Here is a 45,923-nt window from a genome sequence, read left to right as displayed (position 1 = left end):
GGGCCTATTGCTCTCTTTCAACCTCCGTGCTATACTATTGCCCGGCATACTTTACGGGTGGTACCCCGGTTAACATGGTGTGAAGGTGCGGCCACGATGCCGGCGAGCGCCTTCACGTGAGGAGCCGGCATGCTCGAACGCCTACGCGCGCGATTGATCGGCAGTGTCCTTGTCTGGGATCTGATCGCAACACTGCTCTGCCTCGTCCTCGTCATTGGGGTCACGTCGGAACCTCCGCTTCACCAGTGGCCGCTCTACGGTGGCGTTGCCTTTATCTGGACGCTGGTCTTCATCATTCTGGCACCACAACGAGCAATCTTCACCCGCACCCTGCTCGAAGCCATTACCCGCCTCTTCCTTGCAGTATTACTGGCCGCAACGTCATTCGCCGGTTGGCTCTACCTTATTAACGGCAATTTGCTCGATCGCGGCTCCTTCCTCCGCTTTGTGGCACTTAATCTGGGGGTGTTAAGCGCGATCCATCTCGGCTTCCGCACCCTGACCCATTGGCAGCAGGCCCGTGGCGGCGGGCGACACGTCCTTGTGGTCGGCGATGCTCACGCCGCTGCCCGGCTCGCTGACGAGTTTCGCCGCCGCCCATGGACGGGCGTACAGATCGTTGGCTACGTATCAGATGAACGTGATACACCAACGACTCTATCTTGGCTCGGTAGTGTATCCGATCTCGTCCGCCTCGTGCGACAACACCACATTGATGAAGTCATTTTTGCCTTGCCCCCTTCACGACACACTCAGGTGGTTGAGCTATCGCTCCAACTCATTAGTGAGCCGGTGATGCTGCATATGGTACCCACCGCCCTCGACCTTGCCTTTGCCCGCACGCCGGTTGACAACGTTGGCGGCATCCCGCTCGTATCACTACGCGAGTCGGCGTTGACCCCCACGCAACGCTTGACTAAGCGACTATTCGATATTGTGGTGAGTCTCATTCTGCTGGTCCTCCTTTCACCGATTATGGCGTTAATCGCACTTTTGATTAAACTCGAATCACCCGGCCCGGTGATTTTCAAGCAAGAGCGAATTGGCGAGCATGGCCGTCGCTTTCAGATGTTTAAATTTCGCAGTATGTATATTGATGCCGACCGGCGCTGGCACGAGGTTGCTAAACGTGATGAAACAACCGGCAAATTACTTCACAAGCAGAAAGATGATCCGCGGGTGACGCGCGTCGGCCGGAAGTTGCGCCGCACCTCGCTCGATGAACTGCCGCAATTGTTTAATGTGCTGCGCGGCGAGATGAGCCTAGTTGGGCCGCGCCCAGAGATGCCGTATATCGCGGCGGAATACGAGCCGTGGCAGTGGCAACGCTTCCGTGTTCCCCCCGGTATAACCGGCTGGTGGCAGGTGAACGGGCGCAGCGAGAAGCCGATGCATCTGCATACCGAAGACGATCTGTACTATATCCAGAATTATTCATTCTGGCTTGATTTGCGCATTCTCGCCAAAACGCTGATCGTTGTCTGGCAGGGTCATGGCGCGTACTGAGGCAATAAAGCCAGCATTTCCTGCATTCGCCTCCAACCGGCTGCACCTGTTCATCCAGTTTGCTGCTGAATGGCGGATCATTCGCTGGTTGGCGCCGTTGGTGTTGCTGCATTCCCTCATTTATGTCTTTCTGGTGCCGCCGTGGCAACACTACGACGAACCCGGTCATTTTCTGTACGCCGCATACATTGTGCATGGTGGCACCAGCGCGCCGGATAACCTCGCCATTGCACGTGAAGTGGCCGACTCGATGTACCGTCACCACTTCTGGCCGCCCGATGTGCGTCCCGATCTGCTCAGTCCACGGCCACCGGGCATCCCTACTGACCAACGCCATCACCCACCGCTGTACTACGTCGTAATGGCGAGTATCATCGGCCCACTGCGCTACCTACCGGTCGAGATCCAACTCTACGCCGGTCGAATTGTGAGCGCCTTTCTCATGACACTGACGGTATTGGCTATCTGGCGCACAGCTCAGACAATAATACCTGATGAACCGCGAATGGCGCTCGTGCTGGCAGCCACGGTGGCGTTGACGCCAGCGTTTGCCGATCTGATGAGCGCATTCAGTAGCGATGTGCTGATGAACTTCGCGGCGGCCACGGCCTTTTTGGGGATGGCGATGCTCTTACGTAACGGTTGGCGGCCAACCGGTGTGGTGCTGGCAATGCTAGGCACAACCGTGGCCGTATTAACCAAACGTACCGCTGCACCAATCGTTCTCCCGCTCGTGCTCGTACTGATCTGGACAGCGTACCGGCATCCGATCCGCTGGTGGATATATCTGGTTGGCGGCAGTGTCATGACCAGCATCATCATGGTCAGTAGTTTTACCTTCGATGCGAATGGTCTCCAACCACGCCCGTGGGTTGCACTGCTCGAGCGCGAGTATATCCGAGTCCAAATTGTGCCGTGGCTCGCCTCGTGGGCCGATTGGGAACGCGCATGGCCGTGGTATTGGTTGACACTGGAAGTAGCGCACAACCACTTTTGGGCACGGTTGGCGTGGGGGCATATTGCAGTTTGGTCACCAGTTGCCGATTGGCTCTTTGCCGGCTTGAGCATTGCAGCCATCATTGGCCTGCTGCGCGGCGCGTGTACGTGGCCGGCGACCCTATCACGCTGGCAACAGCGCTGGATTTGGCTCTGTCTCATCGCAGTCATCGTGGCATGGGTGGCGCTGTTTGGCCGGTTGCATCCGTTACCGATAGAAGGCCGGCCGCATATTCCGCGTGGTCGGTACTTGTATTGGGCGATCGTACCAACCATCTGGTTGGTCGGGTTAGGATGGCAACAGCTCTGGCCGGAACGGTGGCGCCCATACACGCCCTACATCTTGCTGGCCATTGTGGCTATCTGCGATGGAGCGGCGCTGATTGCGATCATATTCTTCTACTACAATTGACGAATAAAGTCACTGTCTGCTACAATCACTTTGGTATCTCAAGCAAGTTCAACAGGCGACTCGATGGAAGACGAAATCGATCTGAAACCATATCTACGAGCGCTTTTACGCCGTTGGTGGATCATTATCGGCGTAGCAGTGGGGTTAGCGATCATTGTGGCTGTAACGGCAATTCTGCGGACACCGCCCTATACCGCTAGCTCCTCACTGTTGATTGTGCCGGCCAGCGCGCAAGTGACGCTTGATTCTCGTTTTACCAGCCGCGACTCAATGCTGTTTACCACCACGGTGAACCAGCGTGAAGCGTTGCTCGCTCTGACGCGTGATGCAACCCTTGAAGAACAGGTAGCAACCACGTTGGCGATTGACTATCGACCCGGCGAGTTAGTGAACCGAATCGCGATTGATACGAACGGTGATCTGGTGCGGATCACAGCTCGCGCTGAGACGAGCGCCGAAGCGGAGCGGTTGGCAACGGCATGGGCAAAAGAATACGCCCGACTGGTTACCGAAACGTACACCCGTGATACAGCATCGCTCGCGCTGGTTGAACAGCAGTTAGCCGAAGCACAGATGCGGTATCAAGCGGCCCAAGCAGCGCTGGAAGCATTTATTGCCCAAGGCGAAATCACCACAGCCGATCAAGAAGTACGGCGACTGAGTGATTTGGTCAATAGCACTCGCTCGGCAGGGACCAATCGGTTTGCCGAGTATTTACGGCGGAGCAATGATTTAGAGCAGATCCTGCGTGATGCCCGCTTGCTGCGCGAACGACTGAACGGGCAAGCGGGTGATGAAGCCGATACTGCTGATGCTATCGCCGCACTGTTACTGAGAATTCGTAATTTAAGTGATCGGAGCGGTGACCGACCAATCTTACAACTCGATAGTTCGCTGACGAACAACACGACCGTGACGGCACTAGAGCTTGACCGGTTGATTGCTGCGCTTGAAGCGGAACAACGTGCTGTACGGCTTGAAGCAGAACGCTTGAGCAAGGTAGCACTTGAAGAACTCAGTCCAGCCGCAAGCAAACTCCTCGTCGAACGGTTCAATGCGGCACAGGCCCGTTATGAGCAATTGGCCGCTCGCCAACGTGAATTGACCCGTACGCGTGATCAGGCGTTCAATCTGGTCGAAATTTTAATGCGGCGGATTGACGAGCTACGGGTTGCCGATGCCGCACCGCAAGTGACAGTACGTTATCTAGGTACCGTCACCAATCCGGGAGTGACAATTGGCCGGCAAGCACTGACCCAAGCCGCAGTTGCCGCGCTGGCCGGAGTGGTGCTGGCGGCGGCGGTCATTGTGGCAATGGAAGCGATGGCACTGGCTCGGCGTGAGAAATCTCCGCAACTGAAACCCACCGGTGATTAAGCACACGGTACGCTGAAGCGAGCCAACCAGCAATCGTGCTGCGACGTAACGAATGTAACGAATAGTATCTTCTGATGAAACAACCGCTCATTTCCGTTATCATTCCCTGTTATAACGAAGCTGCCACGCTGCCAGCCATTCTGGCCCAAGTCGAAGCCGTTGAACTCGACAAAGAGATTATTGTGGTCGATGACCATTCGACCGATGACACGCCAACGATCCTTGCTGAGCTAGCCCGCAACCGTCCATACCTCACGGTCATTCGCCACCCACAGAACCGTGGCAAGGGGGCAGCGGTACGCAGCGGCTTAGCCCATGCCCGCGGCGAGATTACGATTATTCAGGATGCCGATCTGGAATATGACCCGCAAGACTACTACGAACTGGTGAAACCGATCGCGAACCGGCGCGTTGATGTCGTCTTCGGCAGCCGATTTCTTGGCCGCCACACCGGAATGTATTTTTGGAATGCGATCGGCAACAAGTTCCTCACCTTTTTGACGAATTTTCTCTTCAACTGCTGGATCTCTGACATGGAGACCTGCTATAAGGTGGTGCGCACCGACATTTTGCGTGATTTACGGCTTGAGAGCAACGATTTTCGCATCGAGCCGGAAATTGCCGCCAAGGTGTTGCGGCGCGGCTACCGGATTTACGAAGTGCCGGTGAGTTATCTGGGCCGCACTTACGAAGAAGGCAAGAAAATGAAGCCGATTCAAGGGTTTTACGCCATCTTTGCCCTGTTGAAATATCGGTTGTGGGCTTGAGCAGCAGGCGACATTGGGTCATCACTGCGGTAATACTTGTGCAATCAGATAATTTGTGATACAACACTCAGAGAAGGCAGGCGTTGGGCCTGCTGCCATTCCGCGGAGGGGCGGGCGGCGCGGGAAGTTCCCGGCACGCTCGCTTTTCGTTCGCCACGAGGAGCGCATGCGAGTTGCGATGCTGAGTGTCCATAGTAGCCCGCTGGCCCGATTGGGCGGCAAAGAGGCGGGCGGGATGAATGTGTATGTGCGTGAATTGGCCCGTGAACTGGGCCAACGCGGGATATTTGTCGATATCTTTACCCGCAGCCAAGATCACACGATGCCAACCGTTACGCCGATCGGCCGAGGAGTGCGCGTGATTAGTCTACACGCCGGCCCAGCAGCGCCTTACGACAAGAATCTGCTCTTGACCTACTTACCAGAGTTCGTCAACCGCGTGCGGTGTTTTGCCGATGGTGAAGATCTAAGCTACGATCTGATCCATAGTCACTATTGGTTGTCAGGGGAAGCAGCGCTCCGCTTACGGCGGGTCTGGCGCGCACCAGTGGTCCAGATGTTCCATACGCTAGGTGCAATGAAGAACCGGGTAGCCCGCTCGGATGAAGAGGTTGAAACGAACCGGCGGATCGCGATCGAGCGTCGGTTGCTGCGAGAAGTCGATGCAGTGGTCGCCGCTACCCCGCTTGATCGAGCGCAGATGGTGTGGCATTATGGCGCCGATGCAAGCCGAATCCGAGTGATTCCGTGCGGTGTAGATCTACGTCGGTTCCAACCGGGCGACCGCACAACGGCGCGCACCGAGCTGGGGATGGCCCACGACGCAATCATACTGGTTTGTGTCGGAAGGATGGAGCCATTGAAAGGTATGGATGCACTCATCCGAGCAGCAGCTCGGTTGAGTACCCGCCATCCCGACTGGCGCGAGCGCTTGCAGGTGGTGTTGGTGGGCGGCGATAGCGAGACGCAAACAGAACGTTGGAACAGTGAACAGCGCCGGCTTGATGCCTTGCGCCGCGAGCTGGGCATAGTGAGGCAGGTGCGCTTTGTCGGCGCGCAACCACAAGAGCAGTTGCCGTTGTACTATGCCGCTGCTGATGTGGTGGCCGCCCCTTCACACTACGAGTCGTTTGGGCTAGCAGCACTGGAAGCGCTAGCTTGCGGTGCGGCAGTAGTCGCCTCCAATGTCGGCGGGTTGGCGCTCACGATCGAGGATCGACGCAGCGGCTTACTGGTACCACCTGATGATGATGCGGCACTAGCCGCACAGATCGAGCGCATCTTAACGGACTCAGCATTGGCCGCGCAACTACGTGCGGCGGCGGTGCAACGCGCGGCTGAGTATGGCTGGCCGACAATTGCTCGGCGTATTACTGCGCTCTACGATGAGCTGATGCTGGCACATGCGGCGATCTGGTCGGCTCAGCGATTGGTGCGAGTATCGTGAATCGAACACGGGCATTGATCATTGTCGGTCTGCTCTACTTGGGTGTTGGGTGGATCTTGTCGGCAATTGGACCGAGTCTACCCGGCTTGGCAACACAAGTTGGACGGGCAGTGACCGATCTTGGAGCGGTGTTTACCGCCTTTTCGCTCGGTGGCGTGCTGGCGTCAGTTGGCGTAGGAGCGGCTATCGGGCGGTGGGGCATGCGCGCAGTGATTGCGTTGGGCGCAGCCTGTATGAGCGGCGGAATGCTCATTGCCGGATTAAGCCCATTCCTGTTTGGGATGCTCGCCGGCACGCTGATTGCCGGTTTCGGGTATGGCGGGATGCTGGCCGGGGGCAACCTGCTGGTTGCCCGCTTGTACCAAGGCGGCGCTAGCGCACTCAATGCGCTGAACCTCTTTTTCAGCGTTGGCTCAATCGGCGGGCCGTTGATTGTGGCGGCAATGATTACCTTCTTTGACCGACCACAAGCGGCGATCTGGATCGGGGCGTTGTTGATGGGTGTGTTGGTATGGCCCGCGTTGTCGCTGCAAGAACCAACGCAAGCGCCGGCAGCGCAGATGAATGGCGCCCCCCGTTGGTTGGCGGCAGTGATGTTTGGTATCCTGATGTTTACCTATATCGGCACCGAGATCGGGATCGGCGGTTGGATCGCGTTGATCCTCGAGCGTGGCGCCGGCTTAGCAGCACCAATCGCGGCATTGAGCACTAGCCTGTTTTGGGGCATGTTGACCGGTGGCCGCTTGGTGGCGACGATTTGGGGCGACCGGTTGGGGCCATTGCGCTTGCTTTTGCTCTGCTTGAGCGGGCTGGGGCTGGGTGGTGCATTGTTGTTCATTGGCACAGCCCAACCTGAGCTAGCACTGGCAGCAGTGGCGCTCATGGGTATGGCCTGCGGTCCCATCTTCCCGACCACCATGTTAATGATCACGCGAGCAGCCGGACGGAGCGGTGCAGCGTTGAGCGTAGCGTTGACGATCGGCACCGGTGGTGGTTTGTTTCTGCCGGCGCTGTTTGGGTTGCTGATCGGCTGGTTTGGCCCGCCGGTCGGGGCGCTGCTGGTCGTGATTGACGCGACGTTGATGGTGGTCATGTTGGTGGTGGCCCGGCATGGGATGAGCCGTCCGCCAGCGATGGCCAAATCGCCGGCCTGATGGCATAGGGGAGCGGCGCACAGATGGGCGCCTCACGAACAGTGTCAAGACCATGATTGCCATCGATCTAAATTGCGATTGCGGCGAGAGTTACGGCGCGTTTCAGGTGGGTGATGACGAAGGGATTCTGCCCTTTGTCAGTTCGGCAAACGTGGCGTGCGGCGGACATGCTGGCGATCCCGTCGTGATGCGCCACACAGTGCGGCGCTGTCGCGAGTTGGGAGTAGCAGTCGGCGCACACCCTAGCTATCCCGATCTGTACGGGTTTGGCCGACGCGTATTACCGCTATCGCCAGACGAAATCGAGGATTGGATACTAGCTCAAATCGGCGCGCTGGCCGCGATTGCCCGCGCCGAGGGGGTCGAATTGCGCCATGTCAAACCACATGGCGCGCTCTATAATGTCGCCGTGCGTGATCACGCCGTCGCCGCGGCCATTGCCCGCGCTGTCGCCGCGTTTAGCCGCGAGGTGGCGCTGGTGGGCTTAGCCGGATCGGCACTGATCGCAGCTGGGGTTGAGGCTGGGCTGCCAGTACTGGCCGAAGCCTTTGCCGATCGAGCCTACGAAGCTGATGGCCAACTGCGTGACCGGCGACACCCCGATGCGCTGATCGTCGATCCGGCAGCGTGTGTGGCCCAGACACTCAGGATTGTCCGCGATGGTATCGTGCTCGCGGTCGATGGCACGCCGGTTCGGTTACGCGCTGACACCATTTGTATCCACGGCGATACGCCGGGAGCGGCAACGCGAGCGGCAGTGTTGCGACAAGGATTGGCAGCGGCAGGAATTACGGTGCGGGCGCCGGAGCGATGAGCGGGCGGATTGACTTGATGGGCGAAGCGGCGCTACTGGTGCGCTGGCCGGCAGAGCTAGCTGCGGCAGGCGCACCACTAGCGGCAATGACTGACCTGCAACGCGATCCGCTGCCGGGGGTAATCGATCTAGTGCCGGCGATCGATTCGCTGCTGGTGTGTTTTGATCCGCTCACAATCGATCGCACCCAGCTCACGGATCGTTTACATACGCTTGCAACGCATCCACCACTCACTGCATTGCCAACAGGACGCGAATTGGTGATCTCGGTGCATTACGGCGGTATCGATGGTCCCGATTTGGATGAAGTGGCCGCACAGGTTGGGCTGTCGCCGCAGGAAGTGATTGACCTTCACACCACAACCGAGCAGCAGGTGTTGATGATCGGCTTTGCGCCGGGCTTCCCGTATCTTGGCTGGTTACCGCTGGTGCTACACCTTCCTCGCCGGGCCACACCACGAGTCGCAGTACCGGCCGGTTCGGTGGCAATTGCCGCCGGGATGACCGGTATCTACCCAACAACCTTGCCCGGCGGCTGGCATGTGATCGGTCGCACCGACGTTACACTGTTTGATCCGGCGGCAGATCCGCCAGCCTTGTTGCAGCCGGGTGATCGGGTGCGGTTTGTGAACGCAGAGACGCAACGGCGATAAATACAACGGCGCAAAGGGCGCCAAATTTGGGGGAGCGGATAGATATAGATGTTTCTGATCTGCGAACATTCCGTCTCAACCTGTGTTGATACGTTTTATCCGAACCGGACACTCATGTGGCTACCTTTCTCGACATCATTGCCCCCGGGCCACTCATGACCATTCAAGACGGAGGCCGGCCTGCCGCGCGGCGGTACGGGGTGCCAGCGGGAGGAGCGATGGATCGGTTTGCGCTAGCGGTGGCCAACCGTTTGGCGGGGAACCGACCAGACGCGCCGGCGCTGGAACTAACAGCCGGCGGCGTGCAGATCCGGTTTGGCGCGCCAATGCTGATCGGGCTAGCCGGTGCCGATCTCCAAGCTTATCTCGATGATGCGCCGCTCGCCCCGTGGTGCAGCGCGATCGCGCCGGCAGGCAGTGTGTTACGGCTGCACGGACGACGGGACAATTGGGGCGGGCGGACGTATCTGGCGATCGCTGGCGAATTAACAGCAGAATGGGCAGTTGGCGGCGCGGGCACATGTCTGGCCGGCGGTTTCGGCGGTTATCAGGGGCGCGCATTGCGAGCCGGCGACCGGATTACCGTGGAGCCTCGCTCATTCACCGCCGCCGATGGCATGCGGTGGTGGCCAGTCGAACGCAGACCAGCATACTGCGCGCAGCCGCACTTGCGCGTCTTACCCGGCCCGCAGCATACCATGCTGCCGGAGGCATGGGAACAGTTGCTGAAGACGACGTTTCAGGTCGATCAGGCGGCCAGCCGGCAGGGGTATCGCTTGGCCGGGGCAACGTTGCCCACTCATCAGCTCTCGCTACCGTCGTTTGGCGTCGTACCGGGTGCGATCCAAATACCGCCCGATGGCCAGCCGATTCTGTTGCTGGCTGACGCCCAAACCACTGGCGGCTACCCGGTGATTGCCGTCGTGATCGGGGCCGATCTGCCACTAGCGGCCCAACTCTTGCCCGGCGACCGGCTCGCATTTGTTGCCACTGATCTAGCAACAGCACACGCGGCGCTAGCCGAGCAGGCGGCATGGCTTGCCACCGGCCCGGAGGATGACGAGAGCGGCGAGCTGTTGGCCCAAGCCGGCGCAATCGGGTAGACCGGTCACGCCATTATCGCAATCATTGCATTGCTCAGCACCAGCACTAACACGACAGCCGATGCAGCCGGCCCTGCCCAGCGATTGAGGCGAGCAAAGGGATTACGTGCTCCGAAGAGAAGGTGTGTCACTACGGCTGTCACCAGCCCAAGGAATGGATGCAAGATAAATGGAAAGCTGAGAAAATACGAGATACCGGTAAAGATACCAACAAGCCAATAGATTAACCCTAGCGTGGCTTGGATGTCGATCAAGACGGGAAAGATCCGCGCCACCGGGCTACGCGGCGCGTTAGGCCGGTAGGTAAAGGCAAGGTAGAAGGCAGCAGCAACGATCAAGACCGACAACACCTCACGGCCAAAGATAGCGTGAACGTTACGAATTGTAATGAAGATTGGATCCATGATGCGGCTCCCTTATCATTAAACAGCGATAGCCACGACAAACCAACCAGCGCAGCGGCATAATCCGCTGCTAAGAACTGAACACCTTGGTTCACTACGTTCATCGTACAAATTTTCACAAGAGCTGTCAAATCGGCTCATTCTGACGAATGCGGCGGTAGAGGGCCTCAGTTTCGGGCAGCGGTTCTATCCCCAACTCTTCGCGCAACGCCTGCACACAGCGGGTATACGAACGCATCGCCTGCGAACGGCTACCGGCGCGGGCGTGAGCACGCATCAGCAACTGGTAAGCCTCTTCGTAGCAACGGTCGCGGCGCAACACCTGCTCGGCAATCTGGATCGCCTCGTTGTGGCGACCTTCGGCGCTCAGTTGTTCGGCGTAGGAAACAGCCGTCGCCAAATAACGCGCCAACAAGCGCTCACGCTCTTCAATCGTCCACGAATCGTAAAGCGATTCGGCAAGGTAATCGCCACGGTAGAGTTGAAGCGCAGCCTGTGCGCTGCGGCGAGCAAAATCGGGATCGGTTGTGGTTTGGGCGCCGCTGGCGCGCAATTCAAACTCATCAACATCGATCCATGCACCGAACGAGGGGGCAAAGCTATAGGCCAACCCTTGCCGGCGAATGAAGAACGGCGGCACCCGCGGCGGGCGATGGGGTTCGAGGGCCGCATTGAGCGTATTCAGCGTCACTTTAAACTGGCGCTCAGCGGCTTCGAGATCGGCATCAGGCCACAGCCATGCGCAAATCTGCTCACGCTGCACCCAATTCCCACGCATCGTCAACAGTAACTGAAAGAGCTGGCGGGCCTTTTCGCGTTGCCACTCGCGGGCTTGAATCTCTTGATTACCGCGCCACACCCGAAACGCACCCAGCATCTGCACGCGCAGGGTAAAGCCGGGATGATAATCATCAACCGTATCATCGGCGGCGATTGAGGGGAAACCCTGCCGGAGCAAGCGCATTGCAGTCTCGCGATGAGCCGGCATTGTACGCGCGCGCAACAGCAACGGCACCAATGCAGCAATATCACGCGGGCCAAACAGACTCGGGCCGATCAACACATTCTCATACCCATGTTCCACCGCCTCGCGCATCACCTGATCTATCAGCGGATCAACGCTCGCACCCCGGCCAGCGCGCAACGCAGCCAACGCACGCCACAGATGGACGAGGAACAGACCGAAGGTATCGTGGCCGGCTTGAAAGCGTTGCTCGGCCTGATCAAGCCATTCGTAACCGCGCGGATCATCTGCAACCAGTGTCACACTCCCCAACGCAAGCAGCATCAACGCCGCCACCCATTCATCGCCCGATGAAGCGGCCAGTAACAATCCTTCGCGGGCATCGGCTTCGGCCCGCGCCAAATCGCCGGCATGGCCGTGGAGCAAGGTCAAGCCAAGGTAGCCTTCAGCGCGGGTGCGAGGCACTGTCACCTGTTGCAGCAAACGCAAGCCGCGGCTGTAATGTTGGCGCGCAGCGTTATCGTCGCCGCGAGCGATCAATTGATAGGCATGGCCAAGGCGCAATTCTGCTAGCGCTTCGGTCACAAGGTTGCTGCTCTGCTGAGCTTCGAGCAACATACGGTGGGCGAATGCTAGCGCCTGCGGGCCGACGCCAAGCATCGCATTGATCAGCGCCAGCAATAAGAGCGGTTCACGATGAGCGGTAGCGCGGGTAAACGGGTGTTCTGACCAGAGCCGTTCTTCGAGCAATTGGCGCGCTTCCTGCAACCGGCCAGCGCGCAGCAACAGGCGTGGCCGCAACGTTTCAGCGTGCGCAGCGTACAGATGCTCCAGACCATGCGCCATTGCCAGCTTACGCGCCGTCTGTTCAAGCCGCAGCCCAATATCAGCTCGACCACGATTCGCCCAATTCTCGGCCTGCATCAACAGCAGCTCGATCCGTTCTTCACCGCAATGGCGGGGAAGCAGTTTAAGCGCGCGGCGGAGCAAATCGGTCGCCGGCGCGGGTTGGACGGTATCGAGGTAGATCGACGCTTGGCCACGCAGACAGCGTGATTGGCCAAGACGATCGTTCTGGGCGGCAAAGGCGCGTTCCGCGCGCCGATAGGCGGCGAGCGCCGCCTCGAGGCGGTTAAGTTGATGGAGCGCAGCGGCCTGTATCTCAACCAATTCCGGCGCTTCATCGCTCGACAGCGCAAGCCGGCGCATCCAATCCAACACCGCCTCCGCCCGCCGCTCGGCGAGCAATGTCCGCGCAAGAGGGAGGAACGTGGACACAGCAGCCGGATCACCGGCAGCAATCTGATGGTACAGCGCACTCTCTCGATCGCCAGTGCGTTGAAAATAGGCTGCCGCTTGCCGGTGCAGCGTAGGCCACTCCGGATCAGCCGCGGCGCGGCGAGCCAGCCAAGCGGCAATAATTGGTTGAAAGCGCACCCCATGATCGCCGAAAGGTTCGACAAAAAGCCGGCGTCGGCGCAATTCAGCAATCAAGGCTGGGGCATTGAGCGCTGGATCAAGCGCCGAGCAAATACCGGGTTCGAGCCAACGCAGACCGGCGCTACGTTGGAGGCAGCGGCGCAACGGTGCGGGCAGCGGCGCCAACACCTCACGTTCCAGATATTCGTCAAGTGCTGGCGTGACGTGTTCGCGCAAACCCAACGAACTGCGCCAATCAGTGGCATCGAGCGCAATCCGTAGTGCCAGCGCCCAGCCAGCACTAAATGCAAGCAACTCATCGAAATCGGCTGGCAGCGTCCGTCCAGCCTGTTGCCAGAGGGCAGCAGCCTCATCAGACGTAAATGCCAATGCATCTGGCTCGACGAGCACCGCCTCACCACGGAGACGAGCGGTGGCGATCAGAGGCGAATCGGGTTCACGCCGTCCGGCCAAGACAAGATGCAACCGTGGCGGTTGGGCAACGATCAAGCGTTCGATCAGCGCACGCAAATCAGGGTGTTCATCGATCAGATGCGCATCATCGATAATCAGCAAGGTTTCATCATCGAGATCGCTAGTCAAGGCATTAATCAACGCATCGATTGTTGTCGGCGAGCGCTGAGTATCAAGGGGAGTCACACGACTTAGGGCTGCCGCGAGATGGCGCAAAAGGCGCGGAGGATCATCAGCGGCATCGGCACGGCACCACGCTGCTGGCCAGCCACCGTGAACAGCGAGTGCCGCTAGCGCGACCGTCTTGCCACTGCCGGGCGGCGCAACCACAATAGTCAACGGCGCATCAAGGGCTACCGCCAGCCGCTGCTCAACCCGTACCCGACGGACACGGTACAACGGGGCTGGCGGCGGCAGGAGCCGAGGCCGTAACAGGTATTCGTTATACTCATCTGTAACCGCTGGTGATACCATGAGGATGGCAGGGATCGTTAGTGCAATGCCTTGCATTGCCGTGATCATCATTAGGCAATGGACAGCATTGCCACTTCCATAACCGACAGATTCAACATTGCCTATTGTACACAGGGCCAGATACAATGCCAACGAACGAAGAACGCGAGCAACCCACGTCCAACCAGCCAATGCTGCCGGATTTGACCGATCCAATGTTCCAGTCGTTGCGAGCGTGGAACGAACTCCTCGCCGCCAGTACAGACATGGCCTTCGACATCGTCTTGAAAAACTGGGACTACAGTCGTAGTTTGCGCCATTCGACCGAGCAAGCAGTCGCCGACGCAATTCGCACCCAACAACGCTTGAGTCAAGAGATGATGCAGGCGTGGCAGGGCTACGTCGGCGACATTCAATCGATCATCGAACGCATGCGCAAATCGTAGTTCTTGCGCAGGTGATGGCTACATATACACACCGCCGTTAACGTTAATCTGCTGGCCGGTGATGTAGTCGCCATCGGCAGCCAAGAACACGACGGCCTTAGCAATCTCTTCGGGCAAGCCAAAGCGCCCCATTGGAATGCGGGCTTTGATCTGTTCTTGCACCTGTTCGGGCACTTTGGCCAGCATATCAGTGATGGTAAAGCCGGGTGCCAGCGCGTTGACCGTAATATTATGTTTCGCTAATTCAAGTGCTGCGGTCTTGGTGAAGGCAATAATACCGCCCTTTGACGCGGCGTAGTTGGCTTGGCCGAAATTACCGGCTTGCCCGACAAACGAGCTGATATTAATGATCCGCCCGTATTTGCGCTCGATCATGTGCGGCATCACGGCGGTGGTGCAGTAGTACACACTATTGAGGTTATTCTGGATCACGGTGCTCCAATCCTCATCGGTGAGCTTGCGTAAGGTGCGGTCGCGAGTGATACCGGCATTATTGACTAAAATATCAACGTGGCCCCACTGATCGAGCACCTGCTGCACCATCATACGCGCCTCATCAGCTCGGCTCACATTAGCCTGCACCGGCATCGCGTCACCACCAGATGATCGAATCGTATCCACCACTTCCTGCGCTGCGGCAGCGCTACTATTGTAATTAACCGCCACCTTAGCGCCCTCGGCGGCCAATGCCAGCGCAATAGCCCGCCCAATCCCGCGCGAAGCGCCGGTCACAATCGCGACCCGGCCAGCTAACTTGCCCATTGTTCTCTCCTACCAACCTTACACTTTGTTCCTTGAGCAGACGCCACGGCCCACACTATGGCGTCTGCTCGCAACGCACCTAATTGTAACGCAGTTACATACGCTCGAAGATCGCCGCAATCCCCTGTCCACCACCGATACACATCGTCACCAACGCATAGCGTCCACCGACACGATGCAACTCATAGATGGCTTTCACCGTCAGGATACAGCCGGTCGCGCCGATCGGATGGCCCAACGAGATACCACTCCCGTTAGGATTGGTACGATCCATAGGCAGACCCAGATCGCGAATCACGGCCAAGGCTTGGGCGGCGAAGGCTTCGTTCACCTCAAAGACATCGATATCATCAATCCGCAGACCAGTCCGCTCGAGCAGACGGCGCACCGCCGGCACCGGGCCAATACCCATATACTTCGGATCAACCGCGACGTTGCTGTAGCCCACCAAGCGTGCCATTGGCTTATAGCCACGCTGTTCGGCGGTGGCCCGATCCATCAACACCACGGCGGCAGCGGCATCATTAATGCTAGAGGCATTGCCAGCGGTAACTGTGCCATCCTTGAGGAACACTGGGCGCAGCTTGGCTAACTTATCGAGACTGGTATCGCGGCGCACGCCTTCATCAATAGTGAACTGCGCAGTACCGCCTTTGACCTTAACCTCGACCGGCACGATCTGCTCAGTAAAGCGCCCCTCTTCGATCGCGCGGGCCGCGCGCATATGACTCTCGTAGGCCAATTGATCTTGATCTTCGCGACTAATGCCCCACTTCGCTGCCACATTCTCGGCAGTCACTCCCATATGGCAATCATCGAACGGATCGTTCAGCGCGCCGACCATCATATCGACAGCCTTCGCGTCGTTCATTCGGGCGCCGAAGCGCATCGCCGGCAGGCTATACGGACTGCGACTCATACACTCGGAACCACCGGCAACGGCTGCATCAATATCGCCGAGCAAAATATACTGCGCCGCCGAAACAATCGCTTGCAGACCGCTTCCGCACAGCCGATTGAGAGTCAGCGCCGGCACTTCGACCGGTAAACCACCGCGTACCGCTGCATAGCGAGCCATATACATATCGTGCGGCTCGGTATTAATCACGTGGCCAAAGACAACATGCCCAATTTCCTCAGGCTGTACGCCAGCCCGCGCCACTGCCTCGCGGGTTACCAACGCCGCCAATTCAGTCGGGGGATGGTCTTTGAGACTGCCGCCGAATGTGCCAATGGCCGTGCGCACGCCACTGAGCACAACGACCTCGCGCTTTTCGCTCATGACGACCTCCTTGCGACGGATCGCCGGGCGACTCCGCCGGTTGCTACTAATCCAAGGAACAGCTACAATTATACCAGTTTCGATAACACAATCAGGGAAAAGAATTGACCATTTCAAAGAGATGTTGCATGGCGTAACCCGGCTGTAACTTCATGTGGTATATTTCACGCACTTCGATATGAAACTGTCCCTTATCAGCACACAGCAGGAGGCTGGGCATGGCCCTACGCAGCGAAGCGATAAGCAATGCAGCACTAAAAGATGGTCGGCAGGTGACAATTCGCCCGTTAGTCGAAAGCGATCGAGCGGCACTCGCCGATTTTGGGGTAAGTTTACCCAAAGACGATCTCCTCTACCTCGAAGAAGATTTCACCAATCCCGAAATTATTGCTCGCTTGGCTAACGCCTCGCACGCCGAGAATTGGCGGCAAATCATTGCACTGGCCGATGATGGTTCGATCGTGGCCTACACCTCAGCACGGCGTGTGCCCGGTTGGTCAAACCACGTTGCCGAATTACGCCTGATCGTGAAACCGGGGTGGCGTCGGAGCGGGTTGGGAACGCAGATGGCGCAAGCCATTGTGGAAGCGGCGCGTGAATTAGGTGCTCAGAAGGTAACAGTAGCAATGCTAGCCGCTCTGAAGGCTGGGCAAGCAATCTTTTCACGCTTAGGGTTCGCTGTCGAAGGGCAATTGGCACGCCACGCTATTGATCGCAACGGCGAGTTGCATGATGTGGTGATTATGTCAGCCTTCCTGCGCGTGTGATAGTGATATAAGGGGGCGGGACTCTATCACGTCTCGCCCCAATCAACATATTCTTGAAATACGTTATGCCGAACCCGCTACGCCATCTCCCCGAAGAAATCAAGCGACCGCTACGCAGTGTGCGCAATCGAGTCCAGCAGATTAGAAACCTCGTTATCGTGGCACAGGTCGCTTCTGCCCCGTTTGCCAACGCGAGTCGCGTGCATTTGCTCCTTACGGAAGATCGAAGCGCAAAGGCGCGATGTGCATTTATTGCGGTTCGTTAGAACGCCACCGCTTATTATGGTTATACCTCACCAAACGAACCAATCTTTTTGACGCACAACCCAAGAACGTTCTGCATGTCGCTCCTGAACCATGCTTTGAGCCGATCTTCCGGCGCCGGTTAGGCGCAGGCTACCTCACTGCGGATTTACTCGATCCCCACGTCATGGTCAAAATGGATATTACCAATATTCAATATCCTGATGAATATTTTGATGTTATTTTATGCAGCCATGTGCTCGAACACGTGCCTGATGATCGCAAAGCAATACGCGAGTTTTGGCGCACACTCAAGCCAACCGGTTGGGCGATCTTGTTGGTACCGATTATGGCTGAAACAACCTTTGAAGATCCCACGATCGTTGAACCAAAGGAACGACTGATTGCGTTTGGGCAAGAAGATCATGTGCGTAAGTATGGCCGCGATTATATCGATCGGTTATGCGAAGCCGGGTTTACCGTATCGGTCACAACAGTAACTGATATGGTTCCCGATCACGAGGCGGCGCTGCGGATGGGGTTGACCGCCGAGAGCGGCGAGATTTACTATTGCACGCGCTAAGAGCGGGACGGTATCCCACTCCTGTGAATTGACAACCCGCATTCTTTCCTGCTATACTTGCTTCAATTGCAGAACGCTGCACTCATCCAGAGCGGTGGAGGGACCGGCCCGATGAAACCGCGCCAACCCGGCGGATCAACGCCTGACGGGTGGCAACTCCGGCAGCACGAAGCTGGCAGATGAGAGGAGAGCGGCGTCTTCTCGCCCTCGGCAGAAGCGCGTCATCTGATCTCTCGTCGCCCCGATGAGAGGTTTTTTTATGCCCACTAACCAGTCTCCCGGCCTCAGTACGGCCGCCGTCCACGCTGGCGAACCGCGTCAGCGCGCGTTCGACGCGATCACGCCACCTATTGTGCAGAGTGCCACCTATACCTTCCGCGATAGCGCCGAGTTGATCGCCTTTCAGGCGGGTGAACGAGAGCGCGACGAGTATGGCCGGTATAGCAACCCGACCGTGCGCGCCGTTGAAGCTCGCCTCGCAGCGCTCGAGTCACCGGATGCTCCGGCAGCAGCATTGCTCTGCGCTTCCGGGATGAATGCGTTGACCACCGTGATGTTGGCGATGCTCCCTGCTGGCAGCCATGTCATCTTGACTGACGACGGCTATCGCCGTACTCGTCAGTTTATCAGCACGATGTTAGCCCGCCTCGGGGTAAGGCATACGGTGGTGGCAGCAGCCGATCCGGCAGCCATCGCCGCCGCGATTGAGCCGGGCCACACGCGCTTGATCGTTACCGAAGCGCCGACCAACCCCTATCTGCGGGTGATCGATCTGGCCGCAGTGGCGGCAATTGCCCGCGAACACCGGATCAAGACGGTGATCGATGCGACCTTCGCCACCCCCTACAACATGCACCCCCTCGCATACGGCATCGATCTCGTCGTACATAGCTGTAGCAAATATCTTGCCGGTCATAACGATCTGCTCGCCGGCGTTATCATTGGCCGTCCGTCGATCATCAGCGCCTTGCGCGAGACGCAAGGCATTCTCGGTGGAATCTGCGATCCACACGCGGCCTATTTGCTGGGCCGCGGCCTGAAAACGCTCGCCTTACGGATGGAGCGGCACAATCAGAATGGGCAGGCGGTGGCCGAATTTCTCGCCCGCCACCCGCGCGTGACCAAAGTGCATTATCCCGGCTTGCCCGATCACCCCGATCACGCCATTGCTCGCGCCCAAATGCGCGGGTTTGGCGGCGTGGTCTCATTCGAGGTGGTCGGCGATCTGCACAGTGCAATGACAGTCGTTGACCGATTGCGCTTGCCTTACATTGCCCCAAGCTTTGGCGGTGTGGAAAGTCTGGTTGAACAACCGGCGCTTATGAGTTACTATGAATTGAGTAGTGAAGAACGGCTGGCGGTGGGCATCCGCGACAATCTGATCCGGCTCTCATGCGGGATCGAAGATGCGAGCGACCTGATCGCCGATCTGCAACAAGCCCTTGCCGACGAATAGCTTATGCACTCCACCCTGCAACGCCGGCTAGCCGCCGGCCAGATTGTGGTCACCGGCGAGATTGCGCCGCCCAAGGGGGCGGCCCGCGCGCACCTTGAGACCCTCGCCACGAACATTCGCGATTATGTTGATGCGGTCAATCTGACCGACAACCAGCGTGGCATTGCCCGCATGTCGTCGTTGGGCGGCAGCGTGATCTTACAGCAACTCGGCATCGAGCCGATCATGCAGATGACCTGCCAGCACCGCAACCGGATTGCATTACAAGCTGATGCCTTGAGCGCTTCGGCGCTTGGGGTGCGGAACCTGTTAGCAATGACCGGCGATCATCCGCGCATCGGTGACCATCCCGACGCCAAGAATGTGCTCGACCTGAATTCGTTTCAACTGATCCGTATGCTGCGGACCCTGCGCGATCAGGCTACGTTTCAATCGGGTACACCACTCAAAGAAGCCCCCCACTTTTTTATCGGCAGCGTCGCTAACCCTAACGTCGAGCGAGCAGCACGACTAGAGAAGAAGATTGAAGCCGGCGCTGAATTTGTTCAGACCCAGTTAATCTTTGATGTAGCACGGTTTCGACACTGGATGGCCGATGTGCGCGCCGCTGGTCTGCATCAGCAGGCGTACATCCTAGCCGGAGTGATGATCTTGCGCCGTCCGCAGTCGGCAGTCTATTTGCGCGATAACTTGCCCGGTACACTCATGCCCGATACAGTGATCGAGCGGATGCAGCGCGCCACTGACAGCGAAGCTGAAGGCATTGCACTAGCGGCCGAACTGGTCAATGAATTACTGAGTATCGAAGGGGTGGCTGGTGTCCATATTATGTCGGTTGATTGGACTCGAGCAATCCCACGGGTGGTCGAGCAGGCCGGTTTGTTGCCGCGGCCGCCGGCGCCGGCGATTGCAGAGAATGTGCTATAACATATGGGAGGGACGATGCGTTGCATCGTCCTTAGTGTCTGAAGATAAGCGAGCAAATCAATGGCTATCATTCTCAAATCTCCAGCGCAGATAGAACTCTTGCGTGCCGCCGGCCAACTGGTGCGGCAGACGTTCAACGTATTGCGTGAGCATATCCGACCCGGCGTGACCACGGCTGAACTCGATGCAATTGCTGAAGAGTTTATCCGTTCTCACGGGGCTGAGCCGGTGTACAAAGGGTACGTCCCTGCCGGACGGCGTAACTATATCCCACCCTTCCCCGGCACGATCTGCGCCTCGATTAACGATGTGATCTGCCACGGCATTCCCAGCAAGCGCGACCGCTTACGCCAAGGCGACATTGTCGGAATTGACATTGGCCTGCGCCTAAACGGCTGGATCGGCGACGCCTGCGAAACCTTTGCCGTCGGCGAGGTCGATGACGAGACGCAGCGGTTACTCGATGTCACGCGCCGCTGTCTCGAACTAGGTATCGAGCAGGCACGAGTAGGTAATCCGCTGCGCGCGATTGGAGCGGCGATCCAGCGTTACGCTGAAGCCAATGGTTTTTCAGTCGTGCGCGAGTATACCGGGCACGGGTTGGGCCGTAATTTGCACGAAGAGCCGACGATTTTGCATTACGATGATCCCAACCAGACGCGGAAGATTGTCGCAGGAATGGTCTTTACCATCGAGCCGATGATTAATGCCGGTACAGCAACGACCAAGATCGATCGGGACGGCTGGACGGTACGCACCGCCGATGGCAAGCGTTCGGCCCAGTTTGAGCATACGTTGGCAATCTCTGACGAGGGGCCAATCATTCTCACCGCGTAGCCTAAGGGATGTTCAACGCAAAGGCACGACGGTCACAGAGCACGCAAAGGATCTTGTCGGCGGGGTAGAAGACCGCTTTGGATCGTTTCCAAACATCCTTGGCGGCTTTGCGTTCACCAACCTTTGCAGCTTTGCTCACGTTGCATCTCTACCAGAGGAGCGAATATGACTCCGGAAGAAGAATTGATCGCGGCCTTAGCGAACGATGACAAGGAGCGGGCGAAGACCATTGCCCGCGAATTACACGCGCGAGGGCTTGATATGAGCGCAATTGAGGCGGCCTTGGCGAAACAGCCGCACCTTGAAGAACAGCTCTGGGCTATCTTCAACGATGTCATCCCGATATCGCGGCGGGCATTGAAGCGGCGCGCGATCCGGGCGGCTGAAGAACGCGATTGGGGTGATTGGCAAGAAGGTCGTCGCCGCTAATCTCAATGCACGCGATACAGCACGATCGTCTGTGCGCCGCTTTCATCGCGCAGCATGATTTCGACTTGATCGGGCCGGACAATACCGCGTGAGAGGGGATCGTAGTTTGCAGCACCTTCAACGTAATAGTAGTAGATGCTACCCTCGTAGCGAAAACCGCGGATGTTGCTAGCCCGGATTGCTACACCCGGCTTTATTTCAATCAACGGGTCGAGGATCGCACCACTGAGCCGGCCCTTGATTTCATGGGTTAGCGGCGTTAAATCTGGTGTGGCAGCCAACGGGGTGCGTGATGGCGCAGCACTCAGCAACCAACCTAGCACGCTAACGAGCAAACACAGCTCGATGCCAACCATCAACAGAAAGAGGTTGAACCGCTGTGTGCCGAGAAACCGCTTGATTGTGATACGCTGCTCTGCGCTAACCGACACCATCGGCTTGATCATACCAATTCTCCAACGTAGTTGCTGCCAAATTGTCACCAGTGGCTGCGATGAAGAAGAGAGCGTAGGTATTGGTAGTTTAGCAAACTACTGTTACCAATGCCATAGGTCGCTGGTCATATTTCGCTGAGAAATATCAACGTATCTGAGAAGTTGTCGGCCGCAGGAGCCAAATCACCCTACCACTGAGAAACGCTGCAAGCGCAGATAAACACGGCGAGACACCACATTGCATTTACATTACGCTTACATACAACAGACGAACAGGTTCGGCAAAAAGTTTCAAGGAGTGACCATGCAGGTTTGGAACGTAGCTAGATTGCGCAACGGCATCGCCCTCCTTGGTGGTGCGATCAGCGGGTTGCTCATCGCGCGGCTCGTGCTCAAGGTGCTGGCGGCGCGACCTGATAGCCCTACAGTTTCGTGGCTCTACACCCTGACTGCACCGTTGGTTACGCCGCTGGCAATAATCGACCGCGATCAACCGCGCTTTGGCGCCGTGGTAGAGTTCGCGACGGTAGCCACTCTGATTGTGGTGATCAGCGTCACCGCACTGAGTTGGGTCTGGTTGGGAAGGAGACGGCAACCGTGACCGACCAACTCCTAACCATACTCTCTTGGCTTATCTTCTTCATGCTGATTGGCGTTACGCTGGCAGCGATCACGCTCTGGCTCATCTGGCAGCGCATCCGCAGCCTGAATGTCCCCCCTGATGCCGGCTTTTTCGAGACGATGCATTATCTACCGATCGCATTACCAATCGCACTCGACCTGCTCGACCTAGGGTTGGATGTACTGGCCGCTCCGATCAGTTGGGTACTCCTCGACCGGTTAGGATTGCGCGGGTTGCGTAACAAGGCTGTAGTTGAGGCGCTGATCCCGTTCACCCAGCCGATCCCGGTCTTTACCATCGGCTGGCTGATTGCCCGTTTGAGCGGATTAGGGAAAACAGTGCTCGAAGAGTCGTAACGTTGACAGGAAAGGCGTATGACACAGCAGATAACACTGGCGTTAGATTGGACACCAAATACCAACCATATTGGCTTTTACGTTGCTATCGGCAAGGGATGGTATCAGGCTGCCGGTCTTGAAGTTGTTCTACGTTCGCCGGAAGAAGACAACTACCAGACAACGCCAGCGGCAAAGGTGGTGCAAGGCACAGCCATGCTGGCAATTGCGCCGTCTGAAAGTGCGTTGAGCTATTACCTGCACCCAACGAAGCCGTCGCTAGTGGCGATTGCAGCGCTTGCGCAGCGTGACACTAGTGCGATAGTGACTTTGGCGAGCAGTGGTATCGACCGACCGGCGAAGTTGGATGGCCGCCGGTACGCTTCGTACAATGCCCGTTTCGAGCGCGCGATCGTGGCACAGATGATCCGCAACGATGGCGGCAAGGGCGAATTTGACGAAATCTTCCCGCCCAAACTCGGCATTTGGAACACCCTGCTCACCGGCAATGCTGATGCGACGTGGGTGTTTTTGCCGTGGGAAGGGGTACAAGCACGGCGGGCCGGCATTACACTCAATGCCTTTCGCCTCGACGACTACGGCATTCCTTACGGGTACACACCGGTGCTGCTGGCCCACCCGCTAGCAGTGCGGAAATACGCCGATAGCTTGCGCGCGTTCCTTGCTGCAACTGCTGAAGGGTACCGTTTTGCGGTCGAACATCCCACCGAGGCAGTGGAGCTGCTGATCGCGACGGCCAACCATCCTGATCTGTCGGATCCGGCGTTCGTCGCCGAGAGTTGGCACGAACTGGCGCCCGCGCTGCTGACTGACGATGGACGGTGGGGGGTGATGAAGAGTCAGCGCTGGTGGGCTTTTGTGGAGTGGATCGAGCGACGAGGGATGGTAGTTGATCGGCGAGGACAACCGATACCGTTGGCGCCAGATACCTACCGTGAACTGTTTACGAATGAGTTACTCATAGGGTAATACTGCTGAATGGTACGATGCAATCACCTTTGAAGGTGATTGCATCGGTCACGCTTATGCGGCTTGAAACCGTAACACAACGACGTCATTCCTATCAAGAAGGGAAAGAATTCCAGCGGTTAGTTCATACCGAGTTGCGTCCGACAATGCTTGGTGGAAGGCCATTTCTTGGGCAGTGACGGCATCATCGGCGCATGCCATCATCGTGCTGGTCACCTTGCTCACCGTGATAGTGGCACCGGCAACGCGGTACTGACCGCTAAAGCCATTACAGCCGGCAAAACCACTGACCCGATCGGTTGGGTTAAACTGGATCGTTACTGACTGACCAGCAGCGATCGGTGGTTGGCCACGGATCTCGATCAGTTGCCATTGGCGATTGATCAGAGCTGATGGAGCAGCACTGCTACAGGCAACGAACAGAAACGCAACGAGCAGAACAATGATGGCACGGATGAACATCATACGTATCATTCCTTATTGCAATAGGGCCTTCATACCGCAAAGAAGACGGTATTCAGTGTAAGAAAGTTCCGGCATACCCCAGCGCCGCGCCGATGCACTCTGCGTTACAATATAGACGGATTACCGACGAAGGAAAGGTTGCGCTTGTATGATCATTTTGAACTATTCCCACCCCATTCTCGAAACTCAACGCGAACAGATTGTGGCCCTAACCGGACAAGCCATCGAACGAGTCATCGATATTAACAGCCAAATCGACCAACAACAACCACTCGGCCCACAGATCGTCGCGCTCGCCGATGCGGCCGGCTTATCAGCCGCGCAGTGGCAAAGCGAAGCCATCCTCGTCAATTTGCCGGCGCTGAATTTTAGCGCCGCCGCTCTCTTGGCAGAACTCCACGGACGGATGGGCTATTTTCCGCCGGTGCTGCGCTTACGGCCCGTAGCTGGCGCTCTGCCGCCGCGGTATGAAGTAGCTGAAATCCTTAATCTACAAGTATTGCGCGACGAAGCCCGCACTCGCCGCGCTCAGTAGAGCACTACGTATGATTGATCGCCTGATCTATCTCGATCACGCCGCCACGACACCACTCGATCAGCGAGTGCTAGCGGCGATGATGCCCTTCCTGACCGGTATGAGCGGCAACGCATCGAGCATTCACTATGTCGGACGTGCAGCGCTCCAAGCGCTTGATGATGCGCGTGAACAGGTGGCGCAAGTGCTTGGGTGTCAGCCGAAAGAGATTGTCTTTACCAGCGGCGGCAGCGAGAGTATCAATCTCGCGATCAAGGGTGTGGCAATGGCGTTGCGGGCGCAAGGAAAAACGCACCTGATCGGCAGTGCAATTGAGCATCACGCCGTACTACACGCGCTTGATTATCTGGTCGAGTACGAAGGATTTACCGTCACGTTACTACCAGTTGATCGTAGCGGACGGGTGAATCCCGCCGATCTCGCAACGGCAATCCGACCTGAAACGGCGCTCGTTTCGGTGATGTACGCCAACAACGAAACCGGCATTATCCAGCCAATTGCCGAGCTAGCCGCTATCTGCCGCGAACGAGGAGTGCTATTCCATACCGATGCAGTGCAAGCACCCGGTCAATTACCGCTTGACGTGCAAGCGCTCGGGGTCGATTTGCTTAGTCTCACGGCGCACAAGTTTTACGGGCCGCAAGGTGTCGGTGTATTGTACCTGCGCCGCGGCACACCGTTGGTACCACAGATCAACGGCGGCGCCCAAGAGCGACGGCGGCGCGCCGGCACTGAAAACGTTGCTGGGATCGTCGGATTGGCAAAGGCGCTCGAGATCGCTGAATGCGAGCGTGGAGATTATTTCACGCGGCTGCGCGCACTCAGCGACCGCTTGATCGACGGCGTGCTAACCCGAATTCCCCACTCGTGGCTCAACGGCGACCGGGTGTACCGCCTGCCGAGCATCGTTAATCTTGGCTTTGCTGGCATCGAAACCGAAAGCCTGCTGCTCTTGCTCGACCAGCGCGGCATCTGCGCCAGTTCAGGCAGCGCCTGCACCTCCGGCTCGCTCGAACCATCACACGTCTTGCTTGCCATGGGCCTCGCACCTCACGAAGCCAACGGCTCGATCCGCTTTTCGCTTGGACGACAGACAACCGAGGCGCAGATCGATACGCTGCTTGACGTTCTGCCCGATCTGGTCGGTCAACTGCGGACGTTGACGCCGTGTGGGTGACATTGGAGGGGGGACTGGTACACTGCTACGTCGGAGGTGCAGCGATGATCACAGAGGTAGCGGCTGAGAATTTCAAATCTTGGCGGGATACTGGGCCAATCCGAATGGCACCGATCACCGGTCTGTTCGGCCCCAACAGTTCTGGCAAGACAGCGATCCTTCAGCTCTTGCTGCTCCTCAAACAGACAGTCGAATCCTCCGATCAACAACAGGTATTGCAAACAGGTCATGAACACACCTATGTCAATCTAGGTACATTTTTCGATATCATTCACGCACATCGTATATCTAGCGGAATCACAATATCTATCGAATGGCACCCGATCCAAGAGGTGTACATCCCAGAACCCGATCAAACATCCCATCCACAGCGCTCGATCAAAAAATTGAACTTTTCAACTACTATACAAGACCTAAGAGACAGCATTGCTGTTAAGCGGTTTACATATTCATTCTCTATTGGATCGCACCAGTACCAGTTTGGCATGGAGCAAGAAGCAGAGCAAAAGTACAACCTGCTTATTAAAGGATACGATCTCAAGCCTATTCACAACCGTTCTACTACCTTTCCTGCCCCGATAAAATGTTATGGCTTTCCCAGTGAGGTGTTTGCGTCCTATCAGAATGCCAACTTTCTAAAAGAGTTCGTGCTTGCATTTGAGAAGTTGGGCCAACATATCTGGTACCTTGGCCCACTACGCGAGTACCCCAAGCGCACTTACGTATGGAGTGGTCAACGGCCACAAGATGTTGGTCAGCGTGGCGAATTAGCTATTGCCGCATTGCTTGCAGCTCGGAAGAGTAAGGCGGAGCATTATTCAGGCGAAAGTCTTGAAGAAAAGGTAGCACAATGGCTAAAAGAGCTAGGTCTCGCACATCATTTTTCAATCCATCCTTTCCCCTATCCTCGCAACGAGATGTATGAAGTATCAGTCAAACTAACACCGGGCAGCCCCGATGTTCTGATAACTGATGTCGGTTTTGGTATTTCGCAGATTCTACCGGTGATCGTGTTATGCTACTACGCACCGAAAGGTGCAACCATCATTCTTGAACAGCCTGAAACGCATCTGCACCCCAGTGTGCAAGCGGGATTAGCCGATGTCTTAATTGATGCCATTCGTACTCGTCAGATTCAGATCATTCTCGAAAGCCACAGTGAACATCTCTTGCGCCGTCTTCAGCGCCGAATTGCTGAGGGAACATTAGACTCAAGTGAGGCAGCGCTCTATTTCTGTACCACCAATAAGTTAGGTATCTCACGATTGCAACCGTTGCAGCTTGACCAGTACGGAAACATCACCAACTGGCCGGAAAACTTTTTTGGCGATGAGTTTGGCGACATTGCGGCAATGCAGGAAGCTATGCTGAAACGACAACTAGGTAGTGCATGAGACAGCAAACTGTCATTGTTGATGTGAACGTTGCCATCACGGCAAACGGCAGGGCTGCGCAGGCAAGTCAAGCGTGCCAATTGGCTTGTATTGACAGATTACGGCTCATTCAAGCAAAACAGCGGGTTGCCCTTGATACGTTACAGTCCATATTGCAAGAATATCGCAGGCACCTGTCGGCGACGCCTTTTTTAAGTGGCTTTGGAGTAACGCTTTCAACCCTGAGATATGCACCATCGTTTCGATCACACCGAGCAATAACGGTCGCGAATTCGCCGAATTCCCCGATGACCCGGATCTTGCCCAATTTGATCGGTCAGATCGCAAGTATGTGGCAGTAGCTATTGCGCATCCCGATCATCCACCGATAATCAATGCAGTAGATAGTGACTGGGTAAGGTATCAAGCAGCGCTTGCTACCCATCACGTAACAATCGAGAATATTTGCAACGGGCAACAATTTGCTGCCGATGTCTGAGGCAAAGGAAGGATTAACGTGTTCCCATCCATCACCATCACCGGCGAGCCGTTTGAGCGTGGTCGGCAGTACGGCGCTGTCACTGCTGCACAGATTCGGCATAGCATTGCCAGCTATGCCCGCCTGTTTGCCTACCGTCGCGGGTTAGATTGGGAGGCGGCCCAAAGTGAGGCGTTGGCTTACGAACCACTTCTGCGCGAGCGTGCCCCTGATCTGCTCGACGAGATGCGCGGCATTGCCGTCGGTGCCGGGCGTACCCTCGCTGAAATTATTGCCCTCAATGTACGCACCGAGTTGCTGGCCGGGGTGGGGGTCGGGGTGCATCATCCTGCTGCGGCAGCAGCACTCGCCCGTAATCGGGCTGCTGGCGTGCCGCAACACATTGAACAACCGGCGATGACACGCGACGCAGCCGGGGATGACGGCGAATGTACGACTGCCGCTGCTGCACCGCCGGCTACTGCGAACGGCGGGGTATGGCTGGCACAGACGTGGGATTGGCAGGGTGATCAGCGGGCGGCGTGCATACTGTTGCGAATCATCAGCCCCGATCAGCCGCCGATCTTGACCTTGACCGAAGCAGGGATGGTGGCGAAGATCGGGTTGAATGGAGCCGGCGTTGCGGTGGGCTTGAATCTGTTGCGTTCGCGGGCCGACGGCCAGCGGCAGGGGATGCCAGTGCATGTGTTGTTGCGCCAGATGTTGCAAACGACCAGTGTCGCGGCGGCCCGCCAACTAGCCGAGCACATTCCGGCTAGCGGTTCGTCGTGCATTACACTGGCCGGCGCCGGCGGCGAACTGTTGGCGCTGGAAATCACCCCAGAGGGAGTCGCTGAGATACTGGCACGCGCAGGGCTACTGGCCCATGCCAATCACTGTCTCGATGCCGGTACAGCGGCTGGCGAGTGCGCCTTAGAGCCAACGTCTACAAGTCGCGAGCGATATGGACGGGCATGGGAACTGCTACAGGCTGCGGCTGGTCAGATAGATCGCACGGTGTTAGAGAACATTCTGCGCGACCACGAGGGTGCGCCGCGCTGTATCTGCCGCCATCCCGATCCGCGAATTGCGGCGGTTGACCGCACCGAGAGTGTGTGTGGCGTGATTATCGATCTGGCGGCGCAGACGATGCACGTCGCGGCGCATGTGCCGTGTACAACGCCGTTCGTGCCGGTACCAATCTAAAAGCGCAGCGGGGGCAGAGGGTTTTAACGCAAAGGCGCGAAGGACGCAGAGATTTTTGGATGGGGTATGAGTAGGGTTGAGGTTGTGACCAAGTTTTCTTTGCGTTCTTTGCAGTTTTAGGCCTATTCACATCTTTTGTTTAATGCAAAGATACGAAGAACGCGGTGGACATTCAGAAACGACACCAAACATCGTAACACTTCCCACATAAAAAACCTTTGCGTCCTCTGCGATCATTGCGCCTTTGCGTTTATGAAAACGGACAGCCGTCCATCTCTACATTACCCGCGGCGGCCAAATTGTCGTTCGAGCTGCGATGGTGTCATCAGGATCATGGTCGGGCGGCCGTGAGGGCAGGTACGCGGGCTAACGCACTGTTCGAGCTGGCGGATCAGTTGGCGCATCTCCTCGTGTGAGAGCGGCTGACCGGCGCGCACCGAGGTATGGCAGGCGAGCGTGATCAGCATTGCCTCGCGCCACTCGAGCGGACTGCTGCCGCCGCGTCCGGCCAGCCGCTCAGCCATCTCGTGCAACGCCTGCGCCAATTCGTCGAGCGGGAGGGTGGCCGGCATCGCGCGCACCAGCACGCCAGTGCCCCATGACTCAAGCACGAATCCCCACTCGGTCAGCTTCTCGGCATTGCCCAACAGCAGTGCGCTTGCTTCCGGGCTTAACTCAACCGCCTGTGGCATCAGTAACTGCTGCGACTCGACTGCCCGCTGGGCGTATTGGTTCATCAGCTTCTCATAAGTAATCCGCTCGTGGGCGGCGTGCTGGTCAATCAGATACATCCCTTCCGGCGCTTCAGCGACGATATAGGTCAAGCCAACCTGCCCCACCACCCGCAGCGGCGGCAGCGATGAGGGTGAGGGGGCTGGTACTGGGGCAGGCTCAGCCGTTGGCGGCGCAATCGGCACAGACGATTCAGACGCAACCGGCGTATCGGACGGCGGCAGCGGCAACGGCGTCGTCAGATGTGCCGCCGGCGAACCGGCATCCCAGCGCGAACGAGCGCGATCCCACGCCGCTGCACCCACTCCCCACGCCGATGGTGGCGGCGACGGCGGCTCTTGGCCGAGCCGGCGCAACTCGAACCGGCGCTGGGCCGTCGCCGGATCGGGCGCATCCCAGACCGGAACATCGGCCCCGCTGATCAACGCATCGCGGATAGCGCGGCCCAGTACGCTGTGAACATGAGCGGCATAGCGAAACTTTACCTCACTTTTCGTGGGATGAACATTCACGTCAATCGCGGCTGGATGCACGCGCAGGTCGATAATTGCAATAGGAAAACGTCCCTTCATCAACATCGTATGGTAGGCATTCTCGACCACAGCCGCCAGTGCGCCACGCGGCTGCAACGCACGCCGGTTGGCGAAGAGCGCGAGATAACTGCGCGAACTACGGGTCAGTTCGGGCGGCGAGATCAAGCCACGCACTGACACCCACAACTCATCGGCACCGGCTTCAGCCTGCACCGGCAGCAAAGATCGTCCCACTTCAAGACCGTACAACTCCACTGCTACTGCGCGCAGATCGCCATCACCGGCGGTTTGGAACATCACCCGGCCATCAACCACGAGGCTAAAGCTCACTTCAGGGTAGGCAAGGGCGTACTGCTGAACAATCGCGCTAATCGCGCCAGTTTCGGTCGCCTCAGAACGGAGGTACTCGCGGCGCACGGGGGTGTTGTAAAAGAGATTGCGCACCGTGATCGTCGTGCCCACCGGACAACCGCAGGGCAAACGCGATTGCACCTCACCGCCGGCAATGCGCAGCTCAACTCCCACCTCGGCCTCGGCCACGCGGGTGATGCAGATCACCTGTGCCACGCTGGCGATGCTGGGCAAGGCTTCGCCGCGAAAACCCAGCGTGCGAATCGCCCACAAATCCTCGGCAGATTGGAGCTTACTGGTGGCATGGCGGGCAAACGCCAACTCCACTTCATCGGCCGGAATGCCGCAGCCGTCATCTTGCACTCGAATCTCACGCAACCCACCACCGCGCACCTCAACCACGATCCGGCGCGCGCCGGCATCGAGCGCGTTCTCGACCAGCTCCTTCACCACCGACGCCGGGCGTTCGACCACTTCGCCGGCGGCGATTTGAGCAGCAATGGTTTCATCGAGCAAACGGATGGGCATAGGCATCGCCCCGTCATGGCGTACTCGTTGGCAATGGCGTCGCCGTATTCACCACCGTTGCGGTCACCACAATCGTCGGCGAACTCAACAACGGCGGCGGGGTACGCCGATCGGTCAGCGTAACAAACAAGCTCAAGCCAATTAACATTACGAGCATAAGGATCGACAGGGTCAGACCAACCCGTGACAGCGGCTTGGCTGCCGGCGGCGCAGCCACGGTTGGCGCTGGTGAGGCCGCGACTGCGACAGGAGCGCTCTCTCTGACAGTTGGGTCGAGGCCATCAACCTGCGCGATCACCACGGTAATATTATCCGGCCCGCCGCGCGCATTCGCTTCATCTACCAACCGGCGCGTCGCCACATCGAGCGGATGCATGCTGGCGATCGCGGCGATTTCGTCATCGGTCAGTAAGCCATGCATCCCATCGGTTGAGAGCACAATGGTATCGCCGGGCAAGAGCGGCTCACGGAAGAGATCGACCTCAACGTGCCCCAGATGGCCGATGGCGCGGGTGATAATGTTGCGGATGGTGGAAGCACGAGCCTCTTCAGCGGTCAGAAGGCCAGCAGCTACCTGATCGCCGATCAATGAGTGATCTTGGGTAATTTGACGGATCTGGCCTTCACGCACGAGGTAGGCCCGGCTGTCGCCGACGTTAGCTACATAGAGCGTATTGTGCCAAAAGAAGGCAGCGACAGCGGTGGTGCCCATACTGCCACGCCCTTCGTCGTACACGCGCTGGTTAGCGGTAACAAAGGCGTGACGCAAGCCTGCCGCTGGATCATCGCCGGGTTGGAAGGTAGTGATGATCGTCTCGACCGCCAGCTTGCTCGCGACTTCGCCAGCTAGGTGTCCACCCATTCCATCACAAACGACAAGCAGCGTTCCCTGCCCCACCTCCGCGCTGCCATACGCATCCTGATTAATCTCGCGCCGCTTGCCGGTATCTGTCCGGGCACTGTACCGCACGCGCATAGGCGATCCTGTTGCCTGTTTGTCGAATTGTCAGCAGTATACCATAACGCGAACCTGTAAGACGCAGAGGCGCAAAGCAGATGAACGTTGGAGGGGCGCCCAACCGAGCGCCCGGCGTTGGAGACGCCCGGCAGGCCACCCAACACCTACCCCCTCTACACCCTCGGTGGATCGGTGTAAGAATTTATGGTACCATTACAAGACCGAATGCTTGATTAAGCAAGGATTTGTGCGATGCCAACGATCGATTTCACCCGCTACTACCGCCCACACGAAGTCGAAGCCGCATTGAAAGCATGGGCCGAAGCATACCCGCAGCTCTGTGCGCTGCGCAGCATTGGTACGAGCTATGAAGGCCGTCCAATCTGGTTAATGATCCTCACCAATCAAGCTACCGGCCCCGATCACGAGAAGCCAGCATTCTGGCTTGATGCCAACATCCACGCGACCGAAGTCACCGGCTGTATGGGAGCGTTGCACGTCATCCAGACCGCGTTGGAGCAATACGGACGCGATCCCAACCTTACCGTGCTGCTCGACGAGCGCGCGCTCTACATTGTACCCTGCCTCAATCCCGACGGCATGGAACAAGCGCTGACTTCACCGGTCTATGTGCGGTCAGGTACCCGCCGCTATCCTTTCACCGACGATCGTGACGGGTTGTACCCTGCCGACATCGACGGCGACGGCTTGATCTTGCAAATGCGCATAGTTGACCCTGACGGCGGCTGGAAAGTAAGCGAGCGCGATCCGCGCCTGCTGCGTCCGCGCGCGCCTGATGAGCGTGGTGGTACGTACTACCGGGTTTACACCGAGGGGTATATTCGCAACTACAACGGCTACGAAGTCAAGATTGCCCCGCCAACTCAAGGGCTTGACTTCAACCGCAACTTTCCGTACATCTGGGCGCCGGAGGGAGTACAGCGCGGCGCCGGCCCCTACCCAACCTCCGAACCAGAGATTCGAGCAGCGGTCGAGTTTCTCACGTCGCACCTCAATGTCAGTACCGCCATCTCGTACCATACCTATTCGGGTGCTATTTTGCGGCCCTACTCTGATAAACCTGACGATCAGATGCCGATTGACGATCTTTGGACCTACAAAGAGCTAGGCCGGCGCGGCGAGGAGATCACTGGCTATAAGTATGTTTCAGTCTATCACGGCTTCCGTTACCACCCGCGTGAGGTCATGCGCGGCGCATTTGACGACTGGGCCTACGAACAGCTCGGTATCTACGCCTTTACGGTAGAATTGTGGGACATGATCGGCGAGGCGGGCATCAAAGAGCGCGACTTTATTGAGTGGTTCCGCGACCATCCCGAAGAGGACGATCTGAAACTACTGCGCTGGAACGACGAGCAACTCGGTGGGACCGGCTTTGTCAACTGGCGGCCCTTTGAGCACCCTCAACTCGGGCCAGTCGAGATTGGAGGTTGGATCGAACGACGCACCTTTGGCAACCCGCCAGAGAAGTTCTTGCTGCGCACCCTCGAACCGAACACGCGCTTCGTGTTGGCCCTTGCTCAAACCGGGCCGCGCCTCGAGCTACGCCACGTGCAGGCCGAACCGCTCGGCGACGACCTCTATCGCTTGCAAGCAGTGGTCGCCAACAGCGGCTACCTACCAACGTATGGCAGCCGAAAAGCGCAAGAAGTCAAAGCTGTGCAACCGATCGAGGTCGAAGTGAGCCTACCGGAGGGTGGCGCGATTATCAGCGGCGAACAACGGCAAGAAATCGGTCAGCTCGAAGGGCGGGCGAACAAGCGTGTCTTGTGGGGAGGTAGTTTCCCCACCGATCACCTGCGACGCCTAACGTGGACGATCCGCGCCCCAGCGGGGAGCAGCATCACCGTCACTGCTCGTTCGCAGCGGGCCGGTGTTGCGCGGACAACCGTAATTGTGGGGTCGTAAGTGCATAGGACAGCGGCGCGGCCGAGTACCGCGCCGCTGGTTCATCAGTTACCGGTTGATTGCCGGCACAAACACCCGGAACACACTTGCAATCCGATATGAGGCCACATAACTGGCCAGCGGATTGTTACCGGCATTGGTAAATCCGCCGCCTACATACACCTCGCCATCGGGAGCAACAGCCAGTGCGAGGACACTATCATTCAGCGCGCCATCGCCGCTGCCATTGCTGCCCAGCCCGCTCCACTGCCCCGTCGCCGGGTTCCACACCGCCACATAATCAGCCGCCGCATTACCGCCGGCATTGGTAAACCAGCCGCCCACATACACCTTGCCATCGGGAGCAACAACCAGTGCGGAGACACCACTATTCACCGCGCCATCGCCGCTGCCATTGCTGCCCAGCGCGCTCCACTGCCCCGTCGCCGGGTTCCACACCGCCACATAATCAGCCGCCGCATTACCGCCGGCATTGGTAAACCCGCCGCCCACATACACTTCGCCATCGGGAGCAACAGCCAGTGCGGAGACACCCCAATCCAGCGCAGACGAGCTAGCGCCACCCAGCGCTGCCCAGCTCGATCCCCGCCATACGGCGACATATTGTGCCAGCGGCTGTCCGACAACGGTACTGAAATTACCGCCCACGTAGAGATTGCCGCTTTGATCAATAACTACTTCCAGAATGAGAGCATTAAAAACGGCATCATTGCCCAGCGCCGTCCAGTTACTGCCATCCCACACCGCCAGATAATCCGCCGCCACTTGCCCGGCAGCATCCGTGAAATTACCGCCCACGTAGAGATTACCGCTAAAAAGGGCCAACTTATTGACCGGCGCGTTCAAGGCGCCATCGCCACTGCCATTGCTGCCCAGCGCGCTCCATTGCCCCGTCGCCGGGTCCCACACCGCCACATAATCAGCGGTATTGATTCCGGCAACATCAGTAAACATTCCGCCCACGTAGACTTTATCAGCGGTAGCGAGCACCGTATGCACAAAAGAGACCACTGCGCCATCGCCGCTGCCATTGCTGCCCAGCGCCGACCAGTTGGTTCCATCCCAACGTGCGATATGATCAGCTTCGGCGATACCGGCTGCATCCGTAAAATTGCCGCCAATGTACAGATAGCTTCCCTGCGCCACAATTGCATTCACCGCGCCATTGAGCGCGCCATCGCCGCTGCCATTGCTGCCCAGCGCCGACCAGTTGGTTCCATCCCAACGTGCGATATAATCAGCTTCGGCGATACCGGCTGCATTTGTAAACCCCCCCCCTACATACAAGTGACCATTCTCATCAATGTAAAGCTCTCCAACATAATCGTTCAAAGCGCTACTACTGCCCAACGCCGACCAGTTGGTTCCATCCCAACGTGCAATATAATCAGCTTCGGCGATACCGGCTGCATTTGTAAACCGGCCCCCTACATACAAGTGACCATTCTCATCAATGTAAAGCGCTTCAACATAGCCGTTCAAGGCGCTATCACTGCCCAGCGCCGACCATTGCTGCGTCACCGGATTCCACATCACCAGATAGTCAGCGGCAGGAATGCCGGCTGCATTCTGAAACGTGCCGCCGATATAGAGATTGCCATTCCCGTCAAAGACAATCGACGTCACAACCGATGAAATCGCCGCTATCGTCCGCTGCCCCAAATGCTCCCACTCCGCCGAGCTCGCCTGCGTCGCCGGACGGAACAGTGGCCCGCGGGTCGGGTCAAGGTTCACATCCCACCCCCTGAGGTCAAGCGCGCCGGCGGCGAGGCCATCGGTGCGCAGCGTGCCATCAGCAGTCAGTAACGGCGCCACCGGCAGCATGGCGGCAGCGACCGGCATCGCAGCCGGCGTCGCGACAACCGCGCCGGCCAATACCAGCGTCAAAATGGTGAGCAGTGTGACATAACGAAAGAAGGTTGGCATGGTGATGACTCCTGTGATCATGTACAGTAGCCGGCAACTGCTGACGCACAGCGATGCGGCTATGCACTCATAGCCGCGTGGAGGTACGTCAATATAACCCTACACTCCCCGTAGGATCAGTGGATAAGATCGCGCACTACTATGAAACCGTTAATTTCCATACTCTTTCGTAAAATCGGCGGATGCGATTGCACAATCTTAAAAACTGGTTGATCTCCATAGAAACAGACCAGTCACCATCTTTAAACAGAAGCTCATTCCCAATAATCCGAAACGAGCCAGTTCTGATAGCGTTACGTAAGTGATGAACAGTGCTTGAGCGGAAGAAGTCACGGAATGGTTCGAGAACAGGGCTGACAGGCAATTCAGTGAGTTCCTTCTCTAAAGCTTCCTCATGCATCAACACGAACGCAGCATAAGCTGCCATTGCAACTACAGCTTTGTCTTTTATGAATTTGGCCAGAGTTGCTTGAAGAGGTCTAAGACTATCGAATTGGTCATAGTTAAGCTCGTCAACATCGATAACCATCAAAAACAAGCTAAAACCCAGATCCATTTTTTCTTTATCATTAATAGACAATTGATCCTTAAGTGGATAGAGCGCTTGCTCTATCTGATCAGGTGTAGTATCTGTCTTTAGAAACACAGTAAGTACCGGATCCATAGTTTCACCTCCACAAGCTTGTTACAAAAGACCGCAGCGAACACCGTTTGGTTTAACGCTACTACTCGCCCTGAAAAAAACACACCGATAGTTTTCATTTTACCTCACCCCATTACCACAGTATTACCAGAATGTCTAATAGTGTATACATCACGATCTTTGGTTAGGTACTCACCTTACGCAGTTTTGAGTAAACTTGAAGCATGAAAAACAGTAAACTCCTTGACCTGTACAGCGATTATCTGATGAGCGCCTTCGGGCAAACTACCGCGACTGGCTTGTCTTCTCTCTTGAACGGAGAAGTCAGTCATGATCACGTCCAACGCTTTCTGACGAGCGAAGCACAAACATCAGCCGATTTGTAGCGGGTTGTCAAGCCGCACGTTCGTGAGAGGGAAAGCGAAGAAGGCGTCATGATCGTGGACGACAGTATTGTCGAGAAGCCGTATACCGATGAAAATAAGATTGTCTGTTAGCACTATGATCATTCCAAACAACGCCACGTCAACGGCATCACCGTTGTCACGTGCTTGGATCACAGCCGAGGTATCTCGCTGCCCGTCGGATTCGAACCGGTTCACCAACCCAACTGCTCCCTTGACCCTAAGGATGGGAAAGAAAAGCGTTGCGCAGACACAACCAAGAACGAAATATCCCGTGACCTACTGGCACTAGCCGTAAAAAACCGGATTCCGTTCAGATAGATGCTCAATGACATCTAGTTTGCTTCCGCCGAGACCATGCATGTTGGCAACTTCACCCTCAAGCAGGAGTTCGTGATGCCGCTCAACGGCAACCGCAACGTGGCGCTGCGTGCGGAAGCCAAGCAGCAGGGACGGTACCGGCGAGTGGACACGCTGGAACTGGAACCGATGCAACCTGTCACAATCTATCTGGAAGGCGTAGGGTTTCCGCTCCTGCTCATCAAACAAGTCTTCACAAACGACGATGGTTCGACCGGCATCCACGATCTGGTCACCAGCGATACCACCTTGGACGGGAACGGGATCGATCAAAAACGATGGAACGTGGAATCCTTTCACAAGTCACTTAAACCGAACGGTTCACTGGGAAAGTCGCCCACGCACACCGTGACGACACCGACCAACCATTGCTTTGCGGCCTTGGGTGGATCCATCAACCTCGAACGACGCAAAGGCAACACCAAACTCAATCACTTTGCACTCAAGTCCAACCGGTATCTCCATGCCATTCATGCCGCTCAAGCCAAGTTGCGGGAACCCAATCCCGTTCAACTGGCTGCGTAACGTGAGTTATTAAACAACTCTGTTGCAATAACACCATCACCATTGCCGTTGCTGCCCAAAGCGCCCCACGTTTGCGCAACCGGATCCCACACCGCTACATAATCAGCTGCCGGAATGCCTGCCGCATCGGTGAAAGCACCTCCCACACATACCAGACCATTCAGCGCAATCGCGATACTCAAAACCGCGCCATTGAGGGCTGAAGTATTGCCAAGGGCACTCCATTGGTTAGAAACTGGATCCCACAGGGCAATGTAGTCAGCCGCACTGATTCCGGCAACATCGTTAAACACTCCACCCACATATACCCGACCATTTGCATCTACAGCCAAGCTGCTGACGTTAGAAGAAACCCCCTTGATAGCTTCATCCGGCCTTGCCCCAAGATTGCGCCAGTGAATTGGAATGTGATGCAGGATTGATCTCACGTCGTGTCCTACCGGCATAGTGAAACACGTCAGTGTCAACCGCAGCGGCTTGCAGCGATGCAGCCGGTAGCACCTTCGCCAGTGCGATAGCCCATGCAGTGAGAATGGCGAACAGATGCCGAGTGCCTCGCATCATGCACCTCCCTGTGGATGGATTGGAGAAGAGACTATTGGACAACTTTTTCTTGCATTTATGGATGAAAAGCTAAGACGATAAATCTTTCGTCTATCTAACATCTTCGCCTAACCATATTATTGTCAATATTAACACAAAATCAACTATATAAACCATGTTTTCTCATTTTTAAACGTGTATTAAAAAAGCGAGGCACTACCCGTAAGGGTAGCACCCCGCTCTATTACCTATAGACAGTGTGGTGCGCGAACCAGTACGCAGGCTATACGGTCTTTAATGCATCCACCGCAGAGCATCAGCGATATTGCGCTCTGCCAGCATTATCAACACACGATAAGCGAGCGCGGAAATCACGATATTAGCATCACAAGTCTTACGCAACGATTCAGGACCCGCAAGCCTTGCACGCACCACCGTCCCACCCAGTCTCTACTTCGCCAACATACCCCATACCACCAAGACGAACCCGATCAGGCCACTGGCAATGGCCGCACCATGCATAATGCGCGCCCACGTTGCCGCCGACGCGGCCAGTTCTTGTTCACTCTTCCGGCTTACTAGAAAAGCTTGTTTGCTCTTCGCAGGATGACGAGCAATCGCTACCCGGCCCCCCTGATCGATCGCCGTGCCGAGCACAAACACGCGAGCGCCCACTTCCAACCCACGCTCGTATTCGCGCCGGCCCAACGTGCGGGTTGCGCCCGTCCACGGCTGCGACATCTCGACAAACCGGTTGCCGGTGTCGATCAACTCCAGCGTCGCCCCATCGGGCAGCACCTGCACGTGACCACGCTCATCGCGCACCATAAACGGCACGCGGCGTTCATTCTGCTCGATCTGCTCACTGCGCCGCTCAACCCGCGTCTCTGGCTTGCCATTCGTCGTCGTCGTCACCCGTTCTTCGTACTCGCGATTAACGGTGTAGGTGTACGCAACCAAGGGTTGCCCTGAAACAAGGCCGACCAGCGGCGCTGCGCACTCGATCACCCCTTCAATTTCGCAGGGTTGGGCAAAGCCGCTCGCGCCCAGTGCAGCGGTAATGCGCTGATGAATGGCCGCCAGCGTCGCGGTATCGTAGCTGTCTACCGCGTTGAGGGTGTGAAGTTTGTTGGCATTGGCACGGGCGACAGAGAAAAAAATCACGGCCAGCACCAGCAACAGAACGCCGCCGATAACCATGGTGCCTCCACAGAGATGTGCAATATGCGATTGGTGATGATCCCAAAGAAAAAAAGCACGGGCAGAGTAATACTCTGCCCGCGCAATGCCTCGGCTTAGCTATCCTTCTTACCGCCCAACAACCCGCCGAGCAACGTCTTCGCTGCATCAATTTGCTCGGAAAGGGCACCAATATCGCCCTTCAGTACCTGATCAATCTGGGTTGCGATCGGTTCAGGCAATTTATCCTTCAAAAAGCCAACCACCACATCAACCGCCTGTTGCGCTTGTTCAGCGCTGACCCCCGTCTTTTCACGAATAAGCTCCACGAGCGTTTTACCCGAACTCATACTCCCCGCTCCTTTCCAGCAGCAACCAGCGAATAGCTTCAGTATATCATCTCGCGTCAAGACGACCGCGCGGTGCGAAAGAAGGTCACCATATCAAGCATCCCGTACAAACTGGCACTGCTAAAGGTGATACTTGTGCCAGCGGTATGGCGCAAGACCAACTCTTCCCAAGTCGGTAGTTCGGCTTCAGCTTCAGCAGCCAGCGCCGGATCGGCGAAATAGCCGAGCGTCACGTGCGGCGCGTATGGCTCGTAGGCGGCAATACCAAATCGGTTACGAAAAGTTGCATTCCACCCGCTGCGTAACTCAACGAGCAACGAGAAGGCTTCGTTTGTGGTTGGCGTTGGCTCCAGTAACGCTACTAATGCAGCGTGCTGCACAATAACCAAGCGACTTACCGTAAAACCAACTTGCCACCCACGCCGACGGATCAGTGGCGAGCCGGCAATGGTACCGCTGATCAGATTGCCGTGACTAAGCGCACCGGGAATATCAAGCAAGAGATCGGCGATACGCTGACGCGCATTCGGCAATGCCTGTTCAACATTTCCATCGTTTGGGCCATCCCACAGGGTGACGTGATAGGTAGATGGCGGCAGCGCGCAAAACAGATACCGACGCAAAAGCAGATCGGTATTGAGCGTACACATTGCAGCACGCAAACCGCGGTACAAGGTATATTCGGGGATGGCATCGAGAGCGCACTCGAGTCGCAACCATGGCCCATCGCGACGCAACCCGACATTATCAAAGAGGACAGTTAGCCCCCGATACGTCGCCCAACGCGGCACAAAACCGGCGATTTTTGGGTTGGCGATGGTCAACATAGTGACCAAATCATTCTACGTAACGCCATGGTGCGAAGCATAAGAGGACGAAAAGGGAACATTCTAAGACGCGAAGGACACAAAGACGCAACGGGGTGGTGCAAAGTAAGTAGATCAAGGATTTCCGTTGCGTCTCTGCGTCTACTCATGAGTCATTAGCCCTCACGAGCCTTCAGGTCTTCGAGGATCGGCTTCGCCCCCTGCGTCAGCTCATCGTTCACGGCTGCAAATACCGAACTTGGTGCTTCACCGTTAACGATAATCCGCTCAAGTCCTTTGCCGATAATCTGGTCACCGTTACGCACGAAGACACGCGCCGCATCTTGCGCCCGCGTCTTAGGCAATTGATCGACGGCGGTCTTGAAGTTGGGGTTCTTGTTAAAGAACTCCACCATCTCTGTCGTCTGCTTCGTACTAATCCGTACCGGCATATACCCCGTGCTGCGCGCCCACACTCCCGCATTGGTCGTACTAGTGGCAAATGCAATATATTTCATCGCTGCTAGTTGCTTCTCGGCTGGCGCCCGACTAACCACCGCCAAGCCTGCCCCACCGGTTGGGCACCCAAAGTTCGTCTCTTTGGGCAGAAAGCCAACACCGACTGGGAAGGTAGCATTCGCCTGAATACCGGCCAAGGCACCGGTTGAAGCCATCATTGAGGCGATAGCACCACCGAGAAAGTCTTGATTGAGATTGGGGCTAAGGATTGCCCACTTATTCTTCACCACTGTATCCTGATAGAATTGCGCCGCTCGCAACGTGTTAGGATCGGTCATGGTCATCGTGAAATCGGGCAGTGAGTACTGCCCGCCAAACTGCCAGACCACACCTTGGAACAGCCACGCAATGTAGCTAGCACCGTTGGGGTGACCAAATGCGGCGCGGCTGCCATCACTCTTCACCAACTTCGGCGCCCACTCCGTAAACTCAGCCCACGTCTCTGGTGCCCGATCAGGCAAACCCGCCTCGGCCCAGATGTTCTTGTTGTAGTAGAAGAGCGGCGTACTGCGCGCAAATGGTATCCAGTAATGAACCCCTTTCCGCACGCCTTCATTCAGCAACACCGGCTCATAGTCATTGAAATCAAGGTTCACCTGCTTGGCCAGATCGTCGAGTGCAGCGATTGCCCCAGCCAGATAAAACCCGAACCACCACACATCCGAGAGCAGAATCACATCAGGCGTTGTATTAGCTTGCAACGCTGCGGTGAATTTCTGCGCCGTCTCTTCGTAGCTGCCTTGGAACTGATACTCGACCTCAACTTCGTTCTGCGACTCGTTAAACGACTTCACCATCGCCTGCTCGGCTTCACCCAGATTACCACTGAACGACCCCCAGTACGTAATCTTGACCTTCGAGCCGGGCTGGCTAACCACTGCCGGCGCTTGAGTCGCCTGAGTTGCGGGCTGACCGCTCTGACCGCCACACGCCGCCAAGACCGCCGCTCCGCCGCCTGCCATCATCAGGCGCAACAACTCGCGCCGCGTAAACGTCTGCTTCATACTCGCTCCTTTGTCACCCTACGAACCAACAATCGAACGACACCTGTTTATCTATATGCATACGGCCCAATGCCGTCATGCGCGATATGAGAGCACTACCAACAATACCCTACCCCTTTACCGCACCGGCAGTCATCCCCTCAACGATGGCCCGCTGCGCGAGCAGGAAGCCGATCAACACCGGCACGATCAGGAACAGCGAACCGGCCATTACGACACCCCAATTGGCCAAACCCTCACTGTTGCGCAGCCAGAAGACGCCAATCGGCAGCGTGCGCATATCTGTAGTGTTGGTGACAATCAGCGGCCAGAGAAAGTCGTTCCACTTGCTCACCACCGACAACAGTGCCATCGTTACAATCGCCGGCTTGGCAATCGGCGCGACAACGCTAAACAGAATGCGGAAGTGACCGGCGCCATCAACCCGCGCCGCTTCGAGAATCTCGCGGGGCACGGCTAGAAATGCTTGGCGGAGCAGAAAGGTGCCATAGGCAATCGCCGCCCCCGGCACAATAATGCCTTGGTAGGTATTGATCCAGCCGAGACGGGCAACAGTGAGGTAATTGGGCACAATCGTGATCTCCACCGGCACCATTAGCGCTGCCAACAGTAAGAGAAAGACTAAATCTTTGCGTGGGAAGCGCAAATAGGCTAACGCGTAAGCTGAGAAAAGAGCCAGTGTCACTTCAGCCGCAGCGCCAAAAAAGGTCGTGATAAAACTATTCAGATAGTACCGACCAAACGGAGCCGCCTGCCACGCCGCCGGAAAATTGGCCAGCGTCGGTTTAGCTGGCCACCACGTGACCGGTAACGAGTAGATCTCGCGCGTCTCCTTAAATGCGGCTGTGACCGTCCAGTACACTGGCAAGCCGATAATGAGCACGATAATCAACATTGCTGCATAACCGGCAACTCGCCATGCTAGTACCGAGAATGGCATGCGCCGACGGAGAGCGATGACCGGTTTACTCACTTGTTCGATTTCATTCGTCACAGCCATATCCAAACCCAGTCTCCGAAACTTTACTGTTACAGTCGAGCTAATCCGTAGCCTCTTTCACGGCCTTATCACCTCTTCACCCAGCCCCCATCATCCATACGTCACTTGTCGCTCGACATACCGAATCTGTACAATCGTCAGCGCCAGCATGATCAGGAATAGCACTACTGCCACCACGCCCGCCTTACCGGCGTCATACGAGACAAAACCCAACTCGTAGAGATGGAACACCAGCGTGGTCGTTACATCAGCCGGGCCGCCGTTGGTAAGAACACGGATCAGGTCGAAGGCTTGAAAACAACTCAGAATACTGGTCACCGACAAAAAGAAGGCAATTGGAGAGAGACCGGGCAACGTCACATGCCAAAACCGTTCCCACGCGCCAGCGCCATCAACCCGCGCCGCATCGTACAACTCACGGGGAATATTCTGCAGACCAGCAAGGTAAATGACGACCGCGTAGCCAATATTCTTCCAGACGTAGACGATGATCACCGCCGGCATTGCCCAGAAAGGATCAACTAACCAGTTAGGTGATCTGAGACCGACGAAACTAAGCAGTTGATCGATCAGCCCGTAGCGCGGATCGAAGATATAGCTCCAGACCACCGCCACCACTGCGCCTGACATCACTACCGGTGCGAATACGACTGCCCGCGCAGTATTCCGGTATAACAACCGCTGATTCAGCAGCAGTGCTAACAACAGTCCTAACACCAGCGTCAGTCCCACTGACCAGATGGTAAAGGTAGCAGTCTGCCAGATAATGTTCCAGAAACGGGGGTCGCTGAACGCAGCAATGTAGTTTTGCAAGCCAACAAACGGCATCGTGGGACGCAAAAAATCCCAGCGCACCATGCTGAGATAGACGTTGTAGAGTAATGGCCAGTAGGTGAATACGCTAAACAAGAATAAGTTGGGGCCGATGAATAAGACGAAGAGTAACCATTCGCGATGTTCGCGCCGTAACATATTTGGATGGCGCTCTTGATGAGGCGAATACGTGGCCATAGCAACTCGCAATACAGTTTTATTTCGATAGCTAGACAATGGTAGTGTGTTTAGGTTAATCAATCATCATTGATATATTAAGAAGGTATTAACGTTTCATCATGCCACCATTAAACGGAGGAATGCTTTGTGTAGCGACACAGGGTTGTGCGCGCCACTCCCTCACCCTCGGCCCTTCCCCTGCGGGGAGAGGGGTCAGTGGAGGGCGGCATTGATTCCGCATCTCAAGCAACGTTGCCCCCCAGAGGAGAGTTGAAAGGAGGGTTTCGCGCACGATCTGTCAACCTTTGTTGGAACTTCCCACTCCGTCTACACCTCCTCTGCTCAGGAGTCCTCGAGGCGTAGGAGGGTGGGAGCAATGGCACACAGCAGCGCAGAACGGCGATCTAGACACACATCCAGAGATGGGTCCCGACCGTGCCGGCCCGTCAGCGCGGATCAAGCGAGCCGCACCGCCATGCGACGCGACGGTTGGAATCCAATGGTCAGACCACCAGTGTGGCTCACGCACGGATCATCCCCGCCTGCTGCCTTTTCGCCAAACTTGTACAGCTATGGCACGTATATCTATTTGCGATCAGATTGACATTCCGCCAGTACGGATGAAATGGTACGATAGAGGTAGTTGTCATCTCACGGAGAGAGACCCATATGCTGATAATCTCACGCACCATTGCCGGCATCTACGTCCTAGCCACCTTGATATTGGTCATTGTGACAGTTATTTTTGGACCAATTGGATGGTCGCCACTCCCCTTGCCTACCGCCGCACCACCGATCCGAGTTGAGCTTGCAGTGAGTTCAGAAAAAGAAGCGTGGCTGCGTAGTGCGCTTGAGCGATTTGCCCGCACTAATCCGACAATCAGCGGTCGTGCGGTTGAGGTGCGTATGCGCGTGACCGGCTCGATCGATTTGATTACCGCCATTGAACGTGACGGCTACCAGCCGACCGTGGTTAGCCCGGCAAGTGAACTACAACTCGCCGAACTACGCCAATGGCGAGACGATCTGTTGCGCGAGCCAGCCCAAGCGCTGGCCTTTACGCCGCTCGTCGCCCTTATGCGCGAAGCGCCAGCCACGAAGGAGATTGCTAACCCGTGGCAACTCTGGCAGCGTCAATTCCCCGATCAGATTAACAATGTCAAGATCGGCATCTCGTCACCAATCAAAAGCAATGGTGGGCTACAGAGTTTGATCGTGCTAGCAGCGCAGTACCATGATGAACAAACAAGTCTTACGGTCGATCAAGCCAGTGATCCGGGTTTAGAAGAGTGGCTACGCCAACTGAATAGCAGGATAGTCGGATGGCCAGAGAGTACCGGTACGCTTACC

At 56.9% G+C, this 45,923-nt stretch carries 44 protein-coding genes and 1 riboswitch; of the genes, 26 read left to right on the top strand and 18 right to left on the bottom strand.

Annotated elements, in window-relative coordinates; genetic code table 11:
* Nucleotides 1-129: 129 nt before the first annotated feature.
* The 9 genes from Q1A00_RS04840 (at nucleotide 130) to Q1A00_RS04800 (ending at nucleotide 10,229) form a co-directional block, all read left to right on the top strand.
* Nucleotides 130-1,506: a sugar transferase gene (locus tag Q1A00_RS04840; protein ID WP_299755509.1), complete on the top strand. Its 1,377-nt coding sequence runs from the start codon at nucleotides 130-132 to the stop codon at nucleotides 1,504-1,506.
* Entirely contained in the window at nucleotides 1,493-2,914 is a 1,422-nt protein-coding gene (locus Q1A00_RS04835) for a glycosyltransferase family 39 protein (protein WP_299755508.1), read from the top strand. The genes Q1A00_RS04840 and Q1A00_RS04835 overlap by 14 nt, the downstream gene beginning before the upstream one ends.
* A gap of 63 nt (nucleotides 2,915-2,977) precedes the next feature.
* Nucleotides 2,978-4,291, top strand: a complete 1,314-nt coding sequence (locus Q1A00_RS04830; RefSeq protein ID WP_298482911.1) for a Wzz/FepE/Etk N-terminal domain-containing protein — start codon at nucleotides 2,978-2,980, stop codon at nucleotides 4,289-4,291.
* Between the two features lie 74 nt (nucleotides 4,292-4,365).
* Nucleotides 4,366-5,058, top strand: coding sequence for a glycosyltransferase family 2 protein (locus tag Q1A00_RS04825; RefSeq protein WP_298482913.1), 693 nt, complete (start codon nucleotides 4,366-4,368; stop codon nucleotides 5,056-5,058).
* A 166-nt stretch (nucleotides 5,059-5,224) separates the two neighbouring features.
* Nucleotides 5,225-6,505, top strand: a complete 1,281-nt coding sequence (locus Q1A00_RS04820; RefSeq protein ID WP_298401704.1) for a glycosyltransferase — start codon at nucleotides 5,225-5,227, stop codon at nucleotides 6,503-6,505.
* The gene (locus Q1A00_RS04815) at nucleotides 6,502-7,659 is read left to right on the top strand and encodes a sugar MFS transporter (RefSeq protein ID WP_298401702.1); all 1,158 of its coding nucleotides are present in this window, start codon (nucleotides 6,502-6,504) and stop codon (nucleotides 7,657-7,659) included. Before Q1A00_RS04820 ends, Q1A00_RS04815 begins: the two co-directional genes overlap by 4 nt.
* A gap of 52 nt (nucleotides 7,660-7,711) precedes the next feature.
* Complete coding sequence (locus tag Q1A00_RS04810) at nucleotides 7,712-8,473, top strand: LamB/YcsF family protein (RefSeq protein WP_298401700.1); 762 nt, start codon at nucleotides 7,712-7,714, stop codon at nucleotides 8,471-8,473.
* Nucleotides 8,470-9,126 (top strand): 5-oxoprolinase subunit PxpB, encoded by a 657-nt coding sequence (gene pxpB, locus Q1A00_RS04805; RefSeq protein ID WP_298401698.1) that lies wholly within the window; start codon nucleotides 8,470-8,472, stop codon nucleotides 9,124-9,126. Before Q1A00_RS04810 ends, pxpB begins: the two co-directional genes overlap by 4 nt.
* A gap of 116 nt (nucleotides 9,127-9,242) precedes the next feature.
* Entirely contained in the window at nucleotides 9,243-10,229 is a 987-nt protein-coding gene (locus Q1A00_RS04800; protein ID WP_298401696.1) for a biotin-dependent carboxyltransferase family protein, read from the top strand.
* A 5-nt stretch (nucleotides 10,230-10,234) separates the two neighbouring features.
* Here Q1A00_RS04800 and Q1A00_RS04795 read toward each other — a convergent pair whose 3' ends face one another.
* Together Q1A00_RS04795 and Q1A00_RS04790 are read right to left on the bottom strand one after the other, a co-directional pair.
* The gene (locus Q1A00_RS04795) at nucleotides 10,235-10,633 is read right to left on the bottom strand and encodes a hypothetical protein (protein WP_298401694.1); all 399 of its coding nucleotides are present in this window, start codon (nucleotides 10,631-10,633) and stop codon (nucleotides 10,235-10,237) included.
* Between the two features lie 127 nt (nucleotides 10,634-10,760).
* Nucleotides 10,761-14,000, bottom strand: a complete 3,240-nt coding sequence (locus tag Q1A00_RS04790; RefSeq protein WP_299755506.1) for a BTAD domain-containing putative transcriptional regulator — start codon at nucleotides 13,998-14,000, stop codon at nucleotides 10,761-10,763.
* Between the two features lie 89 nt (nucleotides 14,001-14,089).
* Between Q1A00_RS04790 and Q1A00_RS04785 the strand changes: the two genes are divergently transcribed.
* The gene (locus tag Q1A00_RS04785) at nucleotides 14,090-14,389 is read left to right on the top strand and encodes a hypothetical protein (protein WP_298401690.1); all 300 of its coding nucleotides are present in this window, start codon (nucleotides 14,090-14,092) and stop codon (nucleotides 14,387-14,389) included.
* 18 nt (nucleotides 14,390-14,407) lie between these two features.
* On the opposite strand, the gene fabG is transcribed toward Q1A00_RS04785, so the two are convergent.
* Entirely contained in the window at nucleotides 14,408-15,151 is a 744-nt protein-coding gene (gene fabG, locus Q1A00_RS04780; RefSeq protein ID WP_298401688.1) for a 3-oxoacyl-[acyl-carrier-protein] reductase, read from the bottom strand.
* Nucleotides 15,152-15,245: 94 nt separating this feature from the next.
* Nucleotides 15,246-16,433, bottom strand: coding sequence for an acetyl-CoA C-acyltransferase family protein (locus Q1A00_RS04775; protein ID WP_299644898.1), 1,188 nt, complete (start codon nucleotides 16,431-16,433; stop codon nucleotides 15,246-15,248).
* Between the two features lie 218 nt (nucleotides 16,434-16,651).
* Between Q1A00_RS04775 and Q1A00_RS04770 the strand changes: the two genes are divergently transcribed.
* From Q1A00_RS04770 to Q1A00_RS04745, 6 genes are all read left to right on the top strand, one after another.
* Nucleotides 16,652-17,200: a GNAT family N-acetyltransferase gene (locus Q1A00_RS04770; protein WP_298401684.1), complete on the top strand. Its 549-nt coding sequence runs from the start codon at nucleotides 16,652-16,654 to the stop codon at nucleotides 17,198-17,200.
* A gap of 241 nt (nucleotides 17,201-17,441) precedes the next feature.
* Nucleotides 17,442-18,026: a class I SAM-dependent methyltransferase gene (locus tag Q1A00_RS04765; protein ID WP_299755503.1), complete on the top strand. Its 585-nt coding sequence runs from the start codon at nucleotides 17,442-17,444 to the stop codon at nucleotides 18,024-18,026.
* A gap of 79 nt (nucleotides 18,027-18,105) precedes the next feature.
* Nucleotides 18,106-18,212, top strand: a riboswitch (SAM riboswitch).
* Between the two features lie 73 nt (nucleotides 18,213-18,285).
* Nucleotides 18,286-19,482 carry an aminotransferase class I/II-fold pyridoxal phosphate-dependent enzyme gene (locus tag Q1A00_RS04760; RefSeq protein ID WP_298482917.1) on the top strand — a complete coding sequence of 399 codons (1,197 nt, stop codon included), beginning with the start codon at nucleotides 18,286-18,288 and terminating at the stop codon, nucleotides 19,480-19,482.
* A 3-nt stretch (nucleotides 19,483-19,485) separates the two neighbouring features.
* Nucleotides 19,486-20,409 (top strand): methylenetetrahydrofolate reductase, encoded by a 924-nt coding sequence (locus Q1A00_RS04755; protein ID WP_298401678.1) that lies wholly within the window; start codon nucleotides 19,486-19,488, stop codon nucleotides 20,407-20,409.
* 60 nt (nucleotides 20,410-20,469) lie between these two features.
* Entirely contained in the window at nucleotides 20,470-21,246 is a 777-nt protein-coding gene (gene map / locus Q1A00_RS04750; RefSeq protein ID WP_298401676.1) for a type I methionyl aminopeptidase, read from the top strand.
* 165 nt (nucleotides 21,247-21,411) lie between these two features.
* Nucleotides 21,412-21,675 carry a hypothetical protein gene (locus Q1A00_RS04745; protein ID WP_298401674.1) on the top strand — a complete coding sequence of 88 codons (264 nt, stop codon included), beginning with the start codon at nucleotides 21,412-21,414 and terminating at the stop codon, nucleotides 21,673-21,675.
* A 2-nt stretch (nucleotides 21,676-21,677) separates the two neighbouring features.
* Here the strand turns inward: Q1A00_RS04745 and Q1A00_RS04740 are convergent, their stop codons facing one another.
* Nucleotides 21,678-22,121, bottom strand: coding sequence for a hypothetical protein (locus tag Q1A00_RS04740; RefSeq protein ID WP_298401672.1), 444 nt, complete (start codon nucleotides 22,119-22,121; stop codon nucleotides 21,678-21,680).
* Between the two features lie 292 nt (nucleotides 22,122-22,413).
* Between Q1A00_RS04740 and Q1A00_RS04735 the strand changes: the two genes are divergently transcribed.
* Genes Q1A00_RS04735 through Q1A00_RS04725 form a run of 3 tightly spaced genes read left to right on the top strand, consistent with a single transcriptional unit; the run spans nucleotide 22,414 to nucleotide 24,056 of the window.
* Complete coding sequence (locus Q1A00_RS04735; RefSeq protein WP_298401670.1) at nucleotides 22,414-22,710, top strand: YggT family protein; 297 nt, start codon at nucleotides 22,414-22,416, stop codon at nucleotides 22,708-22,710.
* Nucleotides 22,707-23,087 carry a hypothetical protein gene (locus tag Q1A00_RS04730; RefSeq protein ID WP_298401668.1) on the top strand — a complete coding sequence of 127 codons (381 nt, stop codon included), beginning with the start codon at nucleotides 22,707-22,709 and terminating at the stop codon, nucleotides 23,085-23,087. Before Q1A00_RS04735 ends, Q1A00_RS04730 begins: the two co-directional genes overlap by 4 nt.
* 18 nt (nucleotides 23,088-23,105) lie before the next feature.
* Nucleotides 23,106-24,056 carry an ABC transporter substrate-binding protein gene (locus Q1A00_RS04725; protein WP_298482919.1) on the top strand — a complete coding sequence of 317 codons (951 nt, stop codon included), beginning with the start codon at nucleotides 23,106-23,108 and terminating at the stop codon, nucleotides 24,054-24,056.
* 54 nt (nucleotides 24,057-24,110) lie between these two features.
* Here the strand turns inward: Q1A00_RS04725 and Q1A00_RS04720 are convergent, their stop codons facing one another.
* Nucleotides 24,111-24,521, bottom strand: coding sequence for an META domain-containing protein (locus Q1A00_RS04720; RefSeq protein ID WP_299755499.1), 411 nt, complete (start codon nucleotides 24,519-24,521; stop codon nucleotides 24,111-24,113).
* Between the two features lie 148 nt (nucleotides 24,522-24,669).
* On the opposite strand from Q1A00_RS04720, the gene csx15 reads away from it, so the two are divergent.
* From csx15 to Q1A00_RS04700, 4 genes are all read left to right on the top strand, one after another.
* Nucleotides 24,670-25,056 carry a CRISPR-associated protein Csx15 gene (csx15, locus tag Q1A00_RS04715; protein WP_298401661.1) on the top strand — a complete coding sequence of 129 codons (387 nt, stop codon included), beginning with the start codon at nucleotides 24,670-24,672 and terminating at the stop codon, nucleotides 25,054-25,056.
* A 10-nt stretch (nucleotides 25,057-25,066) separates the two neighbouring features.
* Nucleotides 25,067-26,233, top strand: a complete 1,167-nt coding sequence (locus Q1A00_RS04710; protein ID WP_298401659.1) for a cysteine desulfurase family protein — start codon at nucleotides 25,067-25,069, stop codon at nucleotides 26,231-26,233.
* 44 nt (nucleotides 26,234-26,277) lie between these two features.
* The gene (locus Q1A00_RS04705; RefSeq protein WP_299755496.1) at nucleotides 26,278-27,627 is read left to right on the top strand and encodes a DUF3696 domain-containing protein; all 1,350 of its coding nucleotides are present in this window, start codon (nucleotides 26,278-26,280) and stop codon (nucleotides 27,625-27,627) included.
* Nucleotides 27,628-28,123: 496 nt separating this feature from the next.
* The gene (locus Q1A00_RS04700; protein ID WP_298401652.1) at nucleotides 28,124-29,290 is read left to right on the top strand and encodes a C45 family peptidase; all 1,167 of its coding nucleotides are present in this window, start codon (nucleotides 28,124-28,126) and stop codon (nucleotides 29,288-29,290) included.
* Nucleotides 29,291-29,571: 281 nt separating this feature from the next.
* On the opposite strand, the gene mutL is transcribed toward Q1A00_RS04700, so the two are convergent.
* Nucleotides 29,572-31,434: a DNA mismatch repair endonuclease MutL gene (gene mutL / locus Q1A00_RS04695; protein WP_298401650.1), complete on the bottom strand. Its 1,863-nt coding sequence runs from the start codon at nucleotides 31,432-31,434 to the stop codon at nucleotides 29,572-29,574.
* 13 nt (nucleotides 31,435-31,447) lie between these two features.
* The gene (locus Q1A00_RS04690) at nucleotides 31,448-32,410 is read right to left on the bottom strand and encodes a PP2C family serine/threonine-protein phosphatase (RefSeq protein ID WP_298401648.1); all 963 of its coding nucleotides are present in this window, start codon (nucleotides 32,408-32,410) and stop codon (nucleotides 31,448-31,450) included.
* 234 nt (nucleotides 32,411-32,644) lie between these two features.
* On the opposite strand from Q1A00_RS04690, the gene Q1A00_RS04685 reads away from it, so the two are divergent.
* Entirely contained in the window at nucleotides 32,645-34,321 is a 1,677-nt protein-coding gene (locus Q1A00_RS04685; RefSeq protein WP_298401646.1) for a M14 family metallopeptidase, read from the top strand.
* A 48-nt stretch (nucleotides 34,322-34,369) separates the two neighbouring features.
* Here the strand turns inward: Q1A00_RS04685 and Q1A00_RS04680 are convergent, their stop codons facing one another.
* The 3 genes from Q1A00_RS04680 to Q1A00_RS04670 all read right to left on the bottom strand — a co-directional run bounded on the left by Q1A00_RS04680 (nucleotide 34,370) and on the right by Q1A00_RS04670 (nucleotide 37,492).
* Nucleotides 34,370-36,247, bottom strand: a complete 1,878-nt coding sequence (locus tag Q1A00_RS04680) for a hypothetical protein (protein ID WP_299755493.1) — start codon at nucleotides 36,245-36,247, stop codon at nucleotides 34,370-34,372.
* A gap of 139 nt (nucleotides 36,248-36,386) precedes the next feature.
* Nucleotides 36,387-36,911, bottom strand: a complete 525-nt coding sequence (locus Q1A00_RS04675) for a hypothetical protein (protein ID WP_299755491.1) — start codon at nucleotides 36,909-36,911, stop codon at nucleotides 36,387-36,389.
* 350 nt (nucleotides 36,912-37,261) lie between these two features.
* Nucleotides 37,262-37,492: a hypothetical protein gene (locus tag Q1A00_RS04670; RefSeq protein WP_299755489.1), complete on the bottom strand. Its 231-nt coding sequence runs from the start codon at nucleotides 37,490-37,492 to the stop codon at nucleotides 37,262-37,264.
* Between the two features lie 198 nt (nucleotides 37,493-37,690).
* Between Q1A00_RS04670 and Q1A00_RS04665 the strand changes: the two genes are divergently transcribed.
* Nucleotides 37,691-38,179 (top strand): hypothetical protein, encoded by a 489-nt coding sequence (locus tag Q1A00_RS04665; protein ID WP_299755487.1) that lies wholly within the window; start codon nucleotides 37,691-37,693, stop codon nucleotides 38,177-38,179.
* Here Q1A00_RS04665 and Q1A00_RS04660 read toward each other — a convergent pair.
* The 7 genes from Q1A00_RS04660 to Q1A00_RS04630 form a co-directional block, all read right to left on the bottom strand.
* Nucleotides 38,164-38,625 carry a hypothetical protein gene (locus Q1A00_RS04660; protein WP_299755485.1) on the bottom strand — a complete coding sequence of 154 codons (462 nt, stop codon included), beginning with the start codon at nucleotides 38,623-38,625 and terminating at the stop codon, nucleotides 38,164-38,166. The genes Q1A00_RS04665 and Q1A00_RS04660 overlap by 16 nt on opposite strands.
* A gap of 547 nt (nucleotides 38,626-39,172) precedes the next feature.
* Complete coding sequence (locus tag Q1A00_RS04655; protein WP_298406912.1) at nucleotides 39,173-39,922, bottom strand: E3 ubiquitin ligase family protein; 750 nt, start codon at nucleotides 39,920-39,922, stop codon at nucleotides 39,173-39,175.
* A gap of 95 nt (nucleotides 39,923-40,017) precedes the next feature.
* Nucleotides 40,018-40,251, bottom strand: coding sequence for a DUF2267 domain-containing protein (locus tag Q1A00_RS04650; RefSeq protein ID WP_298406910.1), 234 nt, complete (start codon nucleotides 40,249-40,251; stop codon nucleotides 40,018-40,020).
* A 56-nt stretch (nucleotides 40,252-40,307) separates the two neighbouring features.
* Nucleotides 40,308-41,078, bottom strand: a complete 771-nt coding sequence (locus Q1A00_RS04645; RefSeq protein WP_298406907.1) for a hypothetical protein — start codon at nucleotides 41,076-41,078, stop codon at nucleotides 40,308-40,310.
* Between the two features lie 155 nt (nucleotides 41,079-41,233).
* Complete coding sequence (locus Q1A00_RS04640; RefSeq protein WP_298406904.1) at nucleotides 41,234-42,580, bottom strand: ABC transporter substrate-binding protein; 1,347 nt, start codon at nucleotides 42,578-42,580, stop codon at nucleotides 41,234-41,236.
* 109 nt (nucleotides 42,581-42,689) lie between these two features.
* Nucleotides 42,690-43,580, bottom strand: a complete 891-nt coding sequence (locus tag Q1A00_RS04635; protein WP_298406901.1) for a carbohydrate ABC transporter permease — start codon at nucleotides 43,578-43,580, stop codon at nucleotides 42,690-42,692.
* A gap of 90 nt (nucleotides 43,581-43,670) precedes the next feature.
* On the bottom strand, nucleotides 43,671-44,591 hold the full coding sequence (locus tag Q1A00_RS04630; protein ID WP_298406898.1) for a carbohydrate ABC transporter permease: 921 nt from the start codon (nucleotides 44,589-44,591) through the stop codon (nucleotides 43,671-43,673).
* Nucleotides 44,592-45,242: 651 nt separating this feature from the next.
* Here Q1A00_RS04630 and Q1A00_RS04625 point away from each other — a divergent pair.
* Nucleotides 45,243-45,923, top strand: a 681-nt coding sequence (locus tag Q1A00_RS04625; protein WP_298406895.1) for a substrate-binding domain-containing protein, incomplete at its 3' end; no start/stop codon positions are given.

The organism is uncultured Chloroflexus sp. (assembly GCF_938091255.1).
Lineage (GTDB): Bacteria > Chloroflexota > Chloroflexia > Chloroflexales > Chloroflexaceae > Chloroflexus.
Note: the sequence above shows the minus strand (reverse complement) of the source record. Positions and strands in the feature narration are given on the sequence as shown.

What these genes read in the sequence shown, in the direction of transcription:
- Q1A00_RS04760 (WP_298482917.1), top strand. Translation starts at nt 18,286, where the DNA reads ATGCCCACTAACCAGTCTCCCGGCCTCAGTACGGCCGCCGTCCACGCT.
- Q1A00_RS04635 (WP_298406901.1), bottom strand. Translation starts at nt 43,580, where the DNA reads ATGGCTGTGACGAATGAAATCGAACAAGTGAGTAAACCGGTCATCGCT.
- Q1A00_RS04735 (WP_298401670.1), top strand. Translation starts at nt 22,414, where the DNA reads ATGCAGGTTTGGAACGTAGCTAGATTGCGCAACGGCATCGCCCTCCTT.
- fabG (WP_298401688.1), bottom strand. Translation starts at nt 15,151, where the DNA reads ATGGGCAAGTTAGCTGGCCGGGTCGCGATTGTGACCGGCGCTTCGCGC.
- Q1A00_RS04765 (WP_299755503.1), top strand. Translation starts at nt 17,442, where the DNA reads ATGTGCATTTATTGCGGTTCGTTAGAACGCCACCGCTTATTATGGTTA.
- Q1A00_RS04645 (WP_298406907.1), bottom strand. Translation starts at nt 41,078, where the DNA reads ATGTTGACCATCGCCAACCCAAAAATCGCCGGTTTTGTGCCGCGTTGG.
- map (WP_298401676.1), top strand. Translation starts at nt 20,470, where the DNA reads ATGGCTATCATTCTCAAATCTCCAGCGCAGATAGAACTCTTGCGTGCC.
- Q1A00_RS04790 (WP_299755506.1), bottom strand. Translation starts at nt 14,000, where the DNA reads ATGCAAGGCATTGCACTAACGATCCCTGCCATCCTCATGGTATCACCA.
- Q1A00_RS04630 (WP_298406898.1), bottom strand. Translation starts at nt 44,591, where the DNA reads ATGGCCACGTATTCGCCTCATCAAGAGCGCCATCCAAATATGTTACGG.
- Q1A00_RS04680 (WP_299755493.1), bottom strand. Translation starts at nt 36,247, where the DNA reads ATGCCAACCTTCTTTCGTTATGTCACACTGCTCACCATTTTGACGCTG.
- Q1A00_RS04820 (WP_298401704.1), top strand. Translation starts at nt 5,225, where the DNA reads ATGCGAGTTGCGATGCTGAGTGTCCATAGTAGCCCGCTGGCCCGATTG.
- Q1A00_RS04690 (WP_298401648.1), bottom strand. Translation starts at nt 32,410, where the DNA reads ATGCGCGTGCGGTACAGTGCCCGGACAGATACCGGCAAGCGGCGCGAG.
- Q1A00_RS04650 (WP_298406910.1), bottom strand. Translation starts at nt 40,251, where the DNA reads ATGAGTTCGGGTAAAACGCTCGTGGAGCTTATTCGTGAAAAGACGGGG.
- Q1A00_RS04825 (WP_298482913.1), top strand. Translation starts at nt 4,366, where the DNA reads ATGAAACAACCGCTCATTTCCGTTATCATTCCCTGTTATAACGAAGCT.
- Q1A00_RS04740 (WP_298401672.1), bottom strand. Translation starts at nt 22,121, where the DNA reads ATGATCAAGCCGATGGTGTCGGTTAGCGCAGAGCAGCGTATCACAATC.
- Q1A00_RS04795 (WP_298401694.1), bottom strand. Translation starts at nt 10,633, where the DNA reads ATGGATCCAATCTTCATTACAATTCGTAACGTTCACGCTATCTTTGGC.
- Q1A00_RS04785 (WP_298401690.1), top strand. Translation starts at nt 14,090, where the DNA reads ATGCCAACGAACGAAGAACGCGAGCAACCCACGTCCAACCAGCCAATG.
- Q1A00_RS04720 (WP_299755499.1), bottom strand. Translation starts at nt 24,521, where the DNA reads ATGATGTTCATCCGTGCCATCATTGTTCTGCTCGTTGCGTTTCTGTTC.
- Q1A00_RS04770 (WP_298401684.1), top strand. Translation starts at nt 16,652, where the DNA reads ATGGCCCTACGCAGCGAAGCGATAAGCAATGCAGCACTAAAAGATGGT.
- Q1A00_RS04660 (WP_299755485.1), bottom strand. Translation starts at nt 38,625, where the DNA reads ATGCCGGTAGGACACGACGTGAGATCAATCCTGCATCACATTCCAATT.
- Q1A00_RS04655 (WP_298406912.1), bottom strand. Translation starts at nt 39,922, where the DNA reads ATGGTTATCGGCGGCGTTCTGTTGCTGGTGCTGGCCGTGATTTTTTTC.
- pxpB (WP_298401698.1), top strand. Translation starts at nt 8,470, where the DNA reads ATGAGCGGGCGGATTGACTTGATGGGCGAAGCGGCGCTACTGGTGCGC.
- Q1A00_RS04840 (WP_299755509.1), top strand. Translation starts at nt 130, where the DNA reads ATGCTCGAACGCCTACGCGCGCGATTGATCGGCAGTGTCCTTGTCTGG.
- Q1A00_RS04675 (WP_299755491.1), bottom strand. Translation starts at nt 36,911, where the DNA reads ATGGATCCGGTACTTACTGTGTTTCTAAAGACAGATACTACACCTGAT.
- Q1A00_RS04710 (WP_298401659.1), top strand. Translation starts at nt 25,067, where the DNA reads ATGATTGATCGCCTGATCTATCTCGATCACGCCGCCACGACACCACTC.
- Q1A00_RS04640 (WP_298406904.1), bottom strand. Translation starts at nt 42,580, where the DNA reads ATGAAGCAGACGTTTACGCGGCGCGAGTTGTTGCGCCTGATGATGGCA.
- Q1A00_RS04665 (WP_299755487.1), top strand. Translation starts at nt 37,691, where the DNA reads ATGCCGCTCAACGGCAACCGCAACGTGGCGCTGCGTGCGGAAGCCAAG.
- Q1A00_RS04810 (WP_298401700.1), top strand. Translation starts at nt 7,712, where the DNA reads ATGATTGCCATCGATCTAAATTGCGATTGCGGCGAGAGTTACGGCGCG.
- Q1A00_RS04705 (WP_299755496.1), top strand. Translation starts at nt 26,278, where the DNA reads ATGATCACAGAGGTAGCGGCTGAGAATTTCAAATCTTGGCGGGATACT.
- mutL (WP_298401650.1), bottom strand. Translation starts at nt 31,434, where the DNA reads ATGCCCATCCGTTTGCTCGATGAAACCATTGCTGCTCAAATCGCCGCC.
- csx15 (WP_298401661.1), top strand. Translation starts at nt 24,670, where the DNA reads ATGATCATTTTGAACTATTCCCACCCCATTCTCGAAACTCAACGCGAA.
- Q1A00_RS04745 (WP_298401674.1), top strand. Translation starts at nt 21,412, where the DNA reads ATGACTCCGGAAGAAGAATTGATCGCGGCCTTAGCGAACGATGACAAG.
- Q1A00_RS04755 (WP_298401678.1), top strand. Translation starts at nt 19,486, where the DNA reads ATGCACTCCACCCTGCAACGCCGGCTAGCCGCCGGCCAGATTGTGGTC.
- Q1A00_RS04725 (WP_298482919.1), top strand. Translation starts at nt 23,106, where the DNA reads ATGACACAGCAGATAACACTGGCGTTAGATTGGACACCAAATACCAAC.
- Q1A00_RS04775 (WP_299644898.1), bottom strand. Translation starts at nt 16,433, where the DNA reads ATGAGCGAAAAGCGCGAGGTCGTTGTGCTCAGTGGCGTGCGCACGGCC.
- Q1A00_RS04685 (WP_298401646.1), top strand. Translation starts at nt 32,645, where the DNA reads ATGCCAACGATCGATTTCACCCGCTACTACCGCCCACACGAAGTCGAA.
- Q1A00_RS04835 (WP_299755508.1), top strand. Translation starts at nt 1,493, where the DNA reads ATGGCGCGTACTGAGGCAATAAAGCCAGCATTTCCTGCATTCGCCTCC.
- Q1A00_RS04830 (WP_298482911.1), top strand. Translation starts at nt 2,978, where the DNA reads ATGGAAGACGAAATCGATCTGAAACCATATCTACGAGCGCTTTTACGC.